At 72.4% G+C, this 47219-nt stretch carries 39 protein-coding genes and 1 pseudogene; 21 read left to right on the top strand and 19 right to left on the bottom strand.

The annotated features are described in order from the left end of the window. Nucleotides 1–3: 3 nt before the first annotated feature. From ACIWVC_RS16895 to ACIWVC_RS16880, 4 genes are all read right to left on the bottom strand, one after another. A complete protein-coding gene (locus ACIWVC_RS16895) occupies nt 4–822 on the bottom strand; it encodes an SDR family NAD(P)-dependent oxidoreductase (RefSeq protein ID WP_396450909.1) in 819 nt (272 codons plus the stop codon). Nucleotides 823–950: 128 nt separating this feature from the next. Continuing rightward, entirely contained in the window at nt 951–2546 is a 1596-nt protein-coding gene (locus ACIWVC_RS16890) for a flavin-containing monooxygenase (protein WP_396454290.1), read from the bottom strand. Nucleotides 2547–2548: 2 nt separating this feature from the next. Beyond that, complete coding sequence (locus ACIWVC_RS16885) at nt 2549–3550, bottom strand: diiron oxygenase (protein ID WP_396450905.1); 1002 nt, start codon at nt 3548–3550, stop codon at nt 2549–2551. A 91-nt stretch (nt 3551–3641) separates the two neighbouring features. Continuing rightward, a complete protein-coding gene (locus ACIWVC_RS16880) occupies nt 3642–4340 on the bottom strand; it encodes a TetR/AcrR family transcriptional regulator (RefSeq protein WP_396450903.1) in 699 nt (232 codons plus the stop codon). 203 nt (nt 4341–4543) lie between these two features. On the opposite strand from ACIWVC_RS16880, the gene ACIWVC_RS16875 reads away from it, so the two are divergent. The 3 genes from ACIWVC_RS16875 to ACIWVC_RS16865 all read left to right on the top strand — a co-directional run bounded on the left by ACIWVC_RS16875 (nt 4544) and on the right by ACIWVC_RS16865 (nt 9194). After that, complete coding sequence (locus ACIWVC_RS16875; RefSeq protein WP_396450901.1) at nt 4544–5359, top strand: ABC transporter ATP-binding protein; 816 nt, start codon at nt 4544–4546, stop codon at nt 5357–5359. After that, the gene (locus tag ACIWVC_RS16870; RefSeq protein WP_396450899.1) at nt 5356–7866 is read left to right on the top strand and encodes an ABC transporter permease; all 2511 of its coding nucleotides are present in this window, start codon (nt 5356–5358) and stop codon (nt 7864–7866) included. Before ACIWVC_RS16875 ends, ACIWVC_RS16870 begins: the two co-directional genes overlap by 4 nt. 116 nt (nt 7867–7982) lie before the next feature. Then, nucleotides 7983–9194 carry a pyridoxal phosphate-dependent aminotransferase gene (locus ACIWVC_RS16865; RefSeq protein WP_396450897.1) on the top strand — a complete coding sequence of 404 codons (1212 nt, stop codon included), beginning with the start codon at nt 7983–7985 and terminating at the stop codon, nt 9192–9194. A 31-nt stretch (nt 9195–9225) separates the two neighbouring features. Here the strand turns inward: ACIWVC_RS16865 and ACIWVC_RS16860 are convergent, their stop codons facing one another. After that, entirely contained in the window at nt 9226–11277 is a 2052-nt protein-coding gene (locus tag ACIWVC_RS16860) for an ATP-dependent DNA helicase (RefSeq protein WP_396450895.1), read from the bottom strand. A 212-nt stretch (nt 11278–11489) separates the two neighbouring features. On the opposite strand from ACIWVC_RS16860, the gene ACIWVC_RS16855 reads away from it, so the two are divergent. Further along, the gene (locus ACIWVC_RS16855) at nt 11490–12467 is read left to right on the top strand and encodes a DUF4192 domain-containing protein (RefSeq protein ID WP_396450893.1); all 978 of its coding nucleotides are present in this window, start codon (nt 11490–11492) and stop codon (nt 12465–12467) included. A gap of 11 nt (nt 12468–12478) precedes the next feature. Here the strand turns inward: ACIWVC_RS16855 and ACIWVC_RS16850 are convergent, their stop codons facing one another. Next, nucleotides 12479–12850 carry a hypothetical protein gene (locus tag ACIWVC_RS16850; protein ID WP_396450891.1) on the bottom strand — a complete coding sequence of 124 codons (372 nt, stop codon included), beginning with the start codon at nt 12848–12850 and terminating at the stop codon, nt 12479–12481. Between the two features lie 150 nt (nt 12851–13000). Between ACIWVC_RS16850 and ACIWVC_RS16845 the strand changes: the two genes are divergently transcribed. The 6 genes from ACIWVC_RS16845 (at nt 13001) to ACIWVC_RS16820 (ending at nt 20188) form a co-directional block, all read left to right on the top strand. Next, on the top strand, nt 13001–13849 hold the full coding sequence (locus tag ACIWVC_RS16845) for a polysaccharide deacetylase family protein (protein WP_396450889.1): 849 nt from the start codon (nt 13001–13003) through the stop codon (nt 13847–13849). 35 nt (nt 13850–13884) lie between these two features. Continuing rightward, nucleotides 13885–14397: a DUF1707 and DUF4870 domain-containing protein gene (locus ACIWVC_RS16840; RefSeq protein ID WP_396450887.1), complete on the top strand. Its 513-nt coding sequence runs from the start codon at nt 13885–13887 to the stop codon at nt 14395–14397. 239 nt (nt 14398–14636) lie between these two features. Further along, nucleotides 14637–16004: an FAD-binding oxidoreductase gene (locus tag ACIWVC_RS16835; RefSeq protein ID WP_396450885.1), complete on the top strand. Its 1368-nt coding sequence runs from the start codon at nt 14637–14639 to the stop codon at nt 16002–16004. Between the two features lie 76 nt (nt 16005–16080). After that, entirely contained in the window at nt 16081–17346 is a 1266-nt protein-coding gene (locus tag ACIWVC_RS16830; RefSeq protein ID WP_396450883.1) for a class I SAM-dependent methyltransferase, read from the top strand. Nucleotides 17347–17547: 201 nt separating this feature from the next. Then, nucleotides 17548–18555, top strand: coding sequence for an ATP-dependent DNA ligase (locus ACIWVC_RS16825; protein WP_396450881.1), 1008 nt, complete (start codon nt 17548–17550; stop codon nt 18553–18555). A 79-nt stretch (nt 18556–18634) separates the two neighbouring features. Beyond that, nucleotides 18635–20188 (top strand): GMC family oxidoreductase, encoded by a 1554-nt coding sequence (locus tag ACIWVC_RS16820; protein WP_396450879.1) that lies wholly within the window; start codon nt 18635–18637, stop codon nt 20186–20188. 253 nt (nt 20189–20441) lie between these two features. Here the strand turns inward: ACIWVC_RS16820 and ACIWVC_RS16815 are convergent, their stop codons facing one another. Then, nucleotides 20442–21320: an alpha/beta fold hydrolase gene (locus ACIWVC_RS16815; protein ID WP_396450877.1), complete on the bottom strand. Its 879-nt coding sequence runs from the start codon at nt 21318–21320 to the stop codon at nt 20442–20444. Between the two features lie 164 nt (nt 21321–21484). On the opposite strand from ACIWVC_RS16815, the gene ACIWVC_RS16810 reads away from it, so the two are divergent. Both ACIWVC_RS16810 and ACIWVC_RS16805 read left to right on the top strand, forming a co-directional pair. Beyond that, on the top strand, nt 21485–22876 hold the full coding sequence (locus ACIWVC_RS16810; RefSeq protein ID WP_396454289.1) for an aspartate aminotransferase family protein: 1392 nt from the start codon (nt 21485–21487) through the stop codon (nt 22874–22876). Between the two features lie 134 nt (nt 22877–23010). Further along, nucleotides 23011–24273: a cytochrome P450 gene (locus ACIWVC_RS16805; protein WP_396449936.1), complete on the top strand. Its 1263-nt coding sequence runs from the start codon at nt 23011–23013 to the stop codon at nt 24271–24273. 12 nt (nt 24274–24285) lie between these two features. Here ACIWVC_RS16805 and ACIWVC_RS16800 read toward each other — a convergent pair whose 3' ends face one another. Next, a complete protein-coding gene (locus ACIWVC_RS16800; RefSeq protein WP_396449935.1) occupies nt 24286–25020 on the bottom strand; it encodes an SDR family oxidoreductase in 735 nt (244 codons plus the stop codon). A 112-nt stretch (nt 25021–25132) separates the two neighbouring features. Here ACIWVC_RS16800 and ACIWVC_RS16795 point away from each other — a divergent pair, with 112 nt between their 5' ends. Next, nucleotides 25133–25975: a helix-turn-helix transcriptional regulator gene (locus ACIWVC_RS16795; protein WP_396449934.1), complete on the top strand. Its 843-nt coding sequence runs from the start codon at nt 25133–25135 to the stop codon at nt 25973–25975. Nucleotides 25976–25994: 19 nt separating this feature from the next. Here ACIWVC_RS16795 and ACIWVC_RS16790 read toward each other — a convergent pair whose 3' ends face one another. After that, the gene (locus tag ACIWVC_RS16790) at nt 25995–27539 is read right to left on the bottom strand and encodes a long-chain fatty acid--CoA ligase (RefSeq protein WP_396449933.1); all 1545 of its coding nucleotides are present in this window, start codon (nt 27537–27539) and stop codon (nt 25995–25997) included. 361 nt (nt 27540–27900) lie between these two features. On the opposite strand from ACIWVC_RS16790, the gene leuS reads away from it, so the two are divergent. Next, entirely contained in the window at nt 27901–30363 is a 2463-nt protein-coding gene (gene leuS, locus ACIWVC_RS16785) for a leucine--tRNA ligase (RefSeq protein WP_396449932.1), read from the top strand. A 138-nt stretch (nt 30364–30501) separates the two neighbouring features. Here leuS and lexA read toward each other — a convergent pair whose 3' ends face one another. Next, complete coding sequence (gene lexA / locus ACIWVC_RS16780) at nt 30502–31200, bottom strand: transcriptional repressor LexA (protein ID WP_396449931.1); 699 nt, start codon at nt 31198–31200, stop codon at nt 30502–30504. 175 nt (nt 31201–31375) lie between these two features. On the opposite strand from lexA, the gene ACIWVC_RS16775 reads away from it, so the two are divergent. The 3 genes from ACIWVC_RS16775 (at nt 31376) to ACIWVC_RS16765 (ending at nt 35375) form a co-directional block, all read left to right on the top strand. Next, a complete protein-coding gene (locus tag ACIWVC_RS16775) occupies nt 31376–31711 on the top strand; it encodes a LysM peptidoglycan-binding domain-containing protein (RefSeq protein WP_396449930.1) in 336 nt (111 codons plus the stop codon). Between the two features lie 261 nt (nt 31712–31972). Next, complete coding sequence (gene nrdR / locus ACIWVC_RS16770) at nt 31973–32446, top strand: transcriptional regulator NrdR (protein WP_396449929.1); 474 nt, start codon at nt 31973–31975, stop codon at nt 32444–32446. Between the two features lie 115 nt (nt 32447–32561). Further along, a complete protein-coding gene (locus tag ACIWVC_RS16765; protein ID WP_396449928.1) occupies nt 32562–35375 on the top strand; it encodes a vitamin B12-dependent ribonucleotide reductase in 2814 nt (937 codons plus the stop codon). Nucleotides 35376–35457: 82 nt separating this feature from the next. On the opposite strand, the gene ACIWVC_RS16760 is transcribed toward ACIWVC_RS16765, so the two are convergent. Further along, entirely contained in the window at nt 35458–36138 is a 681-nt protein-coding gene (locus ACIWVC_RS16760; RefSeq protein WP_396449927.1) for a DoxX family protein, read from the bottom strand. A gap of 130 nt (nt 36139–36268) precedes the next feature. Here ACIWVC_RS16760 and ACIWVC_RS16755 point away from each other — a divergent pair, with 130 nt between their 5' ends. Next, nucleotides 36269–36481: an OsmC family protein gene (locus ACIWVC_RS16755; RefSeq protein WP_396449926.1), complete on the top strand. Its 213-nt coding sequence runs from the start codon at nt 36269–36271 to the stop codon at nt 36479–36481. 1 nt (nt 36482) lies between these two features. On the opposite strand, the gene ACIWVC_RS16750 is transcribed toward ACIWVC_RS16755, so the two are convergent. Beyond that, entirely contained in the window at nt 36483–37448 is a 966-nt protein-coding gene (locus tag ACIWVC_RS16750; protein WP_396449925.1) for a pirin family protein, read from the bottom strand. A gap of 103 nt (nt 37449–37551) precedes the next feature. Here ACIWVC_RS16750 and ACIWVC_RS16745 point away from each other — a divergent pair, with 103 nt between their 5' ends. Together ACIWVC_RS16745 and ACIWVC_RS16740 are read left to right on the top strand one after the other, a co-directional pair. Beyond that, a complete protein-coding gene (locus ACIWVC_RS16745; protein WP_396449924.1) occupies nt 37552–38601 on the top strand; it encodes a biotin/lipoate A/B protein ligase family protein in 1050 nt (349 codons plus the stop codon). 116 nt (nt 38602–38717) lie between these two features. Continuing rightward, nucleotides 38718–40235, top strand: a complete 1518-nt coding sequence (locus tag ACIWVC_RS16740; RefSeq protein WP_396454288.1) for a TerD family protein — start codon at nt 38718–38720, stop codon at nt 40233–40235. Between the two features lie 7 nt (nt 40236–40242). Here ACIWVC_RS16740 and ACIWVC_RS16735 read toward each other — a convergent pair whose 3' ends face one another. The 7 genes from ACIWVC_RS16735 to ACIWVC_RS16705 form a co-directional block, all read right to left on the bottom strand. Next, nucleotides 40243–40875, bottom strand: coding sequence for an endonuclease (locus tag ACIWVC_RS16735; protein ID WP_396449922.1), 633 nt, complete (start codon nt 40873–40875; stop codon nt 40243–40245). Between the two features lie 72 nt (nt 40876–40947). Continuing rightward, nucleotides 40948–41712, bottom strand: a complete 765-nt coding sequence (locus ACIWVC_RS16730) for a ribonuclease HII (RefSeq protein WP_396449921.1) — start codon at nt 41710–41712, stop codon at nt 40948–40950. An 88-nt stretch (nt 41713–41800) separates the two neighbouring features. Continuing rightward, nucleotides 41801–42709, bottom strand: a complete 909-nt coding sequence (locus ACIWVC_RS16725; protein ID WP_396449920.1) for a haloalkane dehalogenase — start codon at nt 42707–42709, stop codon at nt 41801–41803. Nucleotides 42710–42742: 33 nt separating this feature from the next. Next, a complete protein-coding gene (locus ACIWVC_RS16720) occupies nt 42743–43348 on the bottom strand; it encodes a DNA-binding response regulator (RefSeq protein ID WP_396449919.1) in 606 nt (201 codons plus the stop codon). 5 nt (nt 43349–43353) lie between these two features. Further along, the gene (locus ACIWVC_RS16715) at nt 43354–44520 is read right to left on the bottom strand and encodes a histidine kinase (RefSeq protein ID WP_396449918.1); all 1167 of its coding nucleotides are present in this window, start codon (nt 44518–44520) and stop codon (nt 43354–43356) included. Nucleotides 44521–44618: 98 nt separating this feature from the next. Beyond that, entirely contained in the window at nt 44619–45347 is a 729-nt protein-coding gene (locus ACIWVC_RS16710) for an ABC transporter permease (protein WP_396449917.1), read from the bottom strand. Further along, entirely contained in the window at nt 45344–46267 is a 924-nt protein-coding gene (locus ACIWVC_RS16705) for an ATP-binding cassette domain-containing protein (protein ID WP_396449916.1), read from the bottom strand. Before ACIWVC_RS16705 ends, ACIWVC_RS16710 begins: the two co-directional genes overlap by 4 nt. A 184-nt stretch (nt 46268–46451) precedes the next feature. On the opposite strand from ACIWVC_RS16705, the pseudogene ACIWVC_RS16700 reads away from it, so the two are divergent. Further along, nucleotides 46452–47219: pseudogene (locus ACIWVC_RS16700) on the top strand (ATPase); the annotation flags it as partial.

The raw sequence follows: 47219 nt of genomic DNA, 5'->3' as shown, positions 1-47219 counted from the left end.
GGGTCACTTGCCGGAGCGGATCCGGTCCACCGCGATCTGGGCGACGCGGACGGCCGCGCCCGGGTTGAGGCGGACGCCGCGCCACGCGAGCCGGCCGTGCGCGGGCGCGACGATGAGCGCCTGGTTCTTCGCGACGCCGCGCATGATGTCGCGCGCCAGCTTCTCGGCCGTGTAGAGGCGCGGGGACGCCTTGGCGATGTCGCCGGTCGCGTCGCCGCTCAGCGCCGTCTCGGGCAGGTCCGGATTGACGTTGTGCAGCAGCGGCGTGTCGACGAAGGACGGGCAGACGACGCTGACCTTGACGCCGCGCCCGGCGGCCTCCGCGCGCAGGCCGAGTGACAGGCCGACGACGGCGTGCTTGGTGGCGGTGTAGGGGATGCCGATCGGCATCGGGACGAGCCCGGCCAGCGACGCGGTGTTCACGATGTGGCCGCCGCGCTGCTCCAGCATGATCGGGTAGGCGGCGTGGACGCCGTGCACCACGCCCTTGAGGTTGATGTCGATGGCGCGGTTCCAGTGGTCGAGGGTGAGCTCCTCGGCCAGCCCGCCGATCGCGATGCCGGCGTTGTTGAACACCAGGTCGAGCCGCCCGTGGTCGGCCTTCACGCCCTGGTAGAGGTCGGCGACGGCACCGGCGTCGGTGACGTCGAGGGCGGCGGAGGACGCCTTGCCCTTGCCGAGGGTGTTCAGCCTGTCCGCGACCTTCGCGGCGCCCTCGGCGTTGATGTCGGCGACGACGACGGTGTCGCCGCGCGCCGCCAGGGACGTGGCGATCGCACGGCCGATGCCGGATGCGCCTCCGGTCACGATCGCGATGCTCATTGCGCGCTCCGCTCGGTTGAAACCGCGGGCCCGGGTCGGTGGGGAGTCGGACCCCGGCCCGCGGTGGCTAATTAGATTGAATGTTCAATTGTGCGCGATTCTAGGGCGGGCGTCCTGCCCGCCGATAGTCACGCGCCGACGAAACCGCGCCGGGAGTTCCGCTGCTCGGCGTCAAGCGGCCCGGCGTCGAGCGGCCCGGCGTCCGGCGATCCGGTCTCGCGCGGCTCGATCTGGAAGTCGCCGGGGTTCAGCCTGCGGGTGCGCAGCCAGAAGTTCAGCGTGGACGCGGGCCACGCCGCCCGGTTCACGCCGGCCCGGTCGAGGTACCAGCTGTCGCAGCCGCCGGCGACCCAGACGGCGCCCTCGGACCTGCGCTGCACCCACCGGTTGAACCGGTCCTGGACGGACGGCTTCACCGAGATCCGCGCGCCGCCCGCCGCGTCCAGCATCGCCAGGCACTGCAGGACGTACCGGACCTGCGCCTCGATGATGAAGATCATCGAGTTGTGGCCGAGCCCGGAGTTCGGGCCGAGCAGCAGGAACATGTTGGGGAAGCCCGCCACCGTGACGCCGAGGTGGGCTTCGATGCCGTCCTTCCAGGCGTCCTGGATCTTCAGGCCGTGCCGGCCGACGATGTGCGCGCCGTCGAAGGCGTCCGTGACGTGGAAGCCGGTGCCGAAGATGATCGCGTCGGCCTCGTGCTCGCGCCCGTCCCGCGTGACGACCGAGTGCTCGCGGACCTCGGCGATGCCCTCCGTCGTCAGCTCGACGTTGGGCCGCATCAGCGCCGGGTAGTAGTCGCTCGACACCAGCGTCCGCTTGCAGCCCATCGTGTAGTCGGGCGTCAGCTTGCGGCGCAGGTCCTCGTCCGGCACCTGCCGGGCGAGATGCCACCGCGCGAGCGAACTGGCCGCCTTGAGCAGCCGCGGGTTCTTGAACCCGAGGACGAAGCTCTCCTGCACGAGGTAGATGCCGTTGCGGTAGCCGCGCTGCACGAGCGGGACCCGGCGGAACAGCGCCCGCTCCAGCCCGGTGATCCGCCGGTCGGGTTTCGGCAGGATCCACGGCGGCGTCCGCTGGAACACCGTCAGATGCCTGACGCGCTTCGCGATCTGCGGGACGAACTGGATCGCGGACGCGCCCGTCCCGATCACCGCCACCCGCTTGCCGGTCAGGTCGTAGGAGTGGTCCCACTCGGCGGAGTGGAACGTCTTCCCCTTGAACGAGGCGAGCCCCGGCAGGTCGGGGATGCTCGGGTGGTGCAGCGGCCCCATCCCGGCGACCAGCGCCCGCCCCCGCACGACCTCCTCGCCGTTGACGGTCACCCGCCAGGTGTCGGTCGCGTCGTCGTACTCCGCCCCGGTCGCCTCGGCGTTGAACCGGATGTGCTGCGCCAGCTCGTACTTGCCGACGACGTCCTTGATGTACTGCAGGATCTCGCCCTGCTCCGGGAACATCCGCGACCAGTCGGCCTTGGGCTCGAACGAGTAGGAGTACAGCAGCGACATGATGTCGCAGGCGCAGCCCGGGTAGGTGTTCTCCCGCCACGTCCCGCCGACCTCGTCCGCCTTCTCCAGGATGACGAAGTCGTGCACGCCGGCCTTCTTCAGCCCGATCGCCATGGCGAGGCCGGAGAAGCCCGTCCCGATGATGACGGCCTTGTAGGCGCCGCCCGGCCCCGCCGCGGGCGTCACCACGGCGGGGCCCGCCTGGATCCCGGCCATGCTCACGCGGCCTCGGGAGACTCGAGCGGCCGGCGCGTGCCGGGCTCGTCCCAGATGCCGAACGCCTTCCAGACCCGCTTGTTGACCGGGGTGATCACGCCCAGCTCGGCCATCAGGTCGCGGATCTTGCCGACGGAGTTGGAGATCTCCGCCTGCGACGCCGGGTTCTTGTACGCGGCGCGGACGACGTCCTTCGGGATGTTGAAGTGCCGCACCATCGGCCCGGGCGGGGACAGCATGATCCGCGCCATCACGCCGAGCACGACCGGCGTCGCGACGCCGAGGATGCGGCGGCGCAGCGGGTTCATGTTGGGCACCCGGTGCTTGAGGTAGTGCCGGGCGAACGAGATGTGCCGGGCCTCCTCCGCGATGTGGATCTTCATGATCGTCTCTTCGAGGGGGTGCTTGATGTGCCCGCCCTTGAGGGACTTGCGCTGGACGTAGTCGATCGGGTCCTCGCCGCCGAGCACGAACACGAAGAACATCTCGGTGCTGACCAGCGGGATCCACGGCGCGGCCTGCGCGATGAAGCTGAGCGACCGCGGCATGCCGCGGATCGGCATCCCCGTCCGGTTCACGAACTCCTGGAACATCATCCCGTGGTGACATTCCTCGGTCGTCTCGTGGTAGACGTACCGGAACTCGGGCCGCCCGTTCGGCAGCCGGTAGGCGTAGTTGAGCAGCCCGCGCTTCAGCAGGTTCTCGAACTGCAGGCCGATCTTCATCGCGGTCGCGACCCGCCACAGCCCGATCTGCGCCTGGATCTCCGGCGGCTGCGACCGGTACCACGCGGTCTCGCCGAGCCGGTCGAACGGCGGGAGCACCCAGCGCGGATCGTTCTTGTCGACGGTGAACTCGGGGTCGTCCCACGGGATGTCGGCGTAGGCCTCCCAGTGCTTCTCCACCGACGCCTTGTTCAGGCGGTCGATGACGCCGAGGTACGACTTCTTGTCCTTGACCTGCACGCGGAGCTCGCCGGCGAGGTCGGTGGGGGCTTTCGGCATGTGAGGCGCTCCCTCGGGGTGCTGCGGCCGGCTCGCCGGGAGGACGGGCCGGCGGGGTGTTACCGGAGGTGGGGTCGGGGTCGGGGCGGGGTCAGTGCTCGGACGACGCTCCGGCGGGCGTGTCGGGCATCGGCCCGCCGGTCGGCGTGCCCGGCTGCGGGACGATCAGCTGCGCGACGTCCTTCACCTGGCGCAGCACGGCGGCCTGGTGGCCCTCCGCGTCGCAGTCCAGGCCGTTCTGTATGGACAGCCCGACGAACATCGCGAACAGGGCGCGCAGCATCGTCGGGACGAAATCGGGGGCCAGCTCGTTCTCCGGGAACAGCCGCTCGAACGTCTCCAGGATGACCTGGAGGATCCGCTCGTTCAGGTCGATGCACAGCGGCCGCAGCTCGTCGTCGGTGCGGGCCGCCACGGCCAGCTCCATCAGCGCCTTCGCCGGGGGGCCGCGGAACACCTCCCACAGCAGGTCGAGGGCGCCGGAGACGTTGCGCCGCTCGGGCGGCAGCACCGCGAACGCCGTCTCGTACGCCAGGCGCTGCGCCTCCAGCAGGTGCTCCAGCGCGGCGGCGACCAGCACCATCTTCGTCGGGTAGTGGTGCTGCTGCGCCCCGCGCGACACGCCGGCGCGGCGGGCCACCTCCGTGGTGGACGTCCCGGACCAGCCGAGGTCGACGAGGCACTCCATGGTCGCCTCCAGGAGCCTCGCCTGCGTCCGCGAGCGGCGTTCCTGCTGCGTGCGGCGCCCGGAGGAGCCGTGGCGGCGGCGTCGGCGGCTGCTTACTGCCATGACTGGGACGGTACGAGCCGACAAACAAGCAAGCAAGCCTGCATGTATGTTGTCCCGGTCACAATTGGACATCGAGTCTTGTTGATCTCGGCGAGTACCGCGGCGGACGTAGCCGGGACGCGGCGGCTGCGTCCGGGGGAGCAGTGCGGGTGCCTCTCCTCGCCCGACGACGGAGGCCATGGCGCCCGGCCACGATCCGGGGCATGGGAAACGCAGCAGAAGCAAGACGATCGATCAACGAGACCGGAACGAGCGAAGCGGGCCGCGGGGCCGCCTCCCGGCAGGGAGCCGCCGGCGGGGCGCGGACCGTCCGCCTCGGCAAGGTGTACGGGTCCGGTGACATGGCGGTGCGCGCGCTCGACGACGTCACCGTGGAGTTCCCGGCCGGCCGCTTCACCGCGATCATGGGCCCGTCCGGCGCCGGCAAGTCCACGCTCATGCACTGCGTGGCCGGGCTGGAGGACGCCACGTCCGGCAAGGTCTACGTCGGCGACCAGGAGCTCGGGGCGCTGTCGGACCGGCGGCTCACCAGGCTCCGGCGCGAGCGCATCGGGTTCGTGTTCCAGGCGTTCAACCTGATCCCGACCCTGACCGCGCGGGACAACATCGTGCTGCCGCTGACGCTGGCGGGCTCGAAGCCGGACGGGGAGTGGTTCGACACGATCGTCCGCGTCCTCAAGCTGGGGGACCGGCTGTCGCACCGGCCGTCCGAGATGTCGGGCGGGCAGCAGCAGCGGGTCGCGCTGGCGCGCGCCCTGGTCACCCGCCCGCAGATCGTGTTCGCGGACGAGCCGACCGGCAACCTCGACTCCCGCACCGGCGCCGAGGTCCTCACGCTGCTCCGCGACGCGGTCGACGACCTCGGCCAGACCGTCGCGATGGTCACCCACGACCCGGTCGCCGCCGGGCACGCCGACGCGGTCGTGTTCCTCGCCGACGGCCGGATCGTCGACGTCATGGACGCGCCCACGCCCGCCCGGGTGCTGGACCGCATGCGCGGACTGGGGGACCACCGATGATCGGGCTCGTGTTCAAGGAACTGTGGGGACGCAAACGCCGGATGGCCGGCTCCCTGGTGGCGGTCTTCCTGGGCGTGACGTTCCTGACCGGGACGCTCGTCCTCGGCGACACGCTCGCGGCGAGCATCGACGGCTACTTCTCCAAGGCGTACGGCAACACCGACGTGACCGTCCGGAACGCGACCAAGGTGAGCGACGCGCCGTGGGGCGCGCGCGGGCAGATCGACGCGTCCGTCCTGGACGACGTCCGCAGGGTCGACGGCGTCGCCAACGCCGAACCGGGCATCCAAGGGTCGGGGCAGCTGCTCGCCAAGGACGGCACCACGATCCAGTCGCGCGGGCCGCGCCTCGCCGGCAACTGGGTGACCGACCCCGAGCTCAACCCCTACCACCTCGTGTCGGGGCGGGCGCCGCGCGCGCCGGACGAGGTCGTCATCAACAAGATGTTCGCCGACGAGGGCGACCTCAAGGTCGGCGACCGGACGGCGGTGCTCACGCCGCAGAAGGTCCCGGTGACCGTCGTCGGGATCAGCAAGTTCGGCGACGAGGACGCCTTCGGCGAGACGTCGTTCACGGCGTTCTCCCTGGAGGGGGCCCGCGAGCACGTCGCGAAGGGGACCGACCGCATCAGCAGCGTCGCGGTCCGCGCGGACGACGGGGTCGGCCAGGCCGAACTGGCGTCCCGCATCGAGCCGGTGCTGCCCGCCGGGGTCGAGGCCGTCACCAACAAGGCGCAGGTCGAGGAGGGCATGAGCCTCGTCGAGAGCGGCTTCCTGCGGGTGTTCCGGATCGTCCTCGCCGCGTTCGGCGGGGTGGCGCTCCTCGTCGCCGCGTTCTCGATCCACAACACCTTCGCCATCACGATGGCGCAGCGGACCCGCGAGTCGGCGCTGCTGCGCGCCCTCGGCGCCGGACGCCGCCAGGTCGTCGCGATCGTCGGCTTCGAGGCCCTCGTGGTCGGCGGCGCCGCCACCGCCGCCGGGCTCGCCGGCGGCCTCGGCTTCGCGGCCCTGCTCCGGCAGCTGTTCACGCAGTTCCGGATCGGGATCGCGATGGAGGGCCTCACCGTCGCGGTCTCCTCGGTCCTCATCGCGGTGCCGGTCGGGCTGGTGGTCACCCTCGTCGCGGCGCTCGGCCCCGCGCTGAAGGCGTCGCGGGTGCCGCCGCTGGCCGCGCTGCGCGAGGTCGCGGCCGAGGCGCCGCGCCCGTCGGAGACCCGGATCATCGTCGGCGGCGTGTTCGCGGCGGTCGCCGTGGGGACGACGGTGTTCGGCGCGGTCACCGAGCAGATGGCGATGGCGGCCGCCGGCGCGCTGGTCACCGTCGTCGCGATGGTCGCGCTCGGCCCGGTCGCCGCCCGCCCGGTCGCCGAGCTGCTCGGCGGGCCCGCGGCGCGGCTGCGCGGCGTGCCCGGGACGCTCGCCCGCGACAACGCGGCCCGCAGCCCGGCCCGCACCGCCGGCGCCGCGACCGCGCTGATGATCGGCGTCGGCGTGGTCACGCTGATGACGGTGTTCATCGGGTCGCTGCGCGCGTCCCTGGAGGACGGCGTCGCCGGGTCGTTCAAGGGCCCGATCGTGGTGAACGCCGGCAACAACGAGACGGGCGGGTTCAGCACGGCCCTCGCCCGGGAGGCGGCGAAACTGCCGCAGGTGAGGGACGTCGCGGGCATCGGGACGGGAAGCATGCGCGTGGACGGCTCCCCGTCCACCGTCAGCGTGGCCGACCCGTCCGGTCTGCGCCGCGTCCTCGACCTGGACGTCAGGGACGGCGGCCTCACCGGAGCCGGCACGTTCGCCGTGTCCGCGAAGGCCGCGGACGACCACGGCTGGCGCGTGGGCACCCCGGTCGGCGTCACGTTCGCCGACGGCGCCTCGCAGAAGCTCACCGTGGGGGCCGTGTACGAGAACACCGACATCACCGGCGACTACCTCGTCCCGCGCACCGTATGGGACGCGCACACCAGGCAGCCCCTGGACACCCGCGCCTTCGTGGAACTCGCCCCGGGCGCGTCGGTCGCGTCCGCCCGGCAGGCGCTGACCGCGCTCGCCAAGCCGTACGGGGCGCCCGAGGTGCAGTCGCGGGACGAGTTCGTCGCCGCGCAGACCGAGGAGATGTCCGGCTTCATCACGGTCGTGTACGGGATGCTGATCCTCGCCATCGTGGTCGCGCTGCTCGGCATCGCCAACACGCTGTCCCTCGCCGTCCACGAGCGGACCCGCGAACTCGGGCTCCTGCGCGCCGTCGGCGCGACCCGCCCGCAGATCAGGTCGATGGTGCGGTGGGAGTCGGTCATCGTCGCGCTGTTCGGCACCGGCGGCGGGCTCGGGCTCGGCGTGTTCCTCGGCTGGGGCCTCGGGACCGCCCTCGGCAACCCGTTCGCGCCGTCCGCGGCCACCATCGCGGTCATCGCGGCGGTCGGCGCGGTCGCCGGGGCGCTCGCCGCGATCCGCCCGGCGCGGCGCGCCTCCCGGCTGGCGATCCTGTCCGCGATCTCCGCGCCGTGACGCCCCCGCGCCCGTTCTCCCGGCCCCGCGGCCGGGAGAACGGGGCGTCCGGCCCCGGCCACCAGCGCGGCGGGGCGGCCGCGTGTCCCGGGGCGGCCCGCGGTTATGGTGAGTCCATGCAGGTCAACCAGTCGGGCAAACTGACCAACGTCTGTTACGACATCCGGGGTCCGGTGCTGAAGCGCGCCAAGCAGCTGGAGGCCGAGGGGAACAGGATCCTCAAGCTGCACATCGGCAACCCCGCACCCTTCGGGTTCGAGGCCCCGCCCGAGCTCCTCCAGGACATGATCCGCAACCTGCCGGAGGCGCACGGCTACAGCGACTCCAAGGGCATCCTCCCCGCGCGCCGCGCGATCGTGCAGCGCTTCGAGGACAGCGGCGTCGCCGGCATCGACGTCGAGGACGTCTACCTCGGCAACGGCGTGTCCGAGCTCATCGTCATGACCCTGCAGGCGCTGCTCAACGACGGCGACGAGGTCCTCATCCCCGCGCCCGACTACCCGCTGTGGACGGCGGCGGTCTCCCTCTGCGGCGGGACGCCCGTCCACTACCTGTGCGACGAGGACGACGGCTGGCAGCCGAGCCTGGACGACATCGAGGCCAAGATCGGCGACCGGACCCGCGCCATCGTCATCATCAACCCGAACAACCCGACCGGCGCCGTCTACTCGCGCGACGTGCTCACCCGCATCGTCGAGGTCGCCCGCCGCCGGAACCTGCTCATCTTCGCCGACGAGATCTACGACCGGATCCTCTACGACGACGCCGAGCACGTGCCGATCGCGTCCCTGGCCCCCGACCTGCTGTGCCTGACCTTCGGCGGGCTGTCGAAGAACTACCGGGTCGCCGGGTTCCGGTCGGGCTGGGTCGTGCTGTCCGGGCCGAAGGAGCACGCCGAGTCCTACATCGAGGGCCTCGACATCCTCGCCAACATGCGGCTGTGCCCGAACGTCCCCGGCCAGCACGCCATCCAGGCCGCGCTCTTCGGCTACCAGAGCATCGACGACCTCGTCCTGCCGACCGGCCGGCTCGGCGAGCAGCGCGACCGCGCGTGGAAGCTGCTGAACGACCTGCCGGGCGTCAGCTGCGTCAAACCGCAGGGCGCGCTCTACGTCTTCCCGCGCCTCGACCCGGAGATGTACCCGATCGAGGACGACATGCGCTTCGCCCTCGACCTGCTCGAACAGCAGAAGCTCCTCGTCGTCCAGGGCACCGGGTTCAACTGGCCGGCCACCGACCACCTCCGGATCGTCACCCTCCAGTACGCCGACGACCTGGAGGACGCCGTCGGCCGCATCGGCGAGTTCCTGCGGACCTACCGCCGCTGACGGGCCCCGCGCCGGCGCGGGCCGCCGCGGTTCAGGACGAGCCGGACGCCGCGGCGTCGAGGCGGCGCAGGGCGCCGCGCACCACGTCCGGGTCGGTCGTGGCCCAGAACGGCGGCAGCGAGTTCTTGAGGAAGCCGCCGTAGCGGGCCGTCGCGAGCCGCGGGTCGAGGACGGCGACGACGCCGCGGTCGTCCATCGAGCGCAGCAGGCGCCCCGCGCCCTGGGCGAGCAGCAGCGCCGCGTGCGTGGCGGCGACCGCCATGAAGCCGTTGCCGCCACGCGCCGCGACCGCCCGGGACCGTGCCGACGACACCGGGTCGTCCGGGCGCGGGAACGGGATGCGGTCCATGATGACGAGCTGCAGCGACGGGCCGGGCACGTCCACGCCCTGCCACAGCGACAGCGTGCCGAACAGGCAGGTCCGGTCGTCCTCGGCGAACTGCCGGACCAGCAGGGACGTGGAGTCCTCGCCCTGGCACAGCAGCGGATGGGACAGGTGGTCCTTCAGCTCGTCGGCGGCCTGCCGGGCGGCCCGCATCGAGGAGAACAGGCCCAGGGTGCGCCCGCCCGCCGCCTCGATCAGCTCGGTGATCTCGGTGAGGTAGGCGTCGGCGAGGCCGTCCCGCCCGGGCTGCGGCAGGTGCCGCGCGACGTACAGGATGCCCGCCTTCGGGTGGTCGAACGGCGAGCCGACGTCCAGCCCGGACCACACGACCTCGGTCTCCTCGCCCTTCTCCGTCGCGGTCCGCGCGAGCCCCTCGGCGGCGGTCTTGGCGTCCCCCGGCCCCTGCTCGTCCAGCGGGGGCAGGCCCCACTGCCGCGCGAGCGGCTCGAACGACCCGCCCAGCGTCAGCGTCGCCGACGTCAGGATCGCGGTGCGCCGCTCGAACAGCGTCGTGCGCAGCAGGCCGCCGACACCGATCGGCGCCACGTGCAGCGCCGGCGGGCGCCTCGGGCGGCCGTCCTGCGCGAACGGCTTCTCCAGCCACACCACGTCGAAGCGCTGCGCCATCTCGGGCTGGAACGCCTCCAGCACCCGGACGGCGGTGTCGTGCAGCTCCTCCAGCGACGACCGCGCGGCCTTGCGCGCGGACATGTCGCCGGGGTCGGTGTCCTTCTTGTCCGGCCCGAGCGCCGTCATGCAGGCGTGCGCGGCGTCGCGGACGACGGCGAGGGTGTTGCCCAGCGCGGACGGGAGGACGTCCATGCGTCCTTGGGGCAGCTCCTCAAGAAGGACGCCGAGCCCCTCGGCGGCCTCCTTCAACCGGTCGGCGACGGCCTCCTCGATCAGCCGGCCGCAGCGCCGCGCGGCGGTCTCGACCCCCGCCGCGCTCAGATCGCCGGTGGCGACCGACGTCACCCGGTCGACCAGCTCATGGGCCTCGTCCACGACGACGACATCGTGCTCGGGGAGAACCTGGAACTCCTCCAAGGCGTCGATGGCCAGCAGCGCATGGTTGGTGACCACGATGTGCGCCTCACCGGCCTCCGCCCTGGCGAGCTCGGCGAAGCACTCCGTGCCCTGCGGGCACCGCTGCGCGCCCAGGCACTCCTTGGCGGTGACGGCCACCTGCCGCCACGCCTGCTCGCTGACGCCGGGCACCAGCTCGTCCCGGTCCCCGGTCCGGGTCTCCTCCGCCCACTCGTTGAGCCGCTTGACCTGCCGCCCGAGCGAGGACAGCTGCTGCGGGTCGAAGAGGCTCGGGCCGTCCTCCTCCTCGGGCACCCCGGTCTGCACCCGGTGCAGGCACAGGTAGTTACGGCGGCCCTTCAGGATCGCGAACTTCAGCTCCGTCCCGAGCATGGGGCCGAGCGCCTCGGCCAGCCGGGGCAGGTCGCGGTCGACGAGCTGGCGCTGCAACGCGATCGTCGCGGTGGACACCACCACCGTCGTCTGCTTCTCCACCGCGTGCCGGATCGCGGGCACCAGGTACGCGAGGGACTTGCCCGTCCCCGTCCCCGCCTGCGCGGCGAGGTGCTCCCCGGACTCGATGGCCTTCTCCACCGCCCGCGCCATCTCCACCTGACCGGGGCGCTCGGCGCCCCCGATGGACGCGACGGCCGCGGCGAGCAAGGTCGCCATGTCCGGAATCTGGGTATCGCTGCCGGTGAGCAGATCAGGGGCGGGCACGTCGCCCAACGCTACCGTCCCCGCCCGACACCCGCGGCCCGGTCCGCCGGCCGCCCGCGCCCGGCTCCGGACGAAACGCCCCGGACCCGCGGCCCCGGACCCCGGTTGTCCACAGGTCCCGGATCTCCTGCCGGGCGCCGGTGCCGGCTGCGAGCGTCGACGCCATGGCACCTCTCGTGATCCGCACCGCCCAGGACGCCATCGCCGCCGTCCCCTACCTGCTCGGCTTCCACCCCGCGCGCAGCCTCGTCGTGATCGGCTTCGCGGGGCGGCAGCGCGGCATGTGCGCCGTCCGGCTCGACTTACCGGCCGCCGGCGCCGCCGACCGGGTCGCCGCCCTCCTCGCCGGCAACGGGTTCGCCCGGTCCCTCCTCCTCGGGTACGGCCCCGCCGCCGAGGTCGAGGAGTCCGCCGGGCCCGTCCGCGCGGCCCTCGCCGCCGCCGGCGTGCCCGCCGCCGAGGCGATCCGCGTCGCCGACGGCCGCTGGTGGTCGCTCACCTGCGACGGCGACTGCTGCCCGGCCGAAGGCGTCCCGTACGACATCTCCACGAGCGTCCTCGCCGCGCAGGCGACCTACGCCGGGCACGCCGTCCTCGCCGACCGGGCCGAACTCGTCCGCTCCGTCCAGCCCCTCGAAGGTCCCGCGCGCACCGCCATGCGCGAGGCCACCGCACGAGCCGAGAGACGCCGCCGCACCCGGCGCGGCGCCACCGGGGAAGACCTGGCCTTCACCCTCTCCCTGCTCGCCGACGCCCGCACCGGCATCGCCCCCACCGACGACGAGGTCGCCCGCCTGGGCCTCCTGCTGACCGACCTGCGCCTCCGCGACGAAGCCTGGATACGCATCGACGAGGATGCCCCGGCGGCCGACATGGCCTTCTGGCGCGACATCGTCCGCCGCGTCGAACCCGCCTACGCCCCGGCCCCCGCGTCCCTGCTCGCTTTCGCCGCCTACTCCGCGGGCGACGGCGGCCTGGCGAACGTGGCGCTCGAACGCGCCCTGGACGCCGACCCCGCCTACTCCATGGCCGTGATCCTCCGCGAGGTGATCAACGCCGGCATCCCGCCCTCACAGCTCCGCCTCCGCATGACCTCCGAAGACCTGGCCGCCGCCTATGACCGGTCCCGCAAGGCCGGCTGAGGCGGGGCGGGTCAGGGGGCGACGGCTTCGCCCGGGGTGCCGGGGTCGAGCCGGCGGCCGGGGTTGCGGGCGTTCCAGTCGCGCATGCGCGGCGGGTAGCCGACGGCCTGCACGTCGTAGACGGGGAGCCCGAGGTCGCGGGCCACCTTGCCGATGACCTTCGGGGAGCCCACGCGGCGGCGGGTCCATTCGCCGTCGTGGGCGACGGCGACGGCGGTGGTGTCGGTGGCGAACGTCTCCGGCTCGACGAAGAACTCGACGCCGCGGCGGGACTGGGCGAAGGCGATCAGCGCCTCGATGTCGGTGTCGGTCGCCTCGCGGTCGAGCTTGGTCACCGTGGATCCGCGGTGCCTGCGGATCCCGAACCGGTCCCGGAACCTCATCGCCTACCCCGTCGTCTTGTGCGGATGCGGGTGTACGACGATAACGACATCCCGGGTCCGCGGGTTCCCGACACAGCGGCGGAATCCCGGGCGTGCGGGGGGCCGAGCCCTAGACTGGTCGGCCTTGGGGGAACGGCAGCGGGGGTGTCGATGGGCGGGCTCGACCTCGTCCGGCGGGTGGCGGTCGCGGTGCTCGCGGCCGCGGTCTGCGGGGGATTGAGCACGCTGGCGCCGGCCTCCGGCAAGGTCGGCTTCGCCGCCGCGCCGCGGCCGGCGGCGAAACCCGAACCGAAACCCGAGCACGCGCCTCCGCCGAAGCCGCCCGCGCCGAAGCCGCCGCCGGACTGCTCGCGGGTGAAGTGCGTGGCGCTGACGTTCGACGACGGGCCGGCGGAGAGCACGGCGGAGCTGCTGGACGTCCTCGCCGCCAGGAACGTCCGGGCGACGTTCTTCCTCGTGGGGGAGAACGTCGTGAAGCATCCGGAGCTCGTGCGGCGCGAGCACGAGGCCGGGCACGAGCTCGGCGACCACAGCTACACGCACGCCGACCTCGGCAACGCGTCCGAGAAGAAGGTCCTCGACCAGCTGACGCGGACGCAGGACGCCATCCGGCGGGCGTCCGGCGTCACGCCGGTGCTGCTGCGGCCGCCGTACGGGTCGGTGTCGAAGCGGCTGACGAGGATCACGCGGGAGATGGGCCTCGCGCAGGTGCTGTGGACGGTCGACCCGCTCGACTGGGAGCACCGCGACACCCGGTACGTGGAGAAGCGGGTGCTGAAGGCCGTCAAGCCCGGCTACGTCGTGCTCATGCACGACATCCACCCCACGTCGGTGAAGGCCGTCCCGAAGATCATCGACCGGCTGGCGGCCGAGGGGTACGCGTTCGTGACGGTGTCTGAGCTGTACGGCGGGAAGCTCGTCCCCGGGAAGGAGTACGGGCAGACCGGGCGGCCGATGGTCCACCGGGACGAGTCAGGGGCGGCTCAGGGTCTTCCCTGATGCCCGGCGGGCGTGCCCGGGGTCAGCATGGACGTATGAACACGAGCGGGGATCTCAGGGTTTCGGACGCCGAGCGCGAACCGGTCATCCAGCGGCTGCAGGACGCGTACGCCGAGGGGCGGCTCGACGAGGACGAGTTCGACATGCGCGTGCAGCTGGCCATCACCGCCAAGACGCGCAACGACCTGGGCGGCGTCATCCGCGACCTGGAGCCGGTGCGCCGGGAGCGGTTCGCCCCCGCCCCCGTCGCCTCCGAGACCGGCGAGGACCGGATGCTCGCCGCCGCGGCGCACGCGGTCGCGGTGCCGACGCTGTTCGTCGGGCCGCTCGTGCTGATGCTGGTGAGCGGCAAGCGGTCCGAGTACGTCCGGCGGCACGCGGCCGAGGCGGTGAACTTCCAGGTGACGCTGCTCCTGCTCACGATCGTCACGTTCGGGATCGGCGGCGTCGTGTACGCGGTCGCGTGGATCCTGTCGGCGATCGCGGCGGTGTTCGCGCTGACCGGCCAGACGTTCCGCTACCCGTGGATCCTGCGCCTGGTGAGGTGAGGCCGCCCGCTCCGCGCGGCGCGGGCGCGAGTGAAGCGCCCCGGCGGGTTTGTCGGCGTACGCCTCCGGGGAAAGGTTGACGTGGCCGCCTTGTAGCGGATCTGTCGCCTCCAGGAGACGAAACGACGCCGATGTGTACGCTCGTGGGTTTATTCCCCTCCCTACCTGTGACTCCTGCAACGTCCGAATTACGTGGACCGTGCATAGGATGATCGATTAACTGTGTCCGGGAGGGGCAGATGACGGAGCTTGCGGTCAAGGGCGATCACCAGCGCGCGGTCGAGGCGCTGAGGCGGTCCTACGAGGCGATCCCGGCGGGCACGCCGGTCCGGCTGGCGAAGCGGACCTCGAACCTGTTCCGGTGGCGCGACCCGTCGCAGGCGCCCGGCCTGGACGTGTCCGGGTTCGACAAGGTGCTGAGCGTCGACCCCGCCGAGCGCACCGCGCAGGTCCAGGGCATGACGACCTACGAGGACCTCGTCGACGCGACGCTGCCGCACGGGCTGATGCCGACGGTCGTTCCGCAGCTGAAGACGATCACCCTGGGCGGGGCGGTGACGGGGCTCGGCATCGAGTCGACGTCGTTCCGGGACGGGCTGCCCCACGAGGGCGTCCTGGAGATGGAGGTCCTCACCGGGAACGGCGAGATCGTCACGGCGACGCGCGACAACGAGCACGCCGACCTGTTCTACGGCTTCCCGAACTCCTACGGGACGCTCGGCTACACGCTGCGGCTGAAGATCGAGCTGCGCCCGGTCAGCCCGTACGTCCGGCTCCGGCACCTGCGGTTCGCCGACGCGGTCGAGCTGGCGAAGGCGATGGGCGAGATCACCGAGTCGGGGACGTTCGAGGGCGAGTCCGTCGACTTCATGGACGGGACGGTCTTCAGCGCCGGCGAGCAGTACATCACGCTCGGCTTCTTCGCCGACTCGGCCCCCTACACGTCCGACTACACGGGCCAGCAGATCTACTACCGGTCGATCCGGCAGCGGGCGGTCGACTTCCTGACCGTCCGCGACTACATCTGGCGCTGGGACACCGACTGGTTCTGGTGCTCGGGCGCGTTCGGCGTGCAGAACCCGGCCGTCCGGCGGCTGTGGCCCGACAGGTACAAGCGCTCGGACGTGTACCGCAAGCTCGTCGCCTACGACCGCCGCTTCCACATCGTCGCGCGCGCGGAGCGCTGGCGCGGGCTGCGCCCCCGCGAGGACGTCATCCAGGACATCGAGGTGCCGGTCGAGCGGCTGCCCGAGTTCCTGGAGTTCTTCCACGACAAGATCGGGATGAGCCCGATCTGGCTGTGCCCGCTCCGCGCGAAGGAGCGGTGGCCGCTGTACCCGCTGGACGTCGGCCGCACGTACGTGAACGCGGGCTTCTGGGGAACGGTCCGGATCCCGCCCGGCCAGATCCCCGAGTACCACAACCGGCTCATCGAGCGCAAGGTCGCGGCGCTCGACGGGCACAAGTCGCTCTACTCCACGGCCTTCTACGGCCGGGACGAGTTCTGGCGCTACTACGACGGCGAGACCTACCGGCGGCTCAAGGGCCGGTACGACCCCGGCGAGCGGCTGCTCGACCTCTACGACAAGTGCGTGCGCGGGCGCTGACCATGCGGCCGCGGTATCGGGGGAGCCCAACGGGCCGGCCAGCGCCGGCCCGGGCGGAGAGACAGGAGGGAACAAGATGACGCTGGCCAGGGTCTTCGAGCGGCTCGCCGGGGCTGAGGCGCCAGTGGAGTTCACGGCGTACGACGGATCGCGGGCGGGGGTGCCCGGCGCCGACATCCGGTTCGAGGTCCGTTCGCCGTACGCGGTGTCGTACCTGCTGCACTCGCCGGGTGCGCTGGGCCTCGCCCGCGCCTATGTCACGGGCATGATCGACGTCGACGGCGACATGATCGAGGCGCTGACGACGATGCAGCAGGTGCTGAGCGATGTGACGCCGCGCGACAAGGCGCGCATCGTCGCCGCGGTGCTCGGCGACCCGCTGCTGCGCGGTGCGATCTCCCGCCGGCTGGACCCGCCGCCGCAGGAGGCGCCGTTCAGCCGCATCCCGTCGTGGCTGCGGCACACCAAGCGCCGGGACGCGCGGGCGATCTCCCACCACTACGACGTGTCCAACACCTTCTACGAGTGGGTCCTCGGCCCCTCCATGGCGTACACGTGCGCGTGCTATCCGCGCGAGGACGCGACGCTGGAGGAGGCCCAGTACAACAAGCACGACCTGGTCGCGAAGAAGATCGCGCTGAAGCCGGGGATGCGCCTGCTGGACGTGGGCTGCGGCTGGGGCGGCATGGTGATGCACGCCGCGAAGGAGTACGGGGTCAAGGCGCTCGGCGTCACGCTGTCCAAGCAGCAGGCCGAGTGGGCGCAGAAAGCGATCGCCGATCGCGGCCTGTCCGACCTCGCCGAGGTCCGGCACATGGACTACCGGGACGTGACCGAGACCGGCTTCGACGCGATCAGCTCCATCGGGCTCACCGAGCACATCGGCAAGGCCAACCTCCCGTCCTACTTCTCGTTCCTGTACGGGAAGCTGCGCAAGGGCGGGCGGATGCTGAACCACACCATCACGCGCCCGGACAACACGGTCCCGTCCCGCAAGGAGAACGGGTTCATCAACCGGTACGTGTTCCCGGACGGCGAGCTGGAGGGTCCCGGCTACGTCCAGTCGGCGATGAACGACGCGGGCTTCGAGATCCGGCACCAGGAGAACCTGCGCGAGCACTACGCCCGCACGCTCACCGCCTGGTGCAGGAACCTCGACGAGCACTGGGACGAGGCCGTCGCGGAGGTCGGCGAGGGCACCGCCCGCGTGTGGCGCGTCTACATGGCGGGCTGCGTGCTCGGCTTCAACCAGAACTGGATCCAGCTGCACCAGACGCTCGGCGTGAAGCTGCACGACGACGGCACCAGCAACATGCCGCTGCGCCCCGACTGGGGTTCGTGACGGCGGAGCCGCTCCCGCAGCGAGGACGAGCCGGCCGGGGACCCCGGCCGGCTCGTCGCCGTCCGGCGCCCCCGACGGCGTCCCGGTCCCGCGCTTCCCGAACTGGCCCGCAGCCGGTCAACTTTCGTCCTGGCCCGATATCGCCGCAGGTCAGCCTGGGTAGGTCATGATCACGACCAGCGAGCTCGGGGACGGGAGGCCATGCACATCCGGTCCCCGGTCAAGCCGATGCAGGCGGCCGCGGTCGAGCGCGTCCCGCCGCCGCGGGCGTGCCCCGGCGGCTGCCGCTACGAGCCGAAGTTCGACGGGTTCCGCGCGGTCGCGATGGTGGACGAGGCCGGCGCCGTGCGCCTGTGGTCGCGCCGCGGGGCCGCCTTCAACGAGGCGTTCCCCGAGATCGCGGCGGCCGTCCGCGAGCGGGTCCCGCCCGGCACGGTCGTCGACGGCGAGATCGTCCGCTGGGGGCCGGACGGGCGCCTGGACTTCGGCGCGCTGCAGCGCAGGCACGTCGCGGGGCGGCGCCGCAACGACCTCGCCCGCACCGAACCCTGCCACTACGTCGTCTTCGACGTCCTCGAAGCGGACGGCGCCGACCTGCGCCCGAAGCCGCTGCGCGAACGCCGCGCCGTGCTGGAGGCGCTGCTCGGCGGCGACGACCCCGGCGCGCGCGTCGTCGTCACGCCGCAGACGTCCGACCTCGAGGAGGCGCTGCTCTGGTTCGACGCGCTCGCCGCCCAGGGCATCGAGGGCCTGGTCGTGAAGGACGCCGGCGGCCCCTACCTGGAGGGCCGGCGCCGCTGGTGGAAGGTCAAGCGGCGCGTCACCGCCGAGGCGGTCGTCGGCGGGGTGACCGGCACGCGCCGGGCGCCCGAGTCGCTGATCCTCGGCCGCTACGACGCGGAGGGCCGGCTCCGCGTCGTCGCGCGGACGACCCCGCTGGCGCCGTCCGCCCGGACCGGCCTGGCCGCCGTCCTCCGGCACGCCGGGCCGGACCACCCGTGGCCGCCGGAGCTGCCCGCCGGGTTCGCCGGCGGGGTGTACGGGGCGCACCCGCCGATCCGCTACGTGCGGACCGAGCCGGAGGTCGTCGTCGAGTTCAGCGGGGACGCCGCCGTGGAGGGCGGCCGCTGGCGGCACCCCGTCCGCTACGTCCGCATCCGGACGGACCTGCCGCCGGCGCGGGTGCCGCGGTTCGGCGAACCGCCCTGACCATGGACGCGCCGCCCCGCCGGTGGTAGGCAGGCACTGATGGGCCGGGTGTCGCGGCCCGGAGAGCGCGGAGGTCCTCATGGACTACGACTACGTCATCGTCGGCGCCGGATCCGCGGGCTGCGCCCTCGCCGCGCGGCTGTCGGAGGACCCGTCCGTCACCGTCGCCCTCCTGGAGGCGGGCGGCCCGGACGACAAGAGCGAGATCCACGTCCCGGCGGCGTTCGCCAAGCTCTTCAAGACCGAGTACGACTGGGACTTCACCACCGCCAAGCAGACCGAGCTGGACGACCGCGAGCTGTACTGGCCGCGCGGCCGGATGCTCGGCGGCTCGTCCTCGATGAACGCGATGATGTGGGTGCGCGGCCACGCCGCCGACTACGACGGCTGGGACGTGCCCGGCTGGTCGTACGCCGACGTCGAGCCGTACTTCAAGCGGGCCGAGGGCCGCGTCGGCAGCAACGAGGGCGGCGTCTACGGGACGTCCGGCCCCGTCACGATCTCCGAGCAGCGCAGCCCGAACGAGGCGACCCGCGCGTTCCTCGCCGCCTGCGAGGCCGCCGGCCTGACCCGGCTGCCCGAGCTGAACGGGCCGTCGAACGAGGGGTACGCGCAGACCCCGGTCAGCCAGCGGCGCGGCCGGCGGTGCAGCACCGCCGACGCGTACCTGCGCCCCGCGCGCAAGCGCGCCAACCTCACGGTCGTCACGGGCGCGCAGGTGTCACGGGTGCTGATCGAGGACGGGCGCGCCACCGGCGTCGAGTACGGCGGCGAGCGCGTCGCCGCCCGCCGCGAGGTGATCCTGTCGGCGGGCGCGATCGGGTCCCCGCACCTGCTGATGCTCTCCGGCGTCGGCGACCCCGACCACCTGCGCGAGGTCGGCGTCGAGACCGTCCTGGAGCGGCCCGAGGTCGGCCGGCACCTGCAGGACCACCTGTCGTCCGGCGTCGTGCGGCACTGCCCGAAGAAGGTCACGCTCACCGGCGCCGAGTCGCTGCCGAACATCGCCCGCTACCTGCTCGCCCGGCGCGGCCCGTTCACCTCGAACGTCGGCGAGGCGGTCGCCTTCATCCGCAGCGACCCCGCGCAGCCCGCGCCCGACCTCGAACTGATCTTCGCGCCCGCCCCGTACGTCGCGCACGGCCTCACCCCGCCGACCGAGCACGGCGTGACGCTCGGCGTCGTGCTGCTGCGGCCCGAGTCGGCCGGGCGCATCACGCTCACGTCCGCCGACCCGTCGGCGCCGCCGTCGATCGACCCGGGCTACCTGACCGGCGAGAGCGACCTGCGCCGCCTAGTCCACGGGCTCCGGTACGCCGACGAGCTGCTCCGCGGCGAGGCCCTCAAGCCGTACGTCGGCGAGCCGATGGACCCGTACGTCGGCCCGGACGACGACGAGGCCCTCGCCCGGTACGTCCGGGCCCACTCGGAGACGCTGTACCACCCCACCGGCACCTGCCGCATGGGCACCGACGACGACGCCGTCGTCGACCCGGACCTCCGCGTCCGCGGCGTCGACGCCCTCCGCGTCGCGGACGTCTCCGTCCTCCCGGAGATCACCCGCGGCCACACCAACGCGCCCGCCATCATGATCGGCGAGCGCGCCGCCGACCTGATCAAGCAGGGGACCTGACCGGAGCCGCCTCAGGACAGCCAGTCGAGGACGCGGATCGGGACTCTCCTTCCGAGGAGTTTCGGAACGGCGTTCCGTCGGTCTGTTCGTGTTCGGCCGCTCGGTGCCGTCCGGGCCGTCAGCGGCGCCGCAGGGACGGGTCGAGCGGCGCTGGCGGGGTGTCGTACTTCTCGTGCGCGGCGAGGTCGGTGCCGGGGGCCACGATCGCGTCGACCGCGTCGAGGACGTCGGCGGGCAGGACGGTGTCGGCCGGTCAGCGCAGCCAGGTGAGGATGCGGGCGTTCACGTCCTGCGGGGCGTCGAGCTGGAGGAAGTGCCCGGCGCCCGGGATCCGCTCGGCGCGCGAACCGGGCGGGAGGGCCGCCCGGACGGCGTCGAGGTCGACGACGTCCGCGCCCAGGCAGCCGTCCTGCGCGCCGTGCAGGTAGAGGACGGGCAGCTCGCCGGCGGCGGAGGCCGCCGCCTGCTCGGCCGCGTACCGCTCGATGTGCCGGGACGGGTCGAGCATGGCGCGGTAGTACCCGATCGCCGCCTCGACGTTGGCGGGCGCGGCGAGGCAGTCCATGGCGTGGTCGATGTCGGCGGTGCGGTCGCGGCCGTCCGCCGGCGACCAGTCGCGCCACAGGCCCTCGACGAAGGCGCGGTCCAGCGCGGCCTCGGCCAGCGGCGTCTGGAAGACGAAGATGTAGAACGACCGCTTGAGCTGCTCGTAGTCGAAGAACGCGGTCCCCATCACCGACACGGGCGGGACTGACATGGCGACGACCCTCCGCCACCGCTCCGGTGCGGCGTTCGCGGCGCCGTAGGCGGTGAAGGCGCCCCAGTCGTGGCCGATGAGGACGGCGTCGGGGCCGCCGCCGAGCGCCTCGTGCAGGGCGACGGCGTCGGCGGCGAGGGCGCCGGTCTGGAAGGCGCCGTCCTGCGGGACGGACGTGGGCGCGTAGCCGCGCATGAACGGGGCGACGGCGCGGTATCCGGCGGCGGCGAGCTCCGGCATGAGGTGCCGCCAGGTGTGCGCCGAGTCGGGGAAGCCGTGCAGGAGGAGCGCGAGGGGGCCGTCCGCGGGGCCCGCGGAGAGGTATCCGAAGTCGAGCCCGTTCGCGGTGACGGATCCGGGGGTGATGTCGCTCATGTCCAGCCTCCTCGGGTTGCGGCGCACGCTACCCGGCGGCCGGCCGGGCGCGGCAGCCAGGGTCGGTTAACCTTCGGATATCGGTGTATGACTAGCTATTTACAGCGGATTCCGTGCTCACTTAGCATCGAGACGACTGGATCGATCGCACTGAGGGAAGCGTGATGACGGAGCCGGACGTGACCAGCCAGCAGCACGACGCGATGCAGAGGGCGGCGCGCGACCATCTGTGGATGCACTTCGCGCGCCACTCGGGGTCCCAGGGCGGCGCCGAGATTCCCATGATCGTCCGGGGGGACGGTCCCTACGTGTACGACTCCGCCGGCCGCCGCTACCTGGACGGGCTGTCCGGGCTGTTCACCGTCCAGGCCGGGCACGGCCGCGAGGAGCTGGCGCAGGCCGCCGCCAAGCAGGCCGCCGAGCTGGCCTACTTCCCGATCTGGTCGTACGCGCACCCGAAGGCGGTGGAGCTGGCCGAGCGGCTCGCCGCGCTCGCGCCCCGCGGCCTGGACCGCGTCTTCTTCACCACCGGCGGCGGGGACGCCGTCGAGAGCGCGTGGAAGCTCGCCAAGCAGTACTTCAAGATGACCGGCCGGCCCACCAAGCACAAGGTGATCAGCCGCGCGGTCGCCTACCACGGCACCCCGCACGGCGCCCTGTCGCTGACCGGGCTCCCCGAGCTGAAGGCCCCGTACGAGCCGCTCGTGCCGAGCGCGTTCCGGGTGCCGAACACCAACATCTACCGGGCCGCCGAGCACGGCGACGACCCCGAGGCGTTCGGCCGGTGGGCCGCCGACCGGATCGAGGAGGCCATCGAGTTCGAGGGCGCCGACACCGTCGCGGCCGTGTTCCTGGAGCCGGTGCAGAACGCCGGCGGCTGCTTCCCGCCGCCGCCCGGGTACTTCGAGCGCGTCCGGGAGATCTGCGACCGGCACGACGTCCTGCTGGTGTCGGACGAGGTGATCTGCGCGTTCGGCCGCCTCGGCACGATGTTCGGCGCGCAGCGCTTCGGCTACACGCCCGACATCATCACCTTCGCCAAGGGCGTGACGTCCGGGTACGCGCCGCTCGGCGGCATGCTCGTCGCCGACCGCCTCTTCGAGCCGTTCCGGCACGGCACGGAGATGTTCGCGCACGGCTACACCTTCGGCGGCCACCCGGTGGCGGCGGCCGTGGCGCTGGCCAACCTCGACCTGTTCGAGCGCGAGGACCTGAACGGCCACGTCATGCGCAACCGGGACGCGTTCCGCGGCACGCTGGAGCGCCTCCTCGACCTGCCGATCGTCGGGGACGTCCGCGGCGACGGCTACTTCTACGGCATCGAGCTGGTGAAGGACAAGGACACCCGGGAGACGTTCGACGACGACGAGTGCGAGCGCCTGCTGCGCGGGTTCCTCGACAAGGCGCTCTACGAGGCCGGCCTGTACTGCCGCGCCGACGACCGCGGCGACCCCGTCGTCCAGCTGGCGCCCCCGCTGGTGTGCGACCAGGGGCACTTCGACGAGATCGAGCAGATCCTCCGCTCCGTCCTGACGGAGGCGTGGGCGCGGATGTGACCGGTACGCCGGGTCCGGGGGCGCGCGCCCCGGGCCCGGCGCGGCTAATGTGAGGCGGGTCACCGCCTCGATAAGTGTGCACATACAGCTTTACTCTGAGAGGCTACATGTAAACCGAATCAGGTTCGGAAACGATGGGTGGTGGGCGCGTGCTCAAGGTCGAGGACATCAACCTGACGGACTGGGACTTCTGGCGGCGGCCGCACGAGTACCGGCACGAGGCGTTCAAGGCCCTCCGGTCCCACTCGCGGCTGGTCCACTTCGAGGAGCCCGACATCGTCATCGCGCCGCAGGGGCCCGGCTACTACGCGCTGACCCGGCACGCCGACATCGTCGAGGCGTCCCGCCGCGCCGAGGACTTCTGCTCGGGCAAGGGCGCCATCAGCATCCCGGACATGCCCGGCGACATGCACGAGTACTTCGGCTCCATGATCAGCATGGACGACCCCCGGCACGCCAAGATCCGGCGGATCGTGTCCCGGGCGTTCTCCCCGCGCATGATCCAGCGGTTCGAGGACCGGGTCGAGGCCGTCGCCGCCGAGATCGTGGCGAACGTGGCCGCCGGCGGCGGCACCGGCGACTTCGTCTCCGACGTCGCGGCGCGGCTCCCGCTGCGGATCATCTGCGACATGATGGGCATCGGCGAGGAGCACTACACGACCGTCCTGGACGCCACCAACGTCATCCTCGCCGGCAACGACGCGGAGTTCCTCCCGTCCGACAACGCCGAGGAGATGGCGATGGCGCTGCTCGGCGCCGGCGAGACGCTCAAGGGCATCGTCGAGGACCTCGGCCGCAAGCGCCGCGAGGACCCCACCGACGACCTGACGTCCGCGCTGGTGAACGCCAACGTCGACGGCGAGTCGCTCAGCGACCAGGAGCTCGGCTCGTTCTTCATCCTGCTGGTCGTCGCCGGCAACGAGACCACCCGCAACGCCATCGCGCACGGCCTCGACCTGTTCACCCGCCACCCCGACCAGCGGGCGCTGCTCACCGCCGACTTCGAGAACCGCATCGCGGGCGCGATCGAGGAGATCGTCCGGTACGTGTCGCCGGTCATCTGGATGCGCCGCACCGCCACCCGCGACACCATGCTCAACGAGCACGAGATCAAGGAGGGCGACAAGCTCGTCCTCTACTACTGGTCCGGCAACCGCGACGAGTCGGTGTTCAAGGACCCGGAGAAGTTCGACATCCTGCGCGACCCGAACCCGCACGTCGGGTTCGGCGGGCCCGGGCCGCACTTCTGCCTCGGCGCGCACCTGGCCCGGCGCGAGATCACCGTGATGTTCCGCCAGCTGCTGCGCCGGACGCCGGACATCCGCGCGTCGGCCGAGCCGGACCGGCTGGAGTCCAACTTCATCAACGGGATCAAGCGCCTGCCCTACACGATCTGACCCAGGCCGTCCTCACCAGGGCACGGGGCCGTCCTCGGAGATGAACGCGCCCGTCGGGCCGTCGTCGCCGAGGACGGCCGCCCCGGCGATCACCGCCGCGCCCTGCGCCGGCGTCCGCGTCCCGGTGTGCCCGTTGAGGTCGGTGGCGCAGAACCCGGGCGCGACCGAGTTCACCTTGACCGGAGTGCCGGCCAGCTCCCCCGCGTAGGCGACGGTCAGCGCGTTCAGCGCCGTCTTGGACGTGTTGTAGGGCAGCAGGTTCGGCCGCGGCGGAGTCGACGGATCGGTCGTCAGCGAGCCGAGGTTGCTGGAGACGTTGACGATCCGCCCCGCGGGGGAGCGGCGCAGCAGCGGCAGCATGGCGTTGGTGACGGCGACGACCCCGACCACGTTCGTCTCCAGCGCCATCCGGACGAGATCGGGCGACACGCTGCTCGGCGGGGGCGACGACGCGGGGTCCGACGCGTCCGTCGGCGTGATCCCCGCGTTGTTGACGAGGACGTCGAGGCGGCCGTGCTCGGCCTCGATCCGCTTCGCGGCGGCCTCGACGGACGCCGCGTCGGTCACGTCCAGGTGGACGAACCGGGCGTCGAGCCCCTCCTCCGCCAGCGTCGCGGCGGCCTTCTCGCCGAGATCCGCCGAACGCGCCCCGACCAGGACGGTCATGCCCTCCCGGCCGAGGATCCGTGCCGTCTCGAAGCCGAGCCCCTTGTTGGCTCCGGTGATGAGTGCGATCTGTGCAGTCATGCCTCCAGCCTGCGCGGCGGCCGCCCCGCGGAGGAGAGACCGGCCGAGGCTGGGATCGGCCGTACCACCCTGAGCCTGGCGGCGGCCGCGGGCGTCGGACATGCTGGAAGGTATGGACAGGCAGGAGATGGCGTCGTTCCTGCGCTCCCGCCGCGCCCGCATCCGGCCCACCGACGTCGGGCTCCCGGGCGGGACGCGCCGGCGCACCCCCGGCCTGCGCCGGGAGGAGGTCGCCCAGCTGGCCGGCATGTCGGTCGACTACTACATCCGGCTGGAGCAGGGGCGCGGGCCCCACCCGTCACGGCAGATCCTCAGCGCGCTGGCGCGGGCGCTGAGGCTGAGCGACGACGAGCGCGGGCACCTCTACAACCTGGCCGGCGAGCCTCCGGAACCGCCGAGCGGCCCCTCCCAGGACGTCCCGCCCGGCATCCTGCACCTGCTCGAACGGCTGGACGACACGCCCGCCTACGTGCTGAACGCCCGCCAGGACATCCTCGCCTGGAACCCGCTCGCCGCCGCGCTCATGACCGACTTCGCGGCGCTGGCGCCCCGCGACCGCAACGTCGTCCGCTGGCTGTTCACCGGCACGGCCATCGAGCGGTACGGCTCCGACGAGTACGTCACCCGGCTCGCCCGCGAGCTGGTCGCCGACCTGCGGGCCTCGTCCGGCCGCTACCCCGGCGACCCCGGCATCGCCGAGCTGGTCGCCGAGGTGTCCGCGCGCAGCGCGCTGTTCGCGCGGCTCTGGGCCGAGGGCGAGGTCGGGATCAGGCGCGGCGGCCGCAAGCGGATGGTCCACCCGGTCGTCGGCGAGCTGGACATGCACTGCGACGTCCTGTACGTGCCGGAACGCGACCAGCGGGTCGTGCTGTACACGGCCGCGCCCGGCACGCCGTCCTACGAGGCGCTGAAGCTGCTGCGCGTCGTCGGGATCCAGGACCTCAGCGTCCGCTGAGGCCCCGGGCCGCGGGCGCTCAGCGCAGCTCGCGCTTGAGGATCTTGCCGGTGGCGGTCATCGGCAGCTCGTCGCGGAACTCGACGATCCGCGGGTACTTGTAGTTCGCGAACTGCTCCTTGCCCCACGCGATCAGCTCGTCCTCGGTCACGGTGGCGCCCGGCGTCCGGATCACGTACGCCTTGATCTCCTCGCCGTGCGAGGGGTGCTCCACGCCCACGACCGCGGCCAGCGACACCTCCGGGTGCGTCATCAGGACCTCTTCGAGCTCCCGCGGGTACACGTTGTACCCGCCGCGGATGATCATGTCCTTGGAGCGGTCGATGATGTAGTAGTAGCCGTCCTCGTCGCGGCGGGCCACGTCGCCGGTGCGGAACCAGCCGTCCCTGATCGCGGCCTCGGTCGCCTCGGGCCGCTTGTAGTAGCCCTTCATGACGTTGTGCCCGCGGATGGCGATCTCGCCGGGCCCCTCGCCCTCGATCTCCTTCCACTCGTCGTCGATCAGCTTCATCTCCACGCCCCAGACGGGCAGGCCGATCGAGCCGGGCTTGGTCGGGCGGTCCGGGCGGTTGAACGACGCCACCGGCGAGGTCTCCGAGAGGCCGTAGCCCTCCAGCACGTCCACGTCGAACTTGTTCTTGATCCCCTTGAGGACCTCCATCGGCAGCGCCGACCCGCCCGACACCGCGACCCGCAGGTTCTCCTTGATCGCCGCGACGTCCTCGGCGGACGTGTCGTCGGTCAGCAGCCCCCAGTACATCGTCGGGACGCCCGCGAAGATGTTCACCTTCTCCTTCACCATCAGCTCGACCGCCTGCTTGGCGTCGAACCGCGGCTGCATGACGAGCGTCCCGCGCCGGTAGAAGCCGACGTTCATCACGCACGTCTGCCCGAAGATGTGGAACAGCGGCAGCGTCACCAGCGACGTGTCGTGCAGCGTCCGGTGGAAGAGCGTGTCGTCCACCATCGTGTTCGACAGCAGGTTGCTGTGCGTGAGCTCCGCGCCCTTCGGCTGGCCCGTCGTCCCGCTCGTGTAGATGATGACGGCGGTGTCGTCCGGGCTGGTCTCCGCGCTGTCGAAGGTGCCCGGCTGCCCGGCGAGCGCGGCCCAGAACAGCTCCGCGCCCTCGACCGGGGACTCGGTCGCCGCGGGGTTCGCGGGCAGCAGGAAGAAGTGCTCGCAGCCCTCGGCCTGCGCGAAGCCCGCGTGGCCCATCTCGCCGAGCGGCAGCTCCGGCGTCCCCTCGAAGCAGAAGAACGCCTTCGCGTCCGAGTCGCCCAGGTGGTAGGCGATCTCCCGCGGCTTGAGCAGGACGTTCAGCGGGACGACCACCGCGCCCGCCTTGAGCACCCCGAAGTACACCATCGGGAAGTAGGGGAGGTTCGGGCTGGACAGCGCCACCTTGTCGCCCGGTCCGATGCCGCGCGACCGGAGCAGGTTCGCGACCTGGTTCGCGACCGAGTCGATGAACGCGTAGGAGAGACGGAGGTCGCCGAACACCACGGCGTCCCGCTCGGGCGTCTCCCTGGCGGCGTCCTCCAGCAGCACGGACAGGTTGAGCATGGCACTCCTCGCGCGAAAGGTGACCGGCCGGTTAGTTACCGCCGAGTCTACGAACGGTTCCGCACATCCTGCCGTCCGGGGGCGTGCGAAAGCCACCCTTTCCTGCGCTTTGACGTGCTGTTTCGGATCACCCGCAGGCCCCGGGCGCGGCATGCCGGGGCGCCGGGGCGCCAAGTACCCGCGCGAGGGCTTGCGGCTGCGGTATTCTTGAGGTATGTCGGCAAGGCTGCTCCTCGAACGACCACGTTGACGCACTGACGTCAGCGTGGTGGCCCCTCCTTTGCGAGGGGTCCTTTCATGTCGGCGGACGGCCCACGACCGAAGCACTGATCCGAGAGAGCACGAAGCGGAGTCTGTAAGCGTGAGCAGCGACGAGCAGTACGACCCACGGGCAGTTCAGGACAAGTGGCAGGCCCGCTGGGCGGAGCTCGACCCGTTCGCGGCCGATGAGAAGGACACCGGCACCGAGCGGCGCTACGCGCTGGACATGTTCCCCTACCCCAGCGGCGACCTGCACATGGGGCACGCGGAGGCGTTCGCCATCGGCGACGTGCCCGCGCGCTACTGGTTCCAGCGCGGCTACAACGTCCTGCACCCCATCGGCTGGGACTCCTTCGGCCTGCCCGCGGAGAACGCCGCCATCAAGCACGACTCGCACCCCGCCGAGTGGACGTACGCCAACATCGAGACGCAGGCGGCGTCCTTCCAGCGGTACGCGCCGTCGTTCGACTGGTCGCGGCGCCTGCACACCTCCGACCCCGAGTACTACAAGTGGACGCAGTGGCTGTTCCTGCGCTTCTACGAGCGGGGCCTGGCCTACCGCAAGGGCGGCCACGTCAACTGGTGCCCCAAGGACCAGACCGTCCTGGCCAACGAGCAGGTCGTCGGCGGGCACTGCGAGCGCTGCGGCGCGCTGGTCGAGAAGCGCGTGCTGACCCAGTGGTACTTCAAGATCACCGAGTACGCCGACCGGCTGCTGGACGACATGCGGCAGCTGGAGGGCAAGTGGCCCGAGCGCGTCCTGCTGATGCAGCGCAACTGGATCGGCCGCTCCACCGGAGCCGACGTCGACTTCGTCATCGAGGGCCGCGACGAGCCCGTCACCGTCTACACCACCCGGCCCGACACCCTGTTCGGCGCGACGTTCATGGTCGTCGCCGCCGACGCGCCGCTGGCCGAGGAGATCTGCCACCCCGACCACCGCGCCGCGTTCGAGGCGTACCGCGAGGAGGTCTCCCGCGAGAGCGAGATCGAGCGGCTGTCCACCGAGCGCGAGAAGACCGGCGTGTTCCTGGGCCGGTACGCGGTCAACCCGGTCAACGGGGAGCGGCTGCCCGTCTGGGCGTCCGACTACGTGCTGGCCGAGTACGGGCACGGCGCGATCATGGCGGTGCCGGCGCACGACCAGCGCGACCTGGACTTCGCGCTGAAGTTCGGGCTGCCCGTCCGCGTCGTCGTCGAGACCGGGCTGCCCGACCCCGCCGAGACCGGCGTCGCCACCCCCGGCGACGGCGCGATCGTCAACTCCGGGCCGATCGACGGGCTGGGCAAGGCCGACGGCATCGCCCGCATCACCGAGATCCTGGAGGAGCGCGGCACCGGCCGCGCCTCGGTCAACTTCCGGCTGCGCGACTGGCTGGTCTCGCGGCAGCGGTTCTGGGGCTGCCCGATCCCGATCGTGCACTGCGAGGCGTGCGGCGAGGTCCCCGTCCCGGACGAGCAGCTGCCGGTGCGGCTGCCCGAGGGCCTGCGCGGCGCCGACCTGGCGCCCAAGGGCACCTCGCCGCTGGCCGCCGCGACCGACTGGGTGAACACCGAGTGCCCCAAGTGCGGCGGCGCCGCCAAGCGCGACACCGACACCATGGACACGTTCGTCGACTCGTCCTGGTACTACTTCCGCTACTGCTCGCCCGACTACGAGGAGGGCCCGTTCGACGTCGAGCGGGTCCGTCGCTGGATGCCCGTCGACCAGTACACCGGCGGCGTCGAGCACGCCATCCTGCACCTGCTGTACAGCCGGTTCTTCACCAAGGTCCTGTACGACATGGGCATGGTCGACTTCACCGAGCCCTTCACCCGGCTGCTGAACCAGGGCCAGGTGATCAACCAGGGCAAGGCGATGTCGAAGTCGCTGGGCAACGGCGTCGACCTGGGCGAGCAGATCGCCGAGTTCGGGGTGGACGTCGTCCGGCTGGCAATCCTGTTCTCCGGCCCGCCCGAGGACGACATCGACTGGGCCGACGTGTCCCCGCACGGCATGGCGAAGTTCCTGTCCCGCGTCCACCGCATCGCCACCGAGGTGGCCTCGCCTCCGGGCGTCACCGGCGGCGACACCGGCCTGCGCCGCGTCATCGCCCGCACCATCGACGAGGCCACCAACCTGGTCGAGACGGGGCGCTTCAACGTCGCCATCGCGCGGATCATGGAGCTGGTCACCGCGACCCGCAAGGCCATCGACTCCGGCCCCGGCGCCGCCGACCCGGCCGTCCGCGAGGCCGCGGAGACGATCGCGATCCTGCTGTCGCTGTTCGCGCCCTACACCGCCGAGGAGGCGTGGGAGCTGCTGGGCGGCACCGCCCCGGTCATCCGCGCCGGCTGGCCCTCCGCCGACCCGGCCCTGCTGGTGGAGGAGTCGGTCACCTGCGTGGTCCAGGTGGCGGGGAAGGTCCGCGACCGGCTGGAGGTCCCGCCGGGCATCGGCGACGAGGAGCTGGAGCGGCGGGCGCTGGCGTCCGCGAAGGTCCAGGACGCCCTGGGCGGCGCGGAGATCGCCAAGATCATCGTCCGCGCCCCCAAGATCGTCAACATCGTGCCGAAACGCTGACCGCCCCGCGCCCCGGCCCCGGGGCGCAGGCCGGTCACCGGCCGCGGCCGCCGAGTGCCGGCGACGAGGCCGGTGGCTTCGCGGCGTCAGGGCATGCCGAGGGCCGCCGGAGTCGTCGCCGGCGGCCGGCACGGGGTGTCACATCTTGCGGAGAACGGCGACGACGCGGCCTAGGATGGACGCCTCGTCGCCGGGGATCGGCTCGTAGGCCGGGTTCTGCGGCATCAGCCAGATGTGGCCGTCGCGCCGCTTGAAGGTCTTCACCGTGGCCTCGCCGTCGATCATCGCGGCCACGATGTCGCCCTGCTCGGCCACCGGCTGCTGCCGGACGACCACCCAGTCGCCGTCCGCGATCGCTGCCTCGATCATCGAGTCACCGGTGACCTTCAGCAGGAAGTGGGTGCCCTCGCCGACGAGCTGCTTCGGCAGCGTGAACACGTCCTCGACGGCCTCCTCGGCGAGGATCGGGCCACCGGCGGCGATCCGGCCGACGAGGGGCACGTACGCGGGCGCGGGCCGCGCCGCGGACGGCTGGCCCCCCGCCGCCTCGAAGGCCCCCTCGTCGGTGCGCACCGGCGTCGCGCCGGGCACCCGCACCTCGACCGCGCGCGGCCGGTTGGGGTCGCGCCGCAGGAAGCCCTTGCGCTGGAGCGACCGGAGCTGGTGCGACACGCTGGAGGTGCTGGTCAGCCCCACGGCCTCGCCGATCTCGCGCATCGAGGGCGGGTACCCGCGGCGCTGCACGGAGTCGCGGATCACCTCCAGCACCATGCGCTGCCGCTGCGTCAGGCCCGTCTCGTCCATCGGCCCGTCGGGCAGCTCCCGGACCTTGCTCATCGCTCGTCGCCTCCCGGGCGCCTCGATCGGTCACTCCTCGTCATGAACGCTATCGCGTCCCGGCCTAATGATCAAACAATTGTTCGAAGATGTACTCGCTTTTTCCGGCCCTCTCCTGGTAGAACATCGTACAGGCGTTCGATCGAAAATTCATTCGACGTCGAGGAGGGGAGAGATGTCCGGTTCACCGCACAGTGACCGTCCCCCGATCCGCCTAACCCGCCGCGGACGCGCCGTCCTCGTCGGCTTCGCCGCCGCCGTCACGCTCGCCGGCCTGTGGCTCACCGCCGGCCCGGGCGCCGTCGCGGGCTCCCGCGACGGCGGCCGCGGCCCGTCCGGCCCGGCCAGGACCGTGGTGGTGGAGCCCGGCGACACGCTCTGGGGCATCGCCTCGTCGGCCGACCCCGGCGCCGACCCGCGCCTGACCGTCCAGCGCATCCTCGACCTCAACGGCCTGAACGGCGACCCGACCGTCCGCCCCGGCCAGGAGATCCGCCTCCCCGCCGGCTGACCGGCGCGGCGGGGCGTCCGACCAGGCGTTCCGTGACCGCCGCGCACGCCGGGTGACGACACGCCCGGGACGAAATCCGTGACGCGGGAGATGACCTGCGCGGACGTGCCGGATGTGACGCGCGAGGCTCCGGAGCGGGTTGCGAACGCCTGCGCCGAGCCGTACCGTTGACCACAACATCTAGTAGTCACACCGATGTAGTTCCCTATATATGGCGGTTCCATCGGTGCAACTCATTAACGTCAGGGGAGGGGATCGAGCGTGCACTGCCCGTTCTGCCGCAACCCTGACACCAAAGTGATCGACAGCCGTTCCACCGACGACGGCGGCGCCATTCGGCGGCGCCGCTCGTGCGCGGAATGCGGCCGGCGATTCACGACGCAGGAGAATGTCCTCGTGATGGTGGCCAAGCGCAGCGGGGTCACCGAGCCGTTCTCCCGGGAGAAGATCATCGCCGGGGTGCGCAGGGCCTGCCAGGGCCGTCCGGTCGACGAGGATGCGCTCGCGAAGCTGGGGCAGCGGGTCGAAGAGGCGATCAGGTCGTCCGGATCCGCGGAAATCCCCTCGCACGAGGTCGGCCTCGCGATTCTGGGGCCGCTCCGTGAACTCGATGAGGTCGCCTATCTGCGATTCGCCTCGGTCTACCGGAGCTTCGAGTCGCTGGACGACTTCGCCAAGGAGATCGAAGCACTGCGGAAGGCCGGTTCCTCGGGGGAGCCCGGCCCGTCCCGGTAAGGGACGGTTCCGGCACTACCAGCACATTGAAGGCGCCTCCGCGCGGGCATGTCCTGCGCGGCGGCGGAGTTGTTCCTGAACAGGGCCCGGCGGGAGCCCGAGAAGGGGGAAGGTCATGACGGAGACGGTGAGCGGCTCGTCGGCACGGCGCGGCAAGGGGGGCCGCAAAGGGCTGAAGATCGAGCGCATTTTCACCACGCCCGGCGTGCACCCGTACGACGAGCTGCGCTGGGAACGTCGTGACGTCGTCATGACCAACTGGCGGGACGGCTCGGTCAACTTCGAGCAGCGCGGCGTCGAGTTCCCCGACTTCTGGTCGCTGAACGCCGTCAACATCGTCACGTCCAAGTACTTCCGCGGCGCGGTCGGCACCCCGCAGCGGGAATGGAGCCTGAAGCAGCTCGTCGACCGCGTCGTCCGCGTGTACGTGGAGACGGGCCTGCGGGAGGGCTATTTCGCCTCCGAGCAGGACGCCGAGATCTTCGACCACGAGCTGAAGTACGCCCTCGTCCACCAGCTCTTCAGCTTCAACTCCCCGGTCTGGTTCAACGTCGGCACCAAGTCCCCGCAGCAGGTGAGCGCGTGCTTCATCCTGTCGGTGGACGACACGATGGAGTCGATCCTCGACTGGTACAAGGAAGAGGGCGTCATCTTCAAGGGCGGCTCAGGGGCCGGCCTGAACCTGTCCCGCATCCGGTCCAGCAAGGAGCTGCTCTCCTCGGGCGGCACCGCCAGCGGGCCCGTCTCGTTCATGCGGGGCGCCGACGCGTCCGCCGGGACGATCAAGTCGGGCGGGGCGACCCGGCGCGCCGCGAAGATGGTCGTGCTGGACGTCGACCACCCCGACATCGAGGAGTTCATCGAGACCAAGGCGCGCGAGGAGGACAAGATCCGCGCGCTGCGGGACGCCGGGTTCGACATGGACCTCGGCGGCCGGGACATCAGCAGCGTCCAGTACCAGAACGCCAACAACTCCGTCCGCGTGTCGGACGAGTTCATGCAGGCCGTGGAGTCCGACGGCGAGTTCGGGCTGCGCGCCCGCATGACGGGCGAGGTCATCGAGACCGTCAAGGCCAAGGACCTGTTCCGGCTCATGGCCAAGGCCGCGTGGGAGTGCGCCGACCCCGGCATCCAGTACGACGACACGATCAACGACTGGCACACCAACCCCGAAACCGGGCGTATCACCGCAAGTAACCCGTGCAGTGAGTACATGAGCCTGGACAATTCGTCCTGCAACCTCGCGAGCATCAACCTGCTGAAGTTCCTCACCGACGCGGGCACGTTCGACGTCGCGAAGTTCGTGAAGCTCACCGAGCTGATCATCACGGCGATGGACATCTCGATCACGTTCGCCGACTTCCCGACCGAGAAGATCGCCGAGACGACCCGCGACTACCGGCAGCTCGGCATCGGCTACGCCAACCTGGGCGCGCTGCTGATGGCGACGGGGCACGCCTACGACTCCGAGGGCGGCCGCTCCCTCGCCGCGGCGATCACGTCGCTGATGACGGGCGTCGCCTACAAGCGCTCCGCCGAGATCGCCGGCGTGGTGGGGCCGTACGCGGGCTACGCGCGCAACGCCGAGGCGCACAAGCGGGTCATGCGCAAGCACGCCGCCGCCAACGACGGCATCCGCACGCTGGACGAGATGGACAAGGCGATCCACGCCGCCGCCGCCAAGCAGTGGGCGGACTGCCTCAAGGCCGGCGAGAAGCACGGCTACCGCAACGCCCAGGCCAGCCTGCTCGCTCCGACCGGCACCATCGGGCTGATGATGGACTGCGACACCACCGGCATCGAGCCCGACCTCGCGCTGATGAAGTTCAAGAAGCTCGTCGGCGGCGGGTCCATGCAGATCGTCAACCACACGGTGCCGCGCGCCCTGGAGAAGCTCGGCTACCAGCAGGAGCAGATCGAGGCGATCGTCGAGTACATCGCCGAGCACGGCCACGTGGTGGACGCGCCGGGGCTGCGTCCCGAGCACTACGAGGTGTTCGACTGCGCGATGGGCGAGCGGGCGATCAGCCCGATGGGGCACGTCCGGATGATGGCGGCCGTCCAGCCGTTCCTGTCCGGCGCGATCTCCAAGACGGTCAACATGCCGGAGTCGGCCACCGTCGAGGACATCGAGAAGGTGTACTTCGAGGGCTGGCGGCTCGGCCTGAAGGCCCTGGCGATCTACCGCGACAACTGCAAGGTCGGCCAGCCCCTGTCGGCCGCCGGCAAGAAGGACAAGGAGGCGCCGGCGGAGGCGGCGGCCCCCCGCCCGGTCCGCAGGCGGCTGCCGAAGCAGCGTCCCGCGACCGTCACCCGGTTCTCCGTCGCCGGCGCCGAGGGCTACATGACCGCCTCGTCCTACCCGGACGACGGCGTCGGCGAGGTGTTCCTCAAGCTCGGCAAGCAGGGCTCCACGCTCGCCGGCGTGATGGACGCCTTCTCCATGGCGATCTCCATCAGCCTGCAGTACGGCGTCCCGCTGGAGACGTGGGTGGAGAAGTTCACCAACATGCGGTTCGAGCCCGCCGGCATGACCGACGACCCCGACATCCGCATGGCGACCTCGGTGATGGACTACATCTTCCGCCGCCTGGCGCTGGACCACCTCCCCTACGAGGAGCGCGCGGGCCTCGGCATCTTCACCGCCGAGGAGCGCGCGATGCAGGCCAACGGCGAGGACCCGGCCGCCCTGCACGCCGAGGACGAGGTCGACCGCGAGTCGCTCGCCCAGTCCGCCGAGATCAGCAAGCCGGCCGCCCCGGCCCCGGCCGCCCCCGCGTACGAGGCCCACTCGTCCGTGGAGGCGATCGAGAGCCGCCAGGGCCGCACGGCCGACGCGCCGCTCTGCCTCACCTGCGGCACGAAGATGCGCCCGGCCGGCAGCTGCTACGTCTGCGAAGGCTGCGGCTCCACCAGCGGCTGCAGCTGACGCCTGCCTCCTCCGCCCGGTAAGCACCTCGCGTACTTACCGGGCGTTGGCGTTCTTGGGAGCACCCAGGGTGGCGGCGTCTTCAGGAGGGCTCGGGCTTGTCGTCGGTGGGGGACTTGATCGGCTGGGTGGTCGAGGAGCGGCGGCGTGAGGTCTTGCGGCGGCTCGCCACCAGGAGGTCGTCCTCGGAGCCGTCGGGGGACGGCTTGTCCGGGGCCGGTTCCGGGGCGGTGACGGCCTTCGGGCTGCGGCGGGGCTTCTTCGGCGGCTTCAGTTCGGCCTGGCGGAGGGATTCCACGAAGCTCGCGGCGTCGTCCTCGTCGTCGGCGTCCGGGCCGGTCCGGCGCTTGCCGGTGATCCACTGGTCGACGGTGAGGCGGCCGCCGCCGCCCGCGGCGAACACGAGGCTGGCCATGCCGAGGGCCACGACGAGCTCGTAGCCGTTTCGCACCGTCGCGCCGTCCACCACGAACAGGCCCTGGTCGGCGTGGACGAAGACGAACGCGCCGGCCATGTCGATGAACAGCAGGGCGCCCGTGACGGGCAGCCCGAGGCCGGCGATGAGCGCCGCGCCGCCGAGGAGCTCGACGAACGCCGAGTAGACGGCGGCGGCGGTGGGCAGCGGCACGCCGAGGTCGTCGAACGTACGGCCGGTCGCGGTGATGCCCGCCTCGATCTTCTGCCAGCCGTGCGCCATGAAGACGATGCCCACGCCGAGCCGCGCGAGGACTGCCACGACGTCGTAGAGCGGCCGAGAGCGCATGCGGTCGACTCCTTCAGCACGGGGATGGGGCCCGGTTAGACGGAGAGTATGACGGCCTGTCCGGAGATATCGCGAACGTCGCAGGTGACGGCTATGGTCGGCGGGTGAGGACGCGGTCGAGAAGATCGTGGTGACCGGCTACGAGGACGAGCCGCGGGGTGTCATGGTGGAGGGCTCGGACGGCGGCGGGCGGTTCGAGGAGGTCGTCCTGCGGCCGCACGTGACGCTGGCCGACTCCGCGCAGGCCGGGAGGGCCGCCGAGCTGCACGAGAAGGCGCATGAGCTCTGCTTCATCGCGAACTCGGTCAACTTCCCCGTCCGCCATGAGGCGAGCTGGGGGTAGGTCAGCGCGTCCGGCCGCGGGGCTTCAGGCGCGCCGCCGGCATGGGCGGTGCGGGGAGGCGGTCGCCGCGGTAGCCCTCCACCGCGCCGAAGCGGTCGCCCGTCATCCAGTCCTCGCGGGCCTGGGCGATCTCCTCTCCGGCTCGGGCGATGAAGTTCCACCACATGACGAGCTTCTCCTCGAACGGCTCGCCGCCCAGCAGGACGAAGCCGCCGGGCCCGTCGGCCCGCAGCGGCAGCTCGCGGCGTCCGGAGCCGAGGTAGAGCATCGAGCCGGGTTCGACCCGCTCGCCGTCGATCTCGATGGCGCCGGACATGGTGAGCGCCGCGTACTCGAAGTCCGGCTCGACCGGCAGGCGCACGTCGGCGCCGTCTTCCAGGGCGATGTCCGCGCCCATGATCGGGGTGAACGCGGTGCCGGGGGAGGCGGCGCCGTCGAGTTCGCCCAGCAGGAGAGTGGCGGTGAAGCCGGGGGCGGTGACCACGGGCAGGTCGGGGTGGAACTCCCAGGCGGGGTCGGTGTGCCGGTGGGCGTCCGGGAGCGCGACCCAGAGCTGGGCGCCGTGCAGGACGGGGGAGTGGTCGCGCGGCGACTCCTCCGAGTGGGCGATGGCGCGGCCGGCGGTCATCAGCCCGAGCTGCTTCGGGCGGATGGTCTGCAGGCTGCCGAGGCTGTCGCGGTGCAGGACCTCCCCGCCGTGCAGCCAGCTGACGGTCTGCAGCCCGATGTGCGGATGCGGCGGCACCTGCATGCCGGGCTGGTCGGTGATGTCGTCCGGCCCGTAGTGGTCGACGAAGCACCATGCGCCCACCATCCGCCGCCCCAGGCTGGGCAGCAGCCGGCGGACGACGGTGCTCTCGCCCAGCGGGACCCGGCGCGGCGGCAGCAGTTCGTGGACGGGCCCACCCGCCACGTCGTCGCGTCCGCCGCACTGCACCGGCTTCGGCCGGACATCGAGATTGCTCACCGCAACCGCCCTTCCCACAACGCCGTCCCTTAACGATGCCCTACCGCCTCCCCGGTTGAACCCGCGGAATGGGGTGTGCGGGCGCCGGGTTCACCTCTATGTGATGCACGGTGAGTACAAGGTCCCCGGTGGCAAGCTCGTGGTCGCGGACGTCGACGTCGTCGACGGTGTCCTGCGCAACCCTCGGATCAGCGGCGACTTCTTCCTCGAACCGGACGCGGCCCTGGACGCGATCAACGGCGTCCTCGACGGGCTGCCCGCGGCGCTGGACGCCAGGGCGATCGGCGTCCGCGTCCAGGCGGGGCTGCCGCGCGGCACGGTGATGCTCGGCATCACCGCCGAGGCCGTCGGCATCGCGGTGCGGCGGGCCGTCGCCAAGGCGTCGGACTGGCGCGACCACGACTGGCGGCTGGTCCACGAGCCGCCGCAGGAACCGGCCCTGCACATGGCGCTCGACCAGGTGCTCGCCGAGGAGGTCGGCGCGGGCCGCCGCCCGCCGACGCTGCGGGTGTGGGAGTGGGCGTCGCCCGCGGTGGTCATCGGCAGCTTCCAGTCGCTGCGCAACGAGGTGGACGCCGCGGCGGCGGAGCGGCACGGCGTCGAGGTGGTGCGGCGCATCAGCGGCGGCGGAGCGATGTTCATCGAGCCCGGCAACACGATCACGTACTCGCTGTACGCGCCGGAGACGCTGGTCGCCGGGATGTCGTTCGCGGAGAGCTACGCGTTCCTGGACGACTGGGTGCTCGGCGCGCTCGGCGGGCTCGGGATCAAGGCGTGGTACCAGCCGCTGAACGACATCACGTCCGACAACGGCAAGATCGCCGGTGCGGCGCAGAAGCGGCTCGCGTCGGGCGCGGTGCTGCACCACGTGACGATGGCCTACGACATCGACGCGGAGAAGATGCTGCAGGTCCTGCGCATCGGCCGGGAGAAGATCTCCGACAAGGGGATCGCCAGCGCGGTGAAGCGGGTGGACCCGCTGCGGCGGCAGACCGGCCTGCCCCGCGAGGAGATCATCGACCGCATGATCGGGCACTTCCGGTCCCGGTACGGCCTCACCGGCGACCGGGTGGGCGAGGACGAACTGCGCCTGGCCCGCAAGTACGTCACCGACAAGTTCGCCACTCCGGAGTGGACGGCCCGCATCCCCTGACGCGCGCGGCCGGGGCGGAACCCTGGCGCGCCGCCGTGCGTCCTCCTCATGGCAGGTCGCGGGCGTGCGGCGGCACGCCGTAGGTTGGTGACGTCGGCCGATGATGAGGAGCGTTCATGTCGATGCAGAAGGGCGCCAACACCGCGGTGCCGGTTCCCTCGGTGCGGGTCGAGCTGGGCTGGCAGGCCGGTCCGGGCGTGCCGGACGCGGACGCGTCGGCGCTCCTGGTGACCGAGGCCGGGCGGGTCCGGTCCGACGGCGACTTCGTCTTCTACAACCAGCCGGCGCACGCCTCCGGCGCGGTGCGGCACGAGGGCAAGCAGCAGGGGCCGACGGTCCTGGACGTCCTGTCGGTGGACCTGAGCCGGGTCGAACCCGCCATCGACAAGATCGTCATCGCGGCGTCCGCGGACGGCGGGACGTTCGGCCAGTTCCAGGGCCTGTACGTGCGGGTCGTGGACGCGGCGGGCGGCACGGAGGTCGCCCGGTTCGACAGCCCCGGCGCGACCACGGAGACGGCGTTCGTGCTCGGTGAGCTGTACCGGCGGCAGGGCGCGTGGAAGTTCCGCGCGGTCGGCCAGGGGTACGACTCGGGCCTCGCGGGCCTGGCCACCGACTACGGCATCTCGGTCGACGACCCGGGCCAGGCGGCACCGCCGCCGCCCCCGCAGCCGGTGCGGCCGCCCGCCCCTCCGGCGCCCCCGCAGCCGCAGTACGCGCCGCCGCCTCCGCCGCCCGGCGGCCAGTACGCGCCGCCCCCTCCGCCGCCCGGCCAGTACGCGCCGCCGCCTCCGCCGCCAGGCGGCCAGTACGCGCCGCCCCCTCCGCCGCCCGGCCAGTACGCGCCGCCGCCTCCGCCGCCAGGCGGCCAGTACGTTCCGCCTCCGCCGCCGCCTCCACCGGGCCAGTACGCGCCGCCGCCTCCCCCAGGTGGTCAGTACGCGCCGCCGCCTCCCGGCCAGTACGCGCCCCCGCCCGGCCCGGCGCAGCCGCAGCAGCAGGGCGGCAAGATCTCCCTGACGAAGAACGCCCCGTCGGTGTCGCTCACCAAGCACGGCGCGACGGGCGGCCACATGCGCGTCAACCTCAACTGGACCGCCCGCGAGGGCGCCGCCAAGGGGCGGCTCGGCAAGCGCCGCCGCGGCGTCGACCTCGACCTCGACCTGTGCTGCCTCTGGGAACTGCAGGACGGCCGCAAGGGCATCATCCACGCGATCGGCGACATGGGCGCCCTCGACCGCGCGCCGTTCATCAAGCTCGACAAGGACGACCGCACCGGCGCCATCGAGTCGGGCGAGAACCTCCACATCAACCTCGACCACACCGGGGACTTCAAGCGCATCCTGGTGTTCGCCGAGATCTACGACGGCGCCGACGACTTCCGCGGCCTGGACGCGATCGCCACGCTGTTCCCGGTGGGCGCGCCGCCCATCGACATGCGGATGGACGACTGCGTGGACGGCTCCCGCGACGCGGTCCTGGCGCTCATCGAGAACGTGAACGGCGAGCTGGTCGTCCGCCGGGAGGGGCGGTTCATCCTGCCGCCTCCCGGCCGGCCGCGCTGGGGCAAGATGGCCGTCGACCAGGCGTACGGCTGGAACCTGGAGTGGGTCGCCTCGCGCGGCAAGGACTGAGCGGCGCTCACGCGGCCTTCAGCTGCTCCGCCAGCTTCTTGTCGTGGGCGACCCGCACGAGGGCCGCGGTGAACCGCGCCAGGTCCTTGCCGGGGACCTTCTCGGCGAGCTCGCCGGCGTCGGTGGGCAGGCCGAGCCGTTCGGCGCCCTTCTTGACCTGGTCGTCGATGTGGGGGCGCAGCCACGGCCAGATGGCCTGCGCTTCGCGGAAGAAGATGTCCACGCCGGTGGGGCCGATGCCGGGGAACTCCTGCAGCAGCTCGGCGGCCTTCTTCGGGTCGCGTCCCGACTCGATGGCGAGGCGCCGCAGGTCGCCCTTGTACTTGTCCTGGACGATCTCGGCGGTCTCGCCCAGGCGGGACGCGGTCGACTCGTCGTAGCGGACGTAGTGGCCGCGCCCGAGCGCGTCCACCCGGTCCTGCCACGACAGCCGGCTCATGCCGCGCGCGGTTCCGCCGCCGGCCGCGAACAGTTCGCGGGCGGCGGACACCGCGATGTCCGCCGAGATGCGCGCGCTCAGCAGGTTGGCCAGGACGAGCAGCTTGAACAAGGCGGCAGGCTGGTCCTTCAGCGTTATGCCGGCCTCCTCGGCGAACGTCTGGCCGGACTCGCGCAGCAGCTTCTTCACGACGGCATCCATGGCATGTACCTCCCGTGGATGGCGCCTACCCGGCCAGGCCGCGATGACTCCCCGGGAGGGTCTCGCAGGGACTCACAGGAGGCTGAGCTGCCCTTCGCCGGCGAGCGGGTCGCGGTGCTTCTTCAGGTGCCGCCAGCGCGGGAGGTCGTCCAGGTACGACCAGGACATTCGGTGGTGCGGCGTGGGCCCGTGCTCCTCCAGCGCCTTCTGGTGGACGGGCGAGGGGTACCCGGCGCTGTCGGCGAACCCGTAGCCGGGGAACTCGCCGTCCAGCTCCGCCATCAGCCGGTCGCGGTGGACCTTCGCCAAGACGGACGCGGCGGCGACCGTGACCGACCTCTGGTCGGCCTTGATCTCGCACCGGACGCGCCAGGGCCGGCCCAGGAAGTCGTGCTTGCCGTCCAGGATGACCACGTCGGGCCGGGCGGGTAGCGATTCCAGCGCGCGGACGGCGGCACGCCGCAGCGCCTCGGTCATGCCGACCTCGTCGATCTCCTCGGGCGACGACGCGCCGATCGCGTGCCCGGCGAGCCATCCGGGCAGCAGGCCGGCGAACGCCTCGCGGTGCGCCCCGGTGAGCAGCTTGGAGTCGGTCAGCGCGACGGTCTTCTCGCCGCGCCCCGGCAGGACGGGCGGCGGGCTCAGGTCGGTGACGGCGGCGCACACCACGACGGGTCCGGCCCAGGCGCCGCGGCCGACCTCGTCCACCCCGGCGATCGTGACCGGGCGCGCGGCCCGCAGCTCGTCCTCGATCTCGTAGCCCGCGGCGCGCGGGATCCCCGCGGATGCGGGGCCGGGGTCGAGCCCGGGGAGGGCGTCGCCGGTCGTGTCGGTCAAGGAGGCTCCTCTAGGACGCGTGGACTCACGAGCGCAGCGGCCGGCGAACGCGGGAACCTGCGAACGCGGGAACCTGCGAACGCGGGGCTCACGACCGCATGAACGCCGCGATCGCGTGGCCGAGCCGCTCCCCGTCGTCCTCCTGCAGGAAGTGGCCCGCGCCGTCGATCGTAGGGTGCTCGATGCCCTGCGCGCCCGGAACCAGCTGCTTGAACAGCGGGGCCATCGCACCGGTGATGGGGTCCTTGTCGCTGAAGGCGACCAGGAACGGCTTGTCCCACGCGCGCAGGACGTCCCAGGCGTCGCGGTTCGGCTGCGCCTCCGGGTCGTCGGGTTCGGCGGGGACGAGCGCCGGCATCGCCCGCGGCCCCGCCTTGAACGACTCGTCCGGGAACGGCGCGTCGTAGGCGGCGCGCACCTCGTCGGTCAGGGCGGTGCGGCATCCGGCGGCGATGTTGCGGGCGATGTCGAACTCGGCGGCCGTGCGGACGGACTGCCGGAACCTCAGCCACGTCTCCGGCATCGGGAAGTCGCCCGTGGGCAGGCCGGTGTTGGCCACGACGACGCGGGAGAACCGGTCCTGGTGGGCGGTGACCAGGCGCAGGCCGATGAGGCCGCCCCAGTCCTGCCCGACGAGGGTGACGTCCCGCAGGTCGAGGGCGTCGAACACCAGCGAGCGCGTCCATTCGATGTGGCGGGCGTAGGTGTGGTCGGTCATCTCGGCGGGCTTGTCGGAGCGCCCGAAACCGACCAGGTCGGGCGCGACGACGCGGAGCCCCGCGCCGGCCAGGACCCGCATGACGCGGCGGTAGAGGAACGACCAGCTCGGCTCGCCGTGCAGGCACAGCACGACGGGGCCGTCGGAGGGGCCCGCCTCGACGTAGGCCATCCGCAGCGCGCCGTCGCCGTCCTGGGCGGGCACGTCGGCGTAGCGCGGTTCGTAGGGGAAGTCCGGGAGGTGGTCGAAGCGCTCGTCGGGCGTACGCAGGATCCGCATCCGCCCATCATGGCAGCGCCCGGCGGACGCGCGTCAGAGCCAGCCGTTGTGCCGCGCGGTGCCCACCGCCTCGATGCGGTTGCGCGCGCCCGTCTTGCCGATCGCGGCGGACAGGTAGTTCCGGACGGTGCTCTCCGACAGGTGCAGCCGCGCGGCGATGTCGGCGACGGTGGACCCGTCGGCCGCGGCCGACAGCACGTCGCGCTCCCGCTCGGTCAGCGGGTTCGGGCCGACCGACAGCGCCGCCGCGGCCAGCGCCGGGTCGACGACCTGCTCCCCGGCCAGGACGCGCCGCAGGGCCGTGACCAGGTCCTCGATGGGGCCGTCCTTGACCAGGAACCCGCTCGCCCCCGCCTCCATCGCGCGGCGCAGGTAGCCGGGCCGCCCGAACGTGGTCACGATCAGCACCTTGCACGCGGGCAGCTCGCGGCGCAGGTCGGCGGCGACGTCCAGGCCGCTGCGGCCGGGCATCTCGATGTCGAGCACGGCGACGTCCGGGCGGGTGCGCAGCGCCTCGGCCAGCGCCTGCGCGCCGTCGCCGACCTCGGCGACGACCTCGACGTCCTCCTCCAGGCCGAGCAGCAGGGCGAGCGCGCCGCGCATCATGCCCTGGTCCTCGGCGAGCAGCACTCTGATCACGTCGCTCATTGTCCACCCGCGCCCCGCGCCGCGCCGGCGGGGACGGTGACGGTCAGCAGGAACCCTCCTCCGGGCGCGGGGCCGGCCCGGACCGTGCCGTCGGCCGTCGCCACCCGCTCGGACAGCCCGCGCAGCCCGTGGCCGCCGTGGGCGCCCGGCCCGTGCCGCCCGGACGCGCCGGCCCCGTCGTCCCGCACCTCCAGGACGGCCCGGTCACCGTCCGCGCGGACGGTGATGTCGCAGTGCGCGGCCCCGCTGTGCCGGATCACGTTGGTGACCCCTTCGCGGACCGCCCAGCCGAGCAGCGCGTCCGTCCCGGCCGGCAGCGGCGGTCCGGTGCGGCGGATGGCGGCCTCCACGCCGGCGTCCGCCAGCGCCGTGCGGGCGGCGTCCAGCTCGCCGGCCAGGCCGCGGCCCCGGTACCCGCTGACCGCCTGCCGGACCTCGTCCAGGGCCTCCCGCCCCACGGTCTCGATGTCGGCGGCCTGCCGGGCGGCCACCGCCGGGTCGCGCTCGGCGATGAGCCGGACGGCCTGCGCCTTCACCACCATCAGCGACAGCGTGTGGCCGAGCAGGTCGTGCAGGTCGCGGGAGAAGCGCAGCCGCTCGCGCGCCACGGCCGCCTCGGCGAGCTCCTCCCGCGCGTCCCGGAGCAGGCCGATGACGGTGAACAGCCGCAGGATCACCGCGGTCACCACGCCGGCCGTCGCGGTGCCGTACCAGATCGCGGCGAGGGCGCCGCCGTCCTCGCCGCCCGCCCAGCCGACCAGGGCGCTCAGCGAGGAGACGCCGCCGACGCCGGCGAGCATCGCGAGCTCCGGTCCGCCGCGCCGCGGCAGGTGCCCGACGAGGACGCCGGTGGAGAGCCCCAGCAGCGGGAACAGCGTGTACCACCGGCCCTGGAAGCCCAGGGACGCCGCGGCCGCGACCGCCGCCTGGGCGGTCAGCAGCACGATCGGCACCCGGATGGGGAAGCGCCCGTCGAACGAGGTGCGGATGACGGCGACGTGCAGGAACGCGAACACCAGCAGCGCCGCGACGGCGAGCCACACGGGACGGGCGCGGCCCTGCGCCACGTCCCACAGCGGCCACACCAGGATGATGAGCCAGAACACGAAGACGTGGCCGCGGGGTCCTTCGCGGTCCAGGGTGTCCAGATCCAGGTCGGGCACGCGCCTTCGCGGAGTGCCCTTCCATGGGATCACCTGTCGTTCTCCTCGTTCACATTGCCACGGTATGCGGACGTCCCGCTCACGGGCTGCGGGCTCGTTCACAGGGTTCGGGTGGAGCGCCGGTAGCCGAAGGCGGCGAAGGCCACGAAGACGCCCGCCCACAACGCCAGCAGCATGACGCCGGCCGGCGTCGGGGCGTGGCCTTCGGTGACGCGCCAGGACAGCTCGCCGTAGCGGTTGATCGGCGTCGCCGCCCCGATGTCCTGCAGCCACCCGGGGAACCTGGTGATCGGCACCCACAGGCCGCCCAGCAGGGACAGGCCCATGTAGCAGGTCAGCGCGGCCATCTGCGCCTGCTGCGCGGTGAACAGGTACCCGAGGCCGATCCCGAGGACCGCCATGGGCGCGATGCCCGCCCACAGCAGCGCGACCACGGCCGCCCACTGGCCGGCGCCGAGCGACACCCCGTTCACCAGCGCGCCGGCCAGGCAGATCGACACGATCGGCGGGACGGCGACGACCATCGCGCACAGAGTCCGGCCGACGACGACCTCGGAGGGGCGCAGGGGCAGCAGCCGCAGCTGCCGTATCCAGCCGAGCGGCTTGTCCTCGGCGATGGACACGCCGTTGTTCAGCACGGCCCCGACCGCGCCGAAGCCCGCCATGCCCACCATCGCGTAGACCGCGCCCGCGTGCTCGGACTTCCCGGTCAGGTCGAGGTTGGTGAACACCAGGTACATCGTGAGCGGCGATATCAGGCTCATCACGAGGTAGCCGGGGTCGCGCAGCAGCCGCATCATCTCCAGCCGGACGTAGGACAGGATCATCGCAGGGCCTCCTTCTGTCCGGTGAGGGCGAGGAACGCCTCTTCCAGGCCGGCCCCCGTCACCTCGAGGTCGCGGACCATCCCGGCCTCGGCCAGCGCCAGGACCGTCGCGTCCGAGTCGGTGGTGTGCAGCAGGACGCGGCGCCCCCGCACCTCGCTGCCGACCACGCCGGGAAGGCCGTCCAGCGCCGCCGCCGGCCCGTCCAGGTCGAAGGCGACGGTGCGGCCGGGGACGCGCCGCTTGATCTCCTCGCTGGTGCCGTCGGCGATGACGCGGCCCCGGTCGATGACCACGATCCGGTCGGCGTAGTCGTCGGCCTCCTCCAGGTAGTGGGTGGAGAACAGGATCGTCCGCCCGTGCTCGGCGTAGGAGCGCACGCTCGCCCACAGCTCGCGCCTCGACTCGATGTCCAGGCCCGTCGTCGGCTCGTCCAGGACGAGGAGGTCGGGCGCGCCCGCCACCGCGATCGCGAACCGGACGCGCTGCGCCTGCCCGCCCGACAGCCGGTCGGCCCGCCGCCCCGCCAGGTCCGCGACGCGCGCGGTCTCCATCAGCTCGTCCAGCGGCGGGACGGCCCGGTCGCGGGCCTTCGCCGCGTAGGCGCGGCGGACGAAGCCGAGCAGCTCCCGGACGGTCACCCCGCCGATCAGCCGCCCCGTCTGCGGCATCGCGCCCACGCGGCCGCTGCGCACCGCCCGCTGCGGCGCCGTGCCCAGCAGCCGCACCTCGCCCGCGTCGGGCGGGATCAGCCCGAGCAGCATCGCGATGGCCGTGGACTTGCCCGCGCCGTTCGGGCCGAGGAGCGCCACGGACGTCCCCCGGTCGAGGCGCAGGTCGAGGCCGTCGACCGCCCGCACCGTCCCGTAATCCTTGGTCGCGCCGGTGAAGAGCACCGCCGGTTCCGCCGTTCTGACTTCCATGCCTCGGACCTTACGGATTCGGCCGGTGCCGGCAGCAGATGCGAACCTCCACTTCTGGACAGTACGAATGTCCTGGTCCCGGCGGCGGGGTGAGCTGCGCCCCGCCCCAGGCAGGGTGGGCGGGCGCCAACGAACCGGGCGCGGGGAGTCCCGTTCCGGGCGGTCCTGCGCTTTACTCGCCTTGATGGCTTTGTTCGACAGGTCCCGCTCCCGCCCGGCGAAGGACGCCGCGGCGCGGGATCTTTTCGAGCGCCTGCGGGTGCGCTACTTCCACATCGCGCCGGGGCTGCGGTTCCTGGGCGGGCTGCTGCTGGTGGCGCTGGTGCTGGCCGGCGCGGTCGTGCTCGACGGGCCGTTCCTCGGCGCGGCGGCGGGCGCGGTCGTCCTGCTGGTCGCCGTGCACCTGACCCTGCGCTCGCCCACGGGCATGGCGGTCGTCGCCGTCATCGCGTCCTGGGTCGCGCTGTCCCTGCCCCTGGGCGGGCTCTATCCCGGCGGCGACGACCTGTCGTACCTGAGCCCGGCGGTGCTGCTGGCCGCGCTCGCCGTGCCCGTGGCCGCGGCCGCGTTCCGCCTGCGCGGGTACGCGCCGTGGAGCACGACGCTGCTCGCGCTCGCCGCCGCCGGAGCCGCGACGGCGGCGACCGCCCACGTGGTGCCGCAGGCCAGTGCCGCGCCTGGCTGGGCCGCCGCCCTGGCCGTCCTCGCCTACCGGTGGGACCGGGCGCGCCGTACGGTGCCCGCCGAGGCGTACGAGACCGGCTGGGTCCAGGAACAGGCGAGCCCGAAAGGGGACGCGATGCCGCCGGGCCCCCGCAAGAACCCGACCGGCCCGCCCCATCCCGACCGGCCGGACAGGAAGCCGGCCAGGTCCGACCGGCGCGGCCCCGGCGACGAGCCCGCCGCCGCGGCGGCCGCGCGCCCCGCCCACGGGGGCGCCGCCGCGCGGGCC

It is taken from the genome of Actinomadura sp., assembly GCF_044508335.1.
Classification (GTDB): domain Bacteria; phylum Actinomycetota; class Actinomycetes; order Streptosporangiales; family Streptosporangiaceae; genus Spirillospora.
The sequence above is the reverse complement of the archived record's forward strand: the minus strand, read 5'-3'. Positions and strand labels throughout refer to the sequence as shown.

Bases quoted from the DNA above. Each gene is read 5' to 3' on its own strand.
- ACIWVC_RS16815 (WP_396450877.1), bottom strand. From the start codon at position 21,320: ATGAGCGACATCACCCCCGGATCCGTCACCGCGAACGGGCTCGACTTC.
- ACIWVC_RS16805 (WP_396449936.1), top strand. From the start codon at position 23,011: ATGGGTGGTGGGCGCGTGCTCAAGGTCGAGGACATCAACCTGACGGAC.
- ACIWVC_RS16790 (WP_396449933.1), bottom strand. From the start codon at position 27,539: ATGCTCAACCTGTCCGTGCTGCTGGAGGACGCCGCCAGGGAGACGCCC.
- ACIWVC_RS16845 (WP_396450889.1), top strand. From the start codon at position 13,001: ATGGGCGGGCTCGACCTCGTCCGGCGGGTGGCGGTCGCGGTGCTCGCG.
- ACIWVC_RS16885 (WP_396450905.1), bottom strand. From the start codon at position 3,550: ATGCCGAAAGCCCCCACCGACCTCGCCGGCGAGCTCCGCGTGCAGGTC.
- ACIWVC_RS16825 (WP_396450881.1), top strand. From the start codon at position 17,548: ATGCACATCCGGTCCCCGGTCAAGCCGATGCAGGCGGCCGCGGTCGAG.
- ACIWVC_RS16765 (WP_396449928.1), top strand. From the start codon at position 32,562: ATGACGGAGACGGTGAGCGGCTCGTCGGCACGGCGCGGCAAGGGGGGC.
- ACIWVC_RS16830 (WP_396450883.1), top strand. From the start codon at position 16,081: ATGACGCTGGCCAGGGTCTTCGAGCGGCTCGCCGGGGCTGAGGCGCCA.
- ACIWVC_RS16820 (WP_396450879.1), top strand. From the start codon at position 18,635: ATGGACTACGACTACGTCATCGTCGGCGCCGGATCCGCGGGCTGCGCC.
- ACIWVC_RS16705 (WP_396449916.1), bottom strand. From the start codon at position 46,267: ATGGAAGTCAGAACGGCGGAACCGGCGGTGCTCTTCACCGGCGCGACC.
- ACIWVC_RS16880 (WP_396450903.1), bottom strand. From the start codon at position 4,340: ATGGCAGTAAGCAGCCGCCGACGCCGCCGCCACGGCTCCTCCGGGCGC.
- ACIWVC_RS16895 (WP_396450909.1), bottom strand. From the start codon at position 822: ATGAGCATCGCGATCGTGACCGGAGGCGCATCCGGCATCGGCCGTGCG.
- ACIWVC_RS16850 (WP_396450891.1), bottom strand. From the start codon at position 12,850: ATGAGGTTCCGGGACCGGTTCGGGATCCGCAGGCACCGCGGATCCACG.
- ACIWVC_RS16890 (WP_396454290.1), bottom strand. From the start codon at position 2,546: ATGGCCGGGATCCAGGCGGGCCCCGCCGTGGTGACGCCCGCGGCGGGG.
- lexA (WP_396449931.1), bottom strand. From the start codon at position 31,200: ATGAGCAAGGTCCGGGAGCTGCCCGACGGGCCGATGGACGAGACGGGC.
- ACIWVC_RS16840 (WP_396450887.1), top strand. From the start codon at position 13,885: ATGAACACGAGCGGGGATCTCAGGGTTTCGGACGCCGAGCGCGAACCG.
- ACIWVC_RS16735 (WP_396449922.1), bottom strand. From the start codon at position 40,875: ATGGATGCCGTCGTGAAGAAGCTGCTGCGCGAGTCCGGCCAGACGTTC.
- ACIWVC_RS16725 (WP_396449920.1), bottom strand. From the start codon at position 42,709: ATGCGGATCCTGCGTACGCCCGACGAGCGCTTCGACCACCTCCCGGAC.
- ACIWVC_RS16795 (WP_396449934.1), top strand. From the start codon at position 25,133: ATGGACAGGCAGGAGATGGCGTCGTTCCTGCGCTCCCGCCGCGCCCGC.
- ACIWVC_RS16870 (WP_396450899.1), top strand. From the start codon at position 5,356: ATGATCGGGCTCGTGTTCAAGGAACTGTGGGGACGCAAACGCCGGATG.
- ACIWVC_RS16800 (WP_396449935.1), bottom strand. From the start codon at position 25,020: ATGACTGCACAGATCGCACTCATCACCGGAGCCAACAAGGGGCTCGGC.
- ACIWVC_RS16775 (WP_396449930.1), top strand. From the start codon at position 31,376: ATGTCCGGTTCACCGCACAGTGACCGTCCCCCGATCCGCCTAACCCGC.
- ACIWVC_RS16760 (WP_396449927.1), bottom strand. From the start codon at position 36,138: ATGCGCTCTCGGCCGCTCTACGACGTCGTGGCAGTCCTCGCGCGGCTC.
- ACIWVC_RS16710 (WP_396449917.1), bottom strand. From the start codon at position 45,347: ATGATCCTGTCCTACGTCCGGCTGGAGATGATGCGGCTGCTGCGCGAC.
- ACIWVC_RS16745 (WP_396449924.1), top strand. From the start codon at position 37,552: ATGCACGGTGAGTACAAGGTCCCCGGTGGCAAGCTCGTGGTCGCGGAC.
- ACIWVC_RS16810 (WP_396454289.1), top strand. From the start codon at position 21,485: ATGACGGAGCCGGACGTGACCAGCCAGCAGCACGACGCGATGCAGAGG.
- ACIWVC_RS16875 (WP_396450901.1), top strand. From the start codon at position 4,544: ATGGGAAACGCAGCAGAAGCAAGACGATCGATCAACGAGACCGGAACG.
- ACIWVC_RS16835 (WP_396450885.1), top strand. From the start codon at position 14,637: ATGACGGAGCTTGCGGTCAAGGGCGATCACCAGCGCGCGGTCGAGGCG.
- ACIWVC_RS16865 (WP_396450897.1), top strand. From the start codon at position 7,983: ATGCAGGTCAACCAGTCGGGCAAACTGACCAACGTCTGTTACGACATC.
- ACIWVC_RS16860 (WP_396450895.1), bottom strand. From the start codon at position 11,277: ATGGCGACCTTGCTCGCCGCGGCCGTCGCGTCCATCGGGGGCGCCGAG.
- ACIWVC_RS16740 (WP_396454288.1), top strand. From the start codon at position 38,718: ATGTCGATGCAGAAGGGCGCCAACACCGCGGTGCCGGTTCCCTCGGTG.
- ACIWVC_RS16855 (WP_396450893.1), top strand. From the start codon at position 11,490: ATGGCACCTCTCGTGATCCGCACCGCCCAGGACGCCATCGCCGCCGTC.